This is a genomic window from Micromonospora sp. NPDC049204 (genome assembly GCF_040647935.1).
Classification (GTDB): Bacteria; Actinomycetota; Actinomycetes; order Mycobacteriales; family Micromonosporaceae; genus Micromonospora.
In genome coordinates this window covers 169,753-225,177 of record NZ_JBEZDC010000013.1, presented here as the reverse complement: position 1 = coordinate 225,177, position 55,425 = coordinate 169,753, and the positions used below count along the sequence as shown (strand labels likewise).

The following is a 55,425-nucleotide window of genomic DNA, read 5'->3' as shown; positions in this document are numbered from 1 at the left end:
CGGGCGGCGCTGATCGTGTCCACGTGGTCGTAGAGCGGCCCGGTGCGCGCCCGGCAGTCGGCCCGCAGCAGCTCGTTGCCGGCCAGCGTGGCGTCGAACTGGGCCTGGTCGGCGATCAGTTGCGGCTGCTGGGCGAGCAGGGCCCGGGAGCAGACCACCGGGTTGCTGCCGCCGGTGCCGCGCGGGTCGAAGCTGACGATGTCGAACCGGCGGCGCAGGTCGGCGCTGAACCGGGAGCTGCCGTCGACCACCCGGTCGACGCCACTGTCGCCCGGCCCGCCGGGGCCGAAGACCAGCGTGCCCTCGCGGGTGGCCGGCTTGGCGACCCGGCGGGCCAGCGCGAGGTCGAAGCGCTCCCCCCGGGGCCGGTCCCAGTCGACCGGCAGTGACAGGGTGCCGCACTCGGCGGAGTCGTCGGCGGCACAGGGCTGCCAGTCGATCGTGGGCTGGGCGGCGGCCGGGCTCGCCGGGGTCAGGCCGGCTGCCGTGAGGGCCAGGGCGACCGCCCAGGCGACGGCGGATTTGCGGACGTGCGGCATGAGGTGCTGTCCTCTCCGTGAAGGAGCGTTGCCGGTGAAACTCGCCCACCGGGCGAGGTGATGCTGCTTCCACCCGGGCCGTCGAGTAGCCGCTCGACGGCCCGGGGCCTTCGTCAGCGGTCAGTCGACCTCGACCAGGACGCGTTCGACGGTTGTCATCCGGGTCTCCATCCCGGCGAGCCGGCCGTCCATCGCCGCGAGCAGCCGGGCGTTCTCCGCCTGGGCCTGAGCGGCCTGCTCGGCGAGCCTGCGGTAGTCGTCCGCGCGGGACGCCTCGTACCGGGCCCGCCGGGTCTTGGCGAGCTGCACGATGGTCACCGTGACCACGCTGACCAGGAAGGCGAAGATGCCGATCGCGCCGACCACCTCGGTCCAGTCGTGCCCGCTCATCGGTTCCCTCCTGGTTGCTCGACCGAGTCGGGCACGGTCAGCGTCTCGGCCGCCGCCGCGATGATCTCGGGGGTGAGGGTGAGCACGAACGGCTGCACCTCGTAGTAGTTCATGGCTTTCCCGTCCTCCGACAACTCCAGGCTCGCGGTGACCAGCCCGGCCGCCGCCAGCTTCCGTAGGTGGACCTGCAACAGCGCTCGGCTGATCCCCAGTTGCCGGGCCAGCCCGCTGACGTAGGCACGCTCGCGGGCCAGCGCGGCGATGATCCGCAGCCGGTGCGGGTTGGCCAACGAGGCCAGCACCCGTACCAGGTCGTCGCCGATCGGCGATGGAGCGCTGCTCACAACCGGCCCTCGCACATGCAAAGAGAAGTTAGCAGGTATGCCGACGCGGCGATACGGACCGAGGGTGGAATCAGGGGGTTCTCAGGGTCGCGGAACGGGGCCGGACACACAGACACGCCGGGCCGGTGAGTGATCACCGGCCCGGCGTGCGGGTTACGTCGTACGTCAGCTCTTGAAGGCGTCCTTGATCTTCTCGCCGGCCTGCTTGAGCTTGGCCGTGGACTGGTCCGCGCGACCCTCGGCCTCGAGCTGCTCGTTATCGGTGGCGCGACCAGCGCCTTCCTTCAGCTTGCCGGTCGCGTCCTCGGTGGCGTTGTTGATCTTGTCGTCGAATCCCATTGCCAACCTCCATTGCAAGCGTCGCTGCTACGACACCACCAGTACCCCCACCGTCACCGGTCCAACCATTGCCGCCGTCACAGTCCGCGACCGACAGCGGCCGGGCGGAACCGGCGCAGCCGCAGGCTGTTCGCCACCACGAAGACCGAGGACAGCGCCATCGTTGCGCCGGCGATCATCGGGTTGAGCAGCCCGGCGGCCGCCAGCGGCAGGGCCGCCACGTTGTAACCGAACGCCCAGAACAGGTTGCCCCGGATGATGCCCAGCGTGCGGCGGGACAACCGGATGGCGTCGACGGCGGCGTCCAGGTCGCCCCGGACGAGGGTGAGGTCGGACGCCTCGATCGCCACGTCGGTGCCGGTGCCCATCGCCAACCCCAGGTCGGCCTGGGCCAGAGCCGGGGCGTCGTTGACCCCGTCACCGACCATCGCCACCGACCGCCCCTGCGCCTGCAGCCGCTTGACCACGTCGACCTTGCCGGCCGGCAGCACCTCGGCGATCACCTCGTCGATGCCCACCTCGGCGGCGATCGCGCGGGCCACCGTGGCGTTGTCCCCGGTCAGCAGGACCGGAGTGAGCCCCAGTGCCCGCAGCCGGGCCACCGCCGCCCGGCTGGTCGGCCGGACCACGTCGGCGACCGCGAGCACGCCCCGGGCGCGCCCGTCCCAGGCCGCGACGATCGCCGTACGGCCGGCGGCCTCCGCGTCGCGGACGGCCCACTCGACCTCCGGCGGTACGTCGATTTCCCGCTCCCGCAGCAGCCGGATCCGACCGATGAGCACGGTCCTTCCGTCGACGGTGCCGGTGACGCCCAGCCCTTCGAGGTTGCCGAAGCCCGTCACCGGGGGCAGCGATCCCTCCTCGGCGGCGCCCGCCGCGACCGCGCGGGCGATCGGATGTTCGGAGGCGGCCTCCACCGCACCGGCGAGCCGGAGCAGCTCGCCCCGATCCGCGCCACTCGTCGGGACCACGTCCACCAGGGTCATCCGGCCGGTCGTCACGGTGCCGGTCTTGTCCAGCACGACGGTGTCCACCCGGCGGGTCGACTCCAGCGCCTCCGGACCCTTGATCAGCACACCGAGTTGGGCGCCCCGACCGGTGCCGACCAGCAGCGCGGTCGGGGTGGCCAGGCCCAGCGCGCAGGGGCAGGCGATGATCAACACGGCGACGGCGGCGGTGAACGCGGCGGTCGGGCCGGCCCCGGTGCCGAGCCACCAGCCGAGCGTGCCCACGGCGAGGGTGATGACGATCGGTACGAAGACACCGGAGATCCGGTCCGCGAGGCGCTGCACGGCGGCCTTGCCGCTCTGCGCCTGCTCGACCAGGTCGGCCATGCGGGCGAGTTGGGTGTCCGCGCCGACCCGGGTGGCGCTGACGATCAGCCGTCCGCCCGCGTTGATGGTGGCGCCGACCACGCCGTCGCCGGGACCGACCTCGACCGGCACCGACTCACCGGTGAGCATGCTGGCGTCGACGGCGGAGGTGCCCTCGTCGACCACCCCGTCGGTGGCGATCTTCTCCCCGGGACGCACCACGAACCGGTCACCGACGGCGAGCCGGTCCACCGGGATCAGGGTCTCCACCCCGTCGCGCAGCACCGCCACCTCCTTGGCACCGAGGTCGAGCAGGGCGCGCAGGGCCGCACCGGCGGTCCGCTTGGACCGGGCCTCGAAGTAGCGGCCGGCCAGGATGAACACCGTCACCCCGGCGGCCGCCTCCAGGTAGATGGTGCCGGCGCCGTCGGTGCGGGTGATGTCGAAGCGGAACGGGTGCGTCATCCCGGGCATGCCGGCGTCACCCAGGAAGAGCGCCCAGAGCGACCAGCCGAACGCGGCCAGGGTGCCGAGTGAGACAAGCGTGTCCATGGTGGCCGCGCCATGGCGCAGGTTGGTCCAGGCGGCCCGGTGGAACGGCAGCCCACCCCAGACCACCACCGGGGCCGCGAGGGTCAGCGACAGCCACTGCCAGTAGTCGAACTGCCAGGCGGGGACCATGGCCAGCAGGACCACCGGCACGCTGAGCGCCACCGAGACCCAGAGCCGGGTACGCGGGCCGCGCAGCGGATCCGCCGGCTCCTCGGCCGTCGGCGGGGCCGGCAGCGCGGCCGTGTACCCGGTCTTGCGCACGGTCTCGATCAGGTCGTCCGGCGTGACGCCGTCGGCGTACCGGACGGTGGCCTTCTCGGTGGCGTAGTTGACGGCGGCGCTCACGCCGTCCATCCGGTTGAGCTTCTTCTCGATCCGGGCGGCGCAGGCGGCGCAGGTCATCCCGCCGATCGCCAACTCGATCCGGTTGGGCGCCGCGGGCAGCGGTCTGCTGGTGGTGGTCATCGTGTGGTCCCGTCAGTTGTGCCCGTGTCCGGGGGTGCCGTGGTCGGCGCCCCCGCTCGGCGCGGGTCCGCTCGGGTTGGTGCCGGTCGGCGGGGTGTCGGTCGGCGGGGTGCCGGCGACGACGGTGAACTCGGCGGTGTGCACCGTCCCGCCGTGCTGGAAGTCGAGGTAGAGCCGGTAACTGCCGGCCGAGGGCACCTCGGCGAGGAAGCTGACGGCCGGGCCGGGCCGGGTCCGCCCGTCGCCCGGCGTCCCGTCCGGATGCACGTGCAGGTACGCGAGGTCACCCCGGCGCAGTGCCACCAGGTGCCCGTACGCGCCCAGGTAGGGCTCCAGGTCGGTGACCGGTCGACCGTCCCGGCTGACGGTGAACGTGAGCGGGGCGGTGCGGCCGGGCTGCGGCGAGCCGGTCAGGGTGACCGTGTAGCCGTCGACGGTGGTGCTGGTCGCCGGTGCGGGCAGCTGTCGTTCGGTCAGCTCACCGGGGACTGTCACGTCGACGCCGAGCGTCAGCGGCTCACCCCCGGTCGGGGCGAAGTCGGCGAACGCCCGCCACTGCCCGGGGCCGGCCAGCGGCGTGCCGACCCGCCAGGTGCCGTCCGGAGCCAGGTCGGGGTGCACGTGCCGGAAACCGGAGAGGTCCCGTCGGACCACGATCAGGTGCATCCTCTTGTCGTGCGCCACGTCGTACCGGGTCACCGGTTGGCCGTCCGGACCGGTGATCCGGAAGGCGAACTCGTCGGCCGGGGCGTCGACCGGGTCGAGGGTGTAGCCGCGGTCGGAGACGAGCAGCCCACCGGGAATCCGGTCGGCCGGGTCGCCACCCTCTCCGGTCGCCGGGACGGCGTCACTGTCGTGCCGGCTCTCGGTGCCCCCGTCGTGCCGGCTCTCGGCGACCGGGGCGCGGTCGGCCACCCGGCCGATGCCGTACGTCGCTCCGAAGATCGCCGCGAGGCCGACAGCGAATCCGACAAGTCTCGTCCCGGTACGCATGTCGGCCCCTCCGCTCACGCGTCGACGAGGTCGTAGCCGGCCTCGTCGACAGCGGCCCGGACGACCTGAACGTCCAGCGGCTGCTCGCTGCTCACGGTGACCTGCCCGGTCGCGAGGTCGACCTGGACGTCGCGGACTCCCGCGATGGCGCCGACCTCGGCGCTCACCGCGCTGACGCAGTGCCCACAGGTCATTCCCTGCACCTGGAACGTCGTGTTGACCATCGGATCGTCTCCTTCGCCGTACCGGTACCCGGTGGGGGTATCACCACCGGACTGCACCGTACCATACCCCCCAGGGGTAGGCTATCCTGGTCGGCATGAGCGCACCCACTCCGATCCGCGGGTACACCGCCAGCAAGGACCAGCTGCTCGCGCGCCTCCGCCGAGTCGAGGGTCAGGTCCGCGGCATCGAGAAGATGGTCGACGACGACCGCTACTGCATCGACGTGCTCACCCAGATCTCCGCGATCCAGGCCGCCCTGGACAAGGTGGCGCTGGGGCTGCTCGACGGGCACGCCCGGCACTGCATGCACGAGGGGGCCGCCGAAGGTCGGGCCGACGAGATGGCCACCGAGATGATGGCGGCGGTCGGCCGGCTGATGAAGCGCGGTTGACGACACGCCCGCGGGTGCCGGCACCCGCGGGCGCGGGGTCGGTTTCCGGGCAACCGGGGCCGGGCACTGACCGTCCGTGATCGCGTGGTCGTCGGTCCGCGATCCGCCGCGCCTCGCGCCGCCTTTCGGCGAGGACACTGAACCGCGCGGCGCGCTGACACGTATCCCGCACCGGATCGTTGGGAGTCTCGACTTGGGTTCCGACCACGCCCGTCCCACTCCGTCCGCCCCACCCCGGGTGCGACGGATCCTCGTCATGACCGTGGTGCCCCTCTTCGTCGCCACCGTGGTCGCCGCGGCGCTGCTCTGGCCGCGCGGAGGAGCACCGCAGACCGACGGCGGAGCGGACGTGCCGCGCTACGCCGGCACGGTGACGCGGGTGGTGACCGAGCCGTGCCCGCCGCTGCCGGAGAGCCCCGAGGGCACACCCAGAGTCGGCACCGGGCCGTGCGGCACTGTCGACGTCCGCGTGGACGAGGGGCCCGCCGCCGGCCAGCAGGTGCAGACACCGGTGCCCGACGGGCCGGGCGCGCCACGTGTCGACGTCGGCGACGAGATCATCCTGGTCGAGTTGACCGATCCGACCGATCCCACGGTCAGCAACTGGAACATCGCCGAGCATCAGCGCGGCACCCCGCTGGTGTGGCTGGCGGTGGTCTTCGCCGCCGCGATCGTCGCGTTCGGCCGGTGGCGGGGGTTGGCCGCGCTCGCCGGGTTGGCGGCCAGCTTCGCCATCCTGCTCACCTTCGTGCTGCCGGGCATCGGCGCCGGCCGGTCACCGCTGCTGGTGGCGGTGGTCGGTGCCGCCCTGATCATGTTCGTGGTGCTCTATCTGACCCACGGCGTCACCGCGCAGACCTCGGTCGCGGTGCTCGGCACCCTGGGCAGCCTGGTGCTGACCGGCGCGCTCGCCACCGTCGCCACCGCGGCGACCCACCTCACCGGCTTCGGCAGTGAGGACGCCACGACACTGTCGATGTTCCAGGGTGACGTGGACCTGCACGGCCTGCTGCTCGCCGGGATCATCATCGGTTCGCTCGGGGTGCTCGACGACGTGACGGTCACCCAGGCGGCCACCGTCACCGAGCTGTCGAACGCCAATCCCGGGCTGACCCGCTTGCAGCTGTACCGCGCGGCGACCCGCGTCGGCCGGGCGCACATCGCCTCCACTGTCAACACCATCGTGCTGGCGTACGCGGGCGCGTCGCTGCCCCTGCTGCTCCTGCTCACCGCCGACGCGCGGCCGATCGGGCAGTTGCTCACCAGCGAGTTCCTCGCGCAGGAGATCGTCCGTAGCGCGGTCGCCACCCTCGGGCTGATCGCCGCCGTGCCACTGACCACCGGGCTGGCCGCGATCGTGACCGCCGCCGGGCGCACCGAGACCACGCCGCCCGCCGAGGTCGCTCGGCCGCGCCCCCAGGCCGACCGGGCGGAGGCGCTGGCCGCCCTCAGCTCACCGCGCACCTCTCGACCCGACGAGCCGGACCAGACGCGGACCCCGCCCCCATCCACCGCCACCGACGGGTGGCCGGAGTCGAACAGGAGCACGGATACGGCATGGTGACACTCCTCAGCGTGACCAGATCGGGCCTCCCCCCTGAGAACCGCGTCACTGGTCACCCAACGCTATGGCGAAATGACACTTTTGGTCGGCATCCAGGCGTAGCTCACCCAGTCGACTCTCGGGTAACCTCGCTGCCGGTTACCGATGAAGGCGCGAAGCGGCGCCTGCGGTGCCACCGCCCAATCGCCAACCGGCGAGCCGGGGACCCAGGTGTGTGGGGTGAATCCGCGTCAGCGGTAGGGGCCACTTCCGCCCCGAACCCGTCAGCTAACCCGGTCGGCGGTCGACGGAAGGGAACATTGTGACGGCACCCCTACGCCGCTGGCTGACACCCGTGGTGGCCGTGATCGCCGCACTGACCGTGCTCGCCGGCCCCCTCCCGGCCCACGCCGCCCCGACGACCCCCACACCGTCCGGGCACGAGGAGGACGACGAGCCCAAGCTGCTCAACGACGTCATCGAGCAGGTGAACCGCGACTACTCCGCCGCCAAGTCCAAACTGGACAAGTCCAAGAAACGGCAGTTGGAGTTGGCGCTGGAGGTGGACCGGGCCAAGGCCGACCTGGACGCGCTGGCGCCACAGGTCGGGCAGATCGCCTCCCAGTCGTACCGGACCGGTCGGATCGGTGCGCTGGCGATGCTGCTCGAGAGCAACGCCCCGGACACGTTCGTGCAGCGCGCCGCGATGCTCGACGAGATCAACATGGTGAACGAGAACAAGCTCGCCGAGGTCAACGCGGTGAAGGCCCGTGCCGAGCAGGCCAAACTGCTCCTCGACACCGAGGTCCGCGAGCAGCAGAAGCAGACCGCCGTGATGGCCAAGCGCAAGAGCGAGGCCGACAAGGCGCTCGCCCTGGTCGGCGGCAAGGGCTTCACCGGCGGCCTGGTGGACGCCACCTCGCCGGTCGCCAAGATCGGCCCGGGTCGCACCGCCGACGGCGACTGGAAGGCGCAGTCCTGTAGCGAGAAGGACCCCACCACGTCCGGCTGCGTCACGCCGCGCACACTGCACGCGTACAAGGAGGTCAGGCGGGCCGGCTTCACCCGGTTCGTCGGCTGTCACCGCAATGGTGGACCGTACGAGCACCCGAAGGGCCGCGCCTGCGACTGGTCGCTCCAGAAGAGCGGCTTCTCACCCTGGCACAACGAGGACACCCGGACGTACGGCAACAACGTCGCCGCGTTCCTCATCCGCAACGCGGACCGGCTCGGCATCTACTACGTGATCTGGAACCGGCAGATCTGGTTCCCGGCGACCGGCTGGAAGTCGTACAGCGGGCCGTCGAACCACACCGACCACGTGCACATGTCGATGCTCTGACCCGCAGCATCCTTCGTCGAGGGCCGTTCCGCGTCGCGCGGGGCGGCCCTCGACGCGTCAGGCGGCCGCGACCGGTTCGGCTGACGCGGTCGGCACGCCGAGCGCCGCGAAGCCGGCCGGCACGGCGGCCACCGGGCGCACCACCCCGGCGGCGAGCCGGTACGACACACCCACCACCGCGCACCGCCCCTGCGCCACCTCGGCGGCCAGCACGGGCGACTGCCCGAGCAGCGCCTCGACGGTCTGCGCGATGTGGATGTCGACGATCCCGTCGATGTCGTCCACGCCCTCGGTCTCGGCCCGGCGCAGGCTGGGCAGCACGGCATCGACGACCGCGCCCAGGTGCCCGGGGGGCTGGGTGCCGGTCGCGACGGTCTCCCGCGCCGCCTGCACCGCCCCGCACGAGTCGTGGCCGAGCACCACCACCAGCGGGGTGCCGAGGACGGTCACCGCGTACTCCACGCTGCCGAGGACCTCCGGACCGGCCGTGTGCCCGGCCGTGCGGACCACGAACAGGTCACCCAGCCCCCGGTCGAAGATGATCTCGGCGGCCAGCCGGGAGTCGGAGCAGCCGACGATCACCGCGAACGGATGCTGCCCGTCGGCCACGGCGGACCGGCGCCCGGCGTCCTGGTTGGGGTGGCGCGGGACCCCGCTGACGAAGCGCTGGTTGCCGGCGGTCAGCTCGGCGTACGCCCGGGCCGGCTCGGTGGGTGCGGACGCCTGGTCGGCGATCCGCTGCGAACCCGGCTGGCCGCCGGGAGTTCCAGGACGACTCATCCCCGCACCTCGTCTTCATGCGTCTGACCTGGTCAGAGGGCTTATCAGCGGGCCGGCGGCGGCGCTGGCTCGGGCTCCACCGTCACACGCACCGTAAGATGCGTCAAGGTATGCGTGATTTAGATTTCATACGTTGACACCGGTTCGACCCCTGGGTGCCGCACCGGACGCACGACGGGCGAGACTCCCGGGGGCAGGGCGGACGCCCGGAGAGGCGGTCACACGATGGGGAGCACGGCGACGGGTGCCACCGGCGGCGGGCGGAACTGGACGTTCCTCACCAACCACGGGCACGTGCTGCTGGCCATCGCCCGCGACCCCACCGCCCGGCTACGCGACGTCGCTGCGGAGGTCGGGGTGACCGAACGGGCCGCGCAGGCGATCGTCGCCGACCTGGAGGCGGAGGGTTACCTGCACCGCACCCGCGTCGGACGGCGCAACGAGTACACCCTCAACCCGGCCGGTCGGTTCCGGCACCCCGCCGAGGCCGACCGCCAGGTCGGTGACCTGCTCGCGCTGTTCGCCGAAACGCCCACCACGGAGGTCGCCCCCGAGGTCTGACCCACGCGACACCCACCCTCCACAGTGCACATGGTGGTGGCGGTCACGCCGACCCGGGCCATCGCCGTGCTGCGCCACGGCAGAGCAGGCGTTAGGTTGGTCGGGTGTCGTCCGCAGTGTTGATCCGCCCGGCCCGTTGGGCTGTGCTGCGGTCACTGCGTGAGCTGACCCGACTGGCGATCACCGCGCTGGTGCTCGCGGTCGGCCTGGGCGGCGCCCTCGCCGCGACCCCACCGCCCGCCTCGACGCAGCTACGGCCCAGTGCCGTGAGCAGCCGGGTGGCGAGTGTCCGTCCCGATGCCGCGCCGGCCACCGAGCGGACGGCCCAGCCCGCTGCCGCCCGGCCGGCTGACCCGGCGGGCACCACCGCGCTGACCTCGCCGATCGCGGAGAGCCGGGGTCAGGCCCCGGCCATCGATCCCGGCCGTGGCACCCCCGCGCGACGCGGTCCACCCGTCCGCTGAGCCTGGCCCGGTGATCCCCGGGGGCCTTGCCCGGCCCCGGGTAGTCCGTCGCAGCAGCTGAGTCGCCCCGACGGGATGACCCGTCGCCCGCTGCCGTCGGGCTCCTCCTGCCACCCGTCGATACCCGCCTTCGACCGCGAGGTGCTGATCATGCAAACCGTTCTCTCCGCCGCCCTGCCCGACCTGTCCCGAGCCGCCGTCATCTGGCTGAGCCTGCTCGGGTTCGTCGGCGTCGCCGTCGCCGCTCTGCTGCTACGGCCCGGCCGGCTCCGCCTCGACCCGGGTGCCCGGATCCGCCGCGCGGCCATGCCGAGCCAACTCGAACAGGCGCAGGAGGAACGGGAGCAGAGCCGCTACGCGCAGGAGGTCGCCGTGGCCGCGACGCGGGCGACCACCACCGCGCAGCGCCGCCGAACGGAGTGGGTGGCCGCGCAGGAGGCGGTCGAGGCAGCCTGGCAGACGTACGAGGCGGCCGAGGCGGCCGTCCGGCGACTCGACGCGGCAGCCGCCATGCCCCTGCCGCAGACCGCCCGCACCCCCGCCGAGTACGCGGACCGCGAGCGCTACCTGCACCGTGCCGCGCTGGACGCGTACTGGCGGCGGGAGTTGTCGGTGGAGCAGCTCAGCGACGTCTTCGCGCACCGCGACGGCTGGGACCCGCGGCTGCACCCGGTCGCACAGGAGCTGGTGCTGCGGCGGGCGATTCGCGACAACCTGGCGGCCCGGCACGCCGCGGCTCGCGAGCAGGAGCAGGTTGCCTGGCGGGCGGCCGAGTTGGCCGTCGCGGCGGCCCGCAGTCTGCGCGAGGAGGCCCACGCGGCCACCGGGCGACGGGTCGCCGAGTCGGCGTCGGTGCTGCCGCTGAGCGAGGTGGTCAAGCCGTCGGTCGAGCAGACCCGGGAAAACACGGTGACCGCTCGCGGCCGCGCGGCGGTGCCCGCGTTCTGAGCCGCGCGGCGGTGCCCGCGTTCTGAGCCGCGCGGCGGTGCCCGCGTTCTGAGCCGCGCGGTTCCCGGTGGGTTAGCGTGACGGCATGTCCCGAGAGGCGTGGGTCCTCGTGGTGATCGCCGGCATCCTGGCCATCGCCACACTTGTCGGTGCCGTGGTGCTGGCGGTACGGGTGGTGCGTACGCGGCGGATGTTGACCGGGCTCGGCACCGGCGGCAAGGTCGCCTTCTACGGCGCGCTGATCTACACGATCTTCCCGATCGACGTCCTTCCGGACCCGATCTACCTGGACGACATGGGTGTCCTGGCCGGCGCGCTGATCTACCTCACCCGGCTGGTGCACAAGCGCCGGGCGGCCGCCCACCAACTGCCCGGCCAGCCCGATTCGTCGACCGATCGGGAGCGGGCACGCCGCCAGGTGCCATGATCGGGGTCGATTCGGTGAACAGGGGACGGACATGGCGGGCGATCATCGGTTGGACGTGCACGACGAGCGTGTCGTCGCCTTCTGCGCGGAACGGCACCTCGCGACCCTGACCACCATTCGTGCCGACGGGACCCCACACGTCGTACCGGTCGGGGTGACCCTCGACCCGGCGGCCGGGCTGGCCCGGGTCATCACCTCCGGCAGCTCCCGCAAGGCCCGTCAGGTGGCCGCCGCCGGTGCGGCGGGCGCGGCGGTGGCGGTCTGCCACGTGGACGGCCGCCGCTGGCTGACCATCGAGGGCCGGGCGGTGCTGCGATCGGATCGGGCCGCCGTGGCAGAGGCGGAGCGACGCTACGCCGAGCGGTATCGCACCCCTCGTCCGAATCCGGAACGCGTCGTCATCGAGATCACCGTCACCGGGCTGCTCGGCAGCCTCTGACCCCGAGGTACGCAGGAATCCCGCCCGGCCGGCCGTCGTTGCACCCTCTCGCGACGCCCGTACCTCCGCGGCCGGCGGAATGCCCGCCGGAGCAGGGCCGTTACGTCCCCGGTACGGCAGCGGCCCAGACCGCCGCTGGTCGTCGCCCCCGGTGCTGAGCCGAGCGCCATTCCCGGTGCTGCGCCCTCCGCCAGTTGGAGGCGCCAACCCCCGAACGGAGACTCGACCATGAACCCGATCATCCAGAAGAGCGGGCTGTCCGTCGTCGGCATGCTGGTCGCCGGCGGTTGTGCCCTCGGCCCGGCGATGGCCGCCCAGGCCGCACCGGCTCCGGCCGCGCCGACCTCGTCGAGCCAGAGCGACCGGTCCGCCGAGCGGGTCCTGAGCGTCGACTACCAGGCGCAGCCGAACTTCTTCTACTGCGGCCCGGCCGCGACGCGGATCGCGCTGTCCGCCCAGGGCAAGGCGCTCTCCCAGGACGAGGTGGCCACGCTGCTCGGCACCACCGAGGCGGGCACCCCGTCGGCTCTGGACACCACCCGGGTGCTGAACGAGCTGACCGGCGGTAAGTACCGGACCACCGAGATTCGTGACTCGGTGGCCCGCCCGGACCAGGTCGAGCAGCTACGCCGGGACGTGCGGGCCGCGGTGGACGCCGGCCGACCGGTGGTCGCCAACATCAAGGGCACCACCGTGGACACCGCCGGCAACCCGCACTCGTACGAGGGTGGCCACTACGTGGCCCTCGTCGGCTACGGCGACGGTGGCGACACCATCCGGGTCGCCGACCCGGCCGACCCGGCGCTCGGCGAGTACTGGATGAGCCTGCCGAAGGTCGCCAACTGGATCGCCGAGCGCGGCTACTCCTCCTGACCAACCCGAACCGCTCACCGGGCCGGTCGCTCCCTCGCGGGGCGGCCGGCCCGGCTGTCGTCGCGCATCCGGGCGGCCAGGTGCGCACGACGACGAACCCGGGCGGCCCGGGTCGGACGGATCCGCCGCAGTTGTCGCCGCACCGGCGGGTGGACTTCGGCCATGCCGACGCCGGCCGCCCGGCGCACGATCCGGTTGGCGTCGTCGGCTTCGCAGCCGCACGCCCGGAGCAGGTCGCTCGCCGACGTCCGCAACCCGGTGACGAGCGCTTCGCCGAACGACCTGACCCCGCTCGCGGAGGCCCGCCCGGCCAACTCGGCGCTCTCCTCGACCAGCCGGCGGGTGCGCCGGGGATCATCACCCACCCGGTACTCCCTGCGCATCTCTGCCACCGCCTGACCCAGGCGGCCCATCGCGTCCGGCAACTCGCGCGGGATCGGCTCGTCGTACTGGAGTGCGGTCGACGCCCAGCGAGCCAGTGCGCGGGTGTCCAGCAGCAGCCGCTCCAGGTGATCCGCGCTGCGGGCGTACCTGTGGTACTGCTCGCGGCGGTGCCAGCGGGCCGGCGCGATCGTCACCACCTCCTCCGCGCCGCTGAGCGCGTCGTGGAGCCGCCCCAGGTCGGCGTCGGTGCCACGCAGCCGCTCCAGGACGCGCAACGTCCCGTCGCCGTCGCGCGCCCGCAACGCCGTCGCCAGATCGCCGAGTTGCGCGCAGAGGGTCGCGTAGATCGGCGCCGCGGCCCGGTCCAGCACTCGCATCGGGTTGATCGGCAACAGCAGCGCCACCACCACCAGACCCACCACCCCGCCGACGAGCGCGTCGAAGATCCGGGGCACCTCCAGCCCTCGCTCCATCGGGGCCAGCGTGGCGATCAGCACGGCCGTACCGCCGGCCTGACCGACGAGCGGGCCGCCCTTGCCGGCCACCAGCAACGCGGCGGCGATGGCCAGCGCGACCACCACGCCGGTCTGCCACGGGCCGGAGCCGAGCAGGAAACGCAGCGTGTCGCCGATGACGATGCCGAGGGCCACTCCGGCCAGCAGCGCGAAGGTGCGCCTCGCCCGCTGCCCGATGGCGGTGGCGATCGTACCGACGGCGGCGGCGGGGGCGAAGACGTGCGATCCGGGGCCGAGCAGATTCTTGGCGAGCAGCGCGGCGATCGCGGCGGCCAACCCGGCCTGGAGTGAGATCACCAGGGTGACCTCCCACTGTCGGGCCCGGATCCGGCCCGCCTGCCCGCTGCGGTGTCGCACCCGTCGGACCGCCCGGCCGCTCCGCTTGGCGGCGTCGTCGAGCCGCGACTGCTCGCGGTCGGCGGGTGGGCGCTCGTCGGTCATGGCGGCGGTTACCCCGGCATCGGCCACGCAATCGTGCCGGTCGCGCCCCACCGACACCACCGGCACCGTGCAGCCCATCGGCATCCGTAGGTTTGCGCAGCCCCGTGGGGGTACCAGGGGCCACACACCTCCCACCGATCCGCAACCGGTAAGGGGCCGTGACATGACCAACCCACCGACCACCGACCAGGACGTCGTCGACATCCTGGTCGCCGACCACCGTGAGGTCGAGACACTCTTCGTCGAGCTGGAAACCCGGCAGGGCACCCCGGAGTACCGCCGCCAACTCGTCGACGTGGTGATCGCCGAGCTCGTCCGACACGCCGTCGCCGAGGAGGCGTACGTCTACCCGACGGCACGCAAGACACTCCCCGACGGCGACGAGATCGCCGATCACGAGATCACCGAACACGCCGACGCCGAGAGGACCATGAAGGACCTGGAGTCGCTCGACCCGTCCGACCCTCGCTTCGACGAGTTGCTCGCCCACCTGACGAGCACCATCCGGCACCACGTGCAGGACGAGGAGAGCGAGTTGTTCCCCCGGCTGCGTGCCGCCACGGCCCGAGAGGAGCTCGTCGAGCTGGCCGGCAAGGTGACGGCGTTCAAGAAGGTCGCGCCCACCCGGCCACACCCGGACGCACCGGACCACCCGCCGGCGAACAAGCTGCTCAACCCGGGCACCGGGATGATCGACCGGTTACGCGACGCGCTGAGCGGCCGACCGACCTCGATGAGCGAGCTGCGCGAGAAGCAGCAGCGCTGACCGCGCCCGGTCCGGAACGGACACTCCCGGGTCGCCGAGCTGTCGGCGGCCCGGGAGGTGTGGGGTACGTCAGCGGACCTGATCGCCCTCGCCGGTACGTGCCTGAGCCTGGTCGACGCCCTTGTCGATCTGGTCGTCGTACTTGCCACCGGTGCGCTTGTCGGCCATGTCACCGGCCTTTTCCACACCCTGGTCGACCTGCTTGTCGTGCTTGTCCGTGAAGTCTTTGGCCTTGTCCATGAAGTCACCCACGGCGATCCTCCTCGAATTCGTCTTTCTCCCCCGTTCCCTGGGTCAGCCAGCACAAACGCCGACGGCAACCGGGGCAACACCAGCAAGCCGTACGCGATCACGGCCAACGAGTCCTGACGCGGGGTGTCGGCGTGCGCCCGGGCGGGTACCGACTCGCCGAGATCGAGGAGGACCGACATGGCGGCAGAGGATTCCGGGGCGGGCACCGGGGAGACAACGGACGGCGCCGGACCACGCCACTCGTGGGCGGCGCTGCCCTGGCTGGTCCGAAGCGCGGTGGTGTGGAGCGCCTGCCTGGTGGTGATCATCGCCGGGCTCTACCTGCTGGGCCGGATCGCCGTCCTGCTGGCACCGCTGGCCATCGCGCTGGCCGCCACCATCTTCCTCACCGCGCTGCTCGACCCCGTGCTGCTCCTGCTCCGTCGGCTACGCCTGCCGGCGGCGCTGGCCGCGCTGTGCACCGTACTTCTGCTGCTCGGCATCCTGGTCGGTGTCGGCGCCCTGGTCTGGAACCTGACCGCCAGCCAGTTCGACCAGCTCAGCCAGGAACTGACGCAGGGGGTCGAGCGCAGCCGGGACTTCGTGACGTCCACGTTGCCGGTCAGCGAAGCGCAGCTGGACCGGCTGGTCGACCAGGCCCGGCAGGGACTCAGCGGCAGCTCGCCGGACCCGGTGGCCGGTGCCCGGACCGCCACCGAGGTGTTCGGCTCCGCGCTGCTCGCCCTGGTGCTGCTCTTCTTCCTGCTCAAGGACGGCCGGTCGATGTGGCGCTGGGTGCTGTCCCGGGTGTCCGGCCCGAACCAGCCGGTGCTGGCGGAGGCCGGTCGGGCCGGTTGGCACACGTTGGGCGCGTACAGCCGGGGCACCATGTTCATCGCCGCCATCGACGCGCTGGGCATCGGGTTGGCGCTCGTGGTGCTGCGGGTGCCGCTCGCCCTGCCACTGGCGCTGATCACCTTCCTCGGCGGTTTCGTGCCGATCATCGGGGCGACGGTGGCCGGCGCGGTCGCCGTGCTGGTGGCACTCGCCGCGAACGGCCCCACCACCGCCCTGCTCACCCTGGCCGCCGTGATCGCCGTGCAGCAGATCGAGGGCAACCTGCTGGAGCCGCTGGTCATGAAGCGGCAGGTCCGGTTGCACCCGGCGGTGATCCTGGTGGCGGTCACCGCCGGCACGCTGATCGCGGGGATCGCTGGCGCGTTCGTCAGCGTCCCGATCACCGCGGTCCTCTGGCGCGTCATCGACACCGTCCAACAACGTCGGGCCGCCTCGGCCCTCACGTCCTGAGGGTGATCGTCAGCGCAGCCGCGTGGTGAACCACGCGCCAGCCTGCTCGGCGACCTGCTCCAGGGTGCCGGGCTCCTCGAAGAGGTGGGTGGCGCCGGGGATCACCCGCAGCTCACCGATCTCCCCCAACTCCGCGAGCGCCCGCTCGTTCAGCGTGATCACTTGCTCATCCAGACCGCCCACCAGCAGCAATGTCGGGGTACGCACCTGGGCCAGCGCGGCACCGGCCAGGTCCGGCCGGCCGCCCCGGCTGACCACGGCACCCACCCGATCCGCGCGGGACGCCGCCGCGACCAGGGCGGCGGCGGCTCCCGTGCTGGCCCCGAACAAACCGATCGGAACGTCACCGGCGGGACGCTCGACCGCCAACCAGTCGATGATCCCGGCCAGCCGGCTGGCCAGCAGCCCGATGTCGAACCGCAGCTCGGCGGTACGGGCGTCCACCTCGTCCTCGGCAGGGCTGAGCAGGTCCACCAGCACCGTCCCGAGCCCGCGGCCGTGCAGCGTACGGGCCACCGCCACGTTGCGCGGGCTGTGCCGGGAACTGCCGCTGCCATGCGCGAAGAGCACCACGCCGACCGGCTGGGCGGGCAGCATCAGGTCGGCGGGGAGCTGAACGTCCCCGATCGGGATGGTCACCGTGCCGCGCTGCTCGTCCATGCCCACCTCCGGAGCGCTCGTCTGCCGTCCCGGATACCCCACACACCGCACCGCACGCACGCGAGCGACAGCCGCCGTCGGCCCCGTTTGCCAGACGGACCATCGGGTAGGCGACGAACGACCGCAGACCGTGTCGGCGCAACCGCGCCCCGACGGATCGCGAGGATCGCCATGGCCAAGCAGCAGATTTCTCAGCAGCAGCAGCAGACGACCGAGCAGGCCCGGCGTGAACAGGACGCCGAGCGCGACCCGGACTTCGGCGACCAGGCCGCCTCGGCCCGCCTGCCCGACGATCCGAAGGCCGCGGCGCCCCGAGACGCGATCGGGCGGCCGTCGACCGGCGAACCCGTCTGACGTGACGTGGTGGTGACGGTCGGGGCGGGACCACTCCGCCCCGGCCGTCACTGCTCGTTCGTACGCTCGGGCAACCGCAGCAGTGGTGACCTGCCCGGTGGCTGCTCGGGTGGCGGCCCGGACGGCTCGGCCTCCGGCACCGGCACCGTCACCGGTTCGTCGCAGGTCACCCGCAGCACCTGGTCGTGGTGGCGCAGTTCCACCACGTCGTCCGGACCGCCGTGCCGCAGCGAGTACGTGGTCTGGTGCGGGCGGACATCCACCCGCAGCGCCAGTCCTCGCCACTGCAGGGAGAACTCCAGTCGGCTGAGTCGGCTGGAGAGCCGGGGCGCGAAGGACAACTCGCCGTCGTGGTCCCGGAGCCCGCCGAGCCCACTGACCAGGGCGAGCCAGGCGCCGGCCAACGACGCCATGTGCACGCCGTCGCGGGTGTTCTCGTTGAGGTCGTGCAGGTCCATGAGGGCGGCCTCACGCAGGTAGCTGTGCGCGAGTTCCGGGTGGCCCACCTCGGCGGCGAGCACCGCCTGCGTGCAGGCCGACAACGACGAGTCGCGTACGGTGCGGCGCTCGTAGTAGAGGAAGTTGCGGACCTTCTGCTCGGGGGTGAACGCGTCCCCTCGCCAGTGCATGGCGAGGACGAGGTCGGCCTGCTTGACCACCTGCTTGCGGTACAGCTCGAAGTACGGGTAGTGCAGCAGCAGCGGATACTTCTCCGCCGGGGTGTGCGGGAAGTCCCACTCCTGTAGCCGGGTGAAGCCCTCCACCTGCTGGTGCACGTCGAGTTCCTCGTCGTACGGGACGTGCATGGAGGTGGCGGCATCCCGCCAGCTCGCCGCCTCCTCGTCGGTGACCCCGAGGTGGAACGCCTCGTCCCGGTAGCGCATCACCACGTCGGCGGCCGCGAGCAGATTCCGCTGTGCCATCAGGTTGGTGTAGATGTTGTCGTTCTTCACGGCGGTGTACTCGTCCGGGCCGGTGACACCGTCGATGTGGAACTGGCCGTGCCGGTCGTGGTGGCCGATCGAACGCCACAGCCGGGCGGTCTCCACCAGCAACTCCAGCCCGATGTCCCGCTCGAACTGGGTGTCTCCGGTGACCATCACGTAGCGGCGCGCGGCGTCGGCGATGTCGGCGGCGATGTGGAAGGCCGCCGTGCCGGCCGGCCAGTAGCCGGAGGACTCCGGCCCCTCGATGGTCCGCCAGGGGAACGCGGCACCCCTGAGGTTGAGCGTCTCGGCACGCTCCCGCGCCGAGTCCAGCGTGCTGTGCCGCCACTGCAACGCGCTGCGCACCGCGCTCGGCTGGGTGTACGTGAGCACCGGAAGCACGAACATCTCGGTGTCCCAGAAGGCGTGCCCGTCGTAACCGGGACCGGTGAGCCCCTTCGCCGAGATCGGCCGCTGCTCGGCCCGCGCGCCGGCCTGAAGCACGTGGAAGAGACCGAACCGGACCGCCTGCTGCACCTCCGGGTCGCCCTCGACCAGCACGTCGGACGCGTCCCAGAACGCGTCGAGGTAGGTGCGTTGCTCCCGGTGCAGGCCGTCCCAGCCGTCGAGGCGGGCGCCGGCCAGTGCCGCGCCGACCTGGTCGCGCAGCGCGGGCAGGGACCGCCGACTCGACCAGCTGTACGTCAGATACTTGATCACCCGCAGCTTCTCGCCGGGTTTGAGCACACAGGCGATCGTGGTGCGCACCCAGTCCTGGTAGCCCTCGGACTCGATGGTGGTGTGGTCCGGGCCGTGCACCTCGTGCTCCATCGCGGCGGCGACCCGCAGCCCGGAGACCTTGGTGCGGTGGATCAGCTGCCCCCCGTCCGGGGTGGTCAGCTCCTCCTCCGCCTGTAGGGGTGACTCCAACACCGCGGCGACCCGGGGGTCCTTGCTCTGCGCGGGCAGCGACTCGTTCGCCACCAGCTCGGACTGCACGATCAGCCGAAGCGGGCCGTCGACGGCCTCCACCTCGTAGCTGATCGCGGCGACCGAGCGCTGGGTGAACGAGACCAGGCGGGTGCTGCGGACCTTGACCTCCCGGCCGGCGGGCGAGCGCCAGTGCAGCTCCCGGTGCAGGGTGCCGGCCCGCATGTCGAGGATCCGCTCGTGGGCCAGCAGTTCCCCGTACCGCACGTCGAGTGGTTCGTCGTCGACGAGCAGCCGCATCAGCTTGCCGTTGGTGACGTTGACGATCGTCTGCCCGGACTCGGGGAAGCCGTAGCCGGCCTCCGCGTACGGCAGCGGGCGCAACTCGTAGAACGAGTTGAGGTAGGTGCCGGGCAGGCCGTGCGGCTCGCCCTCGTCGAGGTTGCCGCGCAGCCCGACGTGCCCGTTGGAGAGCGCGAAGACCGACTCCGACTGGGCCAGCACGTCCATGTCGAGCCGGGTCTCGCGGACGTGCCACGGCTCGACCGGATAGGCCCTCTCCCGGATCACGTCTGGTCCCGTGTGGCGCTCGGCTGGTGCGGGACGGCGGTGCGCGCCGGCGCCGGCGGATCGGCGGCGTCGAGCAGGTCGGCCAGGTCCTGCACCACGACGTCCGCGCCGTGCGCGAGCAACTCGTCGGCCTGCCCGACCCGGTCGACGCCGACCACGTAACCGAAGCCGCCCGCTCGGCCGGCGGCCACCCCGGAGAGCGCGTCCTCGAAGACGGCGGCCTGTGTCGGGTCCACGCCGAGCAGCCTGGCCCCGGCGAGGAAGGTGTCCGGTTCGGGTTTTCCGCGCAGCCCCTGCGCACGAGCGACCAGCCCGTCGACCCGGGCCTCCAGCAGCGGCTCGAACCCGGCGGCGGCGACCACCTCAGCCCCGTTGGCGCTCGCGGTCACCACGGCCCGGCGCAGCCCGGCGGCGGTCGCCGCCTGCAGGTAGCGCACCGATCCCGGGTAGACCTCGACGCCGCTGTCGCGGAGGCGCTGAAGCAACAGCACGTTCTTGCGGTTGCCCACGCCGTTGACGGTGTCGGCGTCCGGGGGGTCGTCCGGGCTGCCCTCGGGGAGCACGATGCCGCGGGAGGCGAGGAACGTCCGGACGCCGTCGGCGCGGGGTCGGCCGTCGACGTAGCGGTTGTAGTCCGGCCCGGGATCGAAGGGTTGGAACGGTTCGCCGGAGACGGTGGCGCGCTGCCGGAGAAACTCGTCGAACGTCTGCGTCCAGGCGGCGTTGTGCACGCGGGCGGTCTGCGTCAGCACACCGTCCAGATCGAAGAGACAGGCGGTCACGTGAGCAGGTAGGCCCAGCACGGTACGAATCTATCCACCCCGCTGGGCCCGCAAACCCGTTTCGGCCTCCTCGGCACGGTTTCAGTTGGGTCGCAGCGTCCAGATCACCGTCAGGGCCGAGGTCGGCGTGCCGTCTTCGGTCGCGATCTCCACGTCGACCCCGAACTCCGGCCGCCGGCCGGACTCGAACTCCTCGATCACGTCGAGGGCCGGCCGGCCGAGCCGCGCGGTGGCCCGCACCGGACCCATGGCGAGCTTGCGGTAGGCGATCTCGGCTCGGACGGCGAGCGGCACGGCCCGGTCGAGCAGGTGCCCGAAGGCCGCCAGCACGACCGCGCCGGAGGCCGTCTCGCCGAGGGTGAAGAGGGCGCCCGCGTGCGGGCCGCCGACGTGGTTGTGGGTGGCCGGCGAGTCGGGCATCCGGACGACTGCCCGGACCCCGCCCGCCGCCTCGGGCGCCACCTCGACGAATTCGAGCCCGAGCGTACGGGCGAAGGGCACCGCTTCGAGCATGCCGGCCGCCACCTGGCGGGAGTCGATGGTCATGAGCCGACGTTACTAGCCGGTAACCAGGCCGGCAACAGGCGTTTTTCTCACCTTCGGCAAGGCTCAGAGGTTGGCGATCGTGCGCAGGATCTCGGCGTAGAAGTTGCCGTCGATGCTGCGGAAGAAGGCGAAATCCTGACCCGGGTCGCCGAAGAAGGGGCGCAGCGTCCACGCCAGTTGGGTGCCGACGAAGCCGAAGAGCAGGATCCAGATGTAGAGCAGGGTCATGCTCGCCGGCCGCTGCGTCGGTTCGCCCCGTCGAATCGAGCGGTCGTTCCACGAGTGCGGGTAACCGGGCGGCAGCGTGCTCACCTGAGGCGCACCGGCGGCCTGGCCACTCCCCTGCGCCGGAACGTGAGCCGGCGCGGCGGTCGCGCCGTTCGGTGCGGGCTCGGCCACCGCGACCGCGGCCGGTACGGTCGCCAGCTCGGCACCCGCACCGACGGCCGGGGCGGCTGCCGGCGCCGAGGCGGTGGGCACCAGGGCCGGCGCCGCCGGAGCCGGGGCGGTGGCGTGCGCGTTGACCTGGGCGTTGGCGGTCGACGGCGCGGCGAGCAGGCCGTGGTCGTTGAGCACCTGCATGCCGCTGGTCAGGAAGCGCAGCCCGACAAGTGCCGACAGGGCCAGGATCGCCACGTTGAGCAGCTTGAAGAATCCGTAGTCGTTCGCGGTGATCAGGAAGAAGAGACTGATCGGCGCGAACGCCACCGCGAGCATCGAGGTGACCGTGATCGCCACCATCACCAGTGCCAGCGACTGGCGCACCGAGAGCCGGGCGCCGAAGACCAGGTTGAACAGGTAGAGCGTGGGCAGGCAGATGACCAGGGTGACCAGGAACAGCAGCGGCAGCTTCAGCGCCGAGGTCAGCGCCATCAGCGGGCTGTGGAAGAAGCCCAGCACCGCCCCGTAGCAGGCCAACGCGATGGCGGAGCTGGTCAGCATCCGCCCGGTCAGCTTGTTGAGGTCACCCTCGGCCACGATCTGCTGCCAGATGCCCTCGCGATCACGCAGGATGCGCTCGATGACGAGCGGGCTGGGACGGTCACCCGACACGGGCGCACCCCTTTCGGTGGTCTTTCACTGTGGACTGGTGGGCAGACGGTAGGGCACCCCGGGCCGGGCCGCCACCCTGCTCCGGTGAGTCCTCAACGCCAACCCACGTCGATCCGGGCGCCCCGCTCGTCGAAGAAGTGCAGCGCGTCCATCCGAACCGAGACGGCGAGCGGGTGACCGGCGCTGACCGCCGGGTACGGCGCCAACCGCACCGCCAGCTCCGCCGGGCGGCGGTGGTGCCGGCCCGGATCGGGAAGCACGCTGGTCTGGGTGCCACTGCTCGGCACCTCCTGGGGCTCCACCGGCTTACCGGTGAGTCGCTGCATCACCGAGCCGAACCGACGCAGGCCGCGCTGGCCCACCGGCGGCGGGTCGAGCGGCGCACCCATCTCGTCGACCATGATCGCGGTGGCGCCGATGTCGAGGAACGCCAGCGACTCGTGCCCGTGGTGCTCCAGGTAGCGGATCCGCCCGCGCAGCACGTCGCCCGGGCTGTCCGGTGCGACCGGGGTGAGCGCCTCGGCCCGCATGCCGACCACGATCCGCTCACCGTGGTAGTGCGCCACCGCCCGACTGCGGATGTCGTTCCAGGGCAGGTAGAGCGACTGCTCACCGAGGTTGAGCGTGACGTACCGGTCGAGGTGGACGTAGACCGACGCCTCCAACAGGTTCATCCGGGGGCTGCCCAGGAAGGCGGCCACGTAGAGCGTCGCCGGCCGGCCGTACACCTGGGTGGGTGTGCCCACGTCCTGGAGGACGCCCTTACGCATGATGGCCACCCGGTCGGCCATGGTGAGCGCCTCGGCCTGGTCGTGGGTGACGTAGACGGTGGTGACGCCCAGCTCCCGGGTCAGGCCCGAGATCTCCGCGCGCAGCTCCGCCCGCAGGCCGCTGTCCAGGTTCGACAGGGGCTCGTCCATGAGGAACAGGCCGGGCCGGCGGACGATCGCCCGGCCCATCGCCACCCGCTGCCGCTGCCCACCGGAGAGCTGGCCGGGCTTGCGGGCCAGCACGTCACCGATGCCCAGCGCGCTGGCCACGTCGCCGACCCGCTCACCGCGCGGCTCCGGCTCCACCCCGGCCAGCCGCAACGGAAAGGCGATGTTGTCGCCGACGGTCATGTGCGGGTAGAGCGCGAAGTCCTGGAAGACCATGGCGATCTTGCGGTCCCGTGGGGGCAGGTCGTTCGCCAGCTCGCCGTCGAGCAGGACGGCACCGCTGGTCGGGTCCTCCAACCCGGCGATCATCCGCAGCACGGTGGACTTTCCGCAACCGGACGGCCCGAGGAGCACCATGAACTCGCCGTCGTTGACATCGAGATTGATGCTGTCGACGGCCATGGTGCCATCTCTGAATACCTTGGTCACATCCTTGAGCGTGACGGTACTCACCGTCGTCCCCCCCAATTGGTCGGCCGAACCCCTGAAGACTGTGACCAGGATCATTGGTTTAGGACATCGGGTAAACGTCCTATGTTGAGTGGGTGACGCTGCTATTAAGCGACAAAAGTCCGATCAGCAGCTTCCGGACCGCTCACCCGGCTCACCGAGGAACACCTGACGCACCACCCGCTCCGCCGCGTGCCCGTCGTCCAATGTGCAGAACCGACCCCGAAAATGCGCGCGCGCCCTGGCCGCCGCGTCCGACCGCACCGCGTCGGTCCGGAACAGGTCGAGCAGATCGTCGAAGGTGGTGGCCACCGCACCCGGCGGTTCGGCCGTCACGTCGAAGTAGACACCGCGGGCCAGCCGGTACGCCTCCCAGTCCGGGGCGTACAACACGATCGGCCGATCCAGCACCGCGTAGTCGAACATCGCCGACGAATAGTCGGTGACCAGTACGTCCGCCACCAGGTAGAGATCCTCCACCCGCTGGTGGCCGCTGACGTCGCGGACCCGCTCCCAGTCCGCCGGTCGACCGGGACGCCGATCACGGTCGTGGAAGTAGTGACTGCGCATCAGCAGCCGGCCCGAGTCACCGAGCGCCCGCACGAACCGGTCCGGGTCGAACGGCGGCCGGTAGCCGGGCAGGTGCTCGCGGTGCGTCGGGGCGTACAGCACGACCTGCTCGTCGGGGCCGAGGCCGAACTCCGCGCGCAGTCGGCGCACCTCGTCCGGGCCGGCGGTGACCAGCCGGTCGTTGCGCGGGTAGCCCACCTCAAGGGTCGTGTACGTGGCCGGGTACGCGCGGTCCCACATCTGGGTGGAGAAGCTGTTCGCGCTGACGCTGTAGTCCCAGCGGTCCACCCGGCGCAGCAACCCGGCGAAGTCCATCCGGCCCGCACCGATCGGGTAGCGCTGCTGATCCAGCCCCATCACCTTCACCGGAGTGCCGTGGTGGGTCTGCAGGTGCACCTGCTCCTGTCGCTTACGGACGAAGTCGGGAAAGTTGACGTTGTTGACCAACCAGCGGGCGCGGGCGAGCACCCGGTAGTACGCCGGGGTGCCGGCGACCACGTACTCCACCCCGGCCGGCACGGCGTCCACCCGGTCCCGGCGCACGATCCACACCCCGCGGATCCCCGGCGCCAACCGGCGGGCGACCTCGTAGATCGCCGCCGGGTTGCAGGAGTAACCCCGGTACCAGTACGCGGCGTAAACGGCGAGCGTCGGATCGACAGGTCGTCGCAGCTCGGCCCGGTAGTACTCGCGCAGCAACCCGTCGCGGGTCAGCCGGGCACCGCGCCGGGCGACCGGGCCGACCCGGCGCCGGGCGGTGCGCGCCTTCCGGCGGGCGGCGTCCCGGGCCCGGCTCGCGGCCCGCAACGCGCTGAAGGTGTGCCACCGACCGGAAGCGACAAGCCGGTGCTTGAGCCCCTCCACCCCGTCCGGCACCGGATAGCCGCCGGGTGGCAACCAGCGTTCGTAGTCGGCGGTGATCTGCGCGAAGAACGCCGGCCGCAGCTCCGGGGCGATCCGCTGACCGTTGCCGAGCACGGTCAGGTAGTGCCAGATCATCCGCTCGAAGACCGCCGGTCGCAGGGTGTCCGTCGCCGAGCCCCACGCGTCCATCAGGTGGAAGACCCGGTGCCACTGCGGGAAGACCTCGAAGTGCCGGTCCCCCCGGGTCCGGGTGATCGCGCCGGCGCGGCGTTGCCGATAGTTGACGCAGACCCGATCGAGTACGCCGATCCGCTGCGCCGCCATCAGCACCGGGTAGCTGAACGAGACGTCCTCGTACCAGCCGGGCGCGAACCGCAGCCCCAGGTCGGTCAGGAACTCCCGGCGGACCAACCGGTTCCACGCGGTGTGCAGCAGGCGCATCGCCGCCGGCCGGTCCCGCAACCGGAAGGTGCCCGAGCCGGGCGACTCGGGGAACACCTCGGCCATCGCGCTGCGGGTGGCGGTGTCGTTCCAGTGGGTCCGGACGTGGTCGACGAGCAGCACGTCCGGTCGGGTCACCCGCAACCGCTCGGCGACCTCCGACAGGCACTCCGGCGCCAGCCAGTCGTCGCCGTCGAGGAACCACACGTACTCGCCGACGGCCCGGTCCAGCCCGATGTTGCGGGCCGGACCGAGGCCGACGTTCTCCGGCAGCCGGACCGACCGGACCCGCCGGTCGCGGGCCGCGTACTCGTCGATGATGTCGCCGCTGGCATCCGGCGAGCAGTCGTCGACGGCGATCACCTCGATGTCGGTCTCCGGCTGACCGAGGATGGAGTCCAGGCACTCGCGCAGGTATCCCTGCACCCGGAAGGCCGGCACCACGAAGCTGATCAGGGTCATCCGGCCGTCCCTCCGTCAGCGTGGCGCGGCACCTCCGGCGCTCACCGGCGCGACAAACGCCCGCGCGCTACGGGCCGGTCGGACGAACCAGGCCAGGACGACGCTCACCACGAAAAGCACGAGAAGGTACGCACCGAGTGTAGCCAGCCCGATACCCGCCATGCCGGCAATCGCCGCGAGGGCCAGCAGCACCGACCGTCCCTCCCAGCCCAGCGTGGCCGCGTGCAGCGGTGGTGCCGCCTGCCGCTTCTCCAGCCGGGCGGTCAGGTCGTAGTGGTGCACGGTGAGCACGAAGACGTACCCGAAGATCAGCCAACCTGGCACGTCGCCGACCACGCCCACCGCGATGGCGAACAGGTACTCGGCCGCCCGCAGCGCCGCCGGCACCAGCCAGTCCAACGGCCCGTTGTGCGCCGCCCCGGCACCCAGACCACCGGCCAGCAGCACCAGCAGCGCCACCGGCACCGCCCAGCGCAGCCCGCCCGGTGCATCCCCCAGCAGCGCGACGACCAGCAGCACCGCCGGGCCGAGCGCGGCGAGCACCGCAAGGGTGAGCGGCCCCATCGGGCGGACCACGGGCAGCCGCCGGGCCAACGGCCCGTCGTCGCGGTGCAGGGTGGCATCGACCGTGTCCAGCACCGGCACCCACATCCAGCGGGCGCGCAGCGTCCGTAGAGCCCCGGTGTACGCGAACGCCAGCACCCCCCAGACCAGCACCGCGATCAGGCTGACCAGCGGATTGAACAGCGCCACGGTCACCGCGATCAACGCCCAGCGCTCACCGATCGGGAAGACCACCGTGCGCTTGAGCCAGTACGACACCGAGCCGGTGTCCGCCTGCACCCGGGTCGACGCCGCGTTCAACCGGTCGCCGATGCCGCCGCTGGCACCCGCTGCCGTACGCGGTCGGCGGGCTGCCTCGTCGTGCAGCGCCCCGTACCAGGTGTCGGTCATGTGCCGGACGGTCTGCAACGTCATCGCGGCGATCGCCAACGCCCAACCGTTGCCCAACCCGGCGTGACTCACCCCGAAGCCCAGGCCGGCGTAGACCAGGTATTCCTTGGCGCGGTCCGCCATGGTGTCCAGCCAGCCGCCCCAGGCGCTGAAGTGCCGGGTGTAGCGGGCCAACTGGCCGTCCACGCAGTCCAGCACGAAGCCGAGATAGAGCAGTACCGCGCCGCCGACGAGGGCGGGTCGTCCGCCGACCCCGAACAGGACCGCCGCGGCCAGCGCGAACAGCACCGAGATCGCCGTCACCCCGGTCGGGGTGAGCCGGAGCCGGGCCGACAGCCGGACCACGTACGGCGACCAGGTGCTGACGAAGTAGGTGGAGAAGAAGTCGTCCTTCTCCTTGACCGACAGCCGCAGCTCGGCCCGGTCCTCGTCGACAGCTGTCACCGCGGCTTCGGCAGCCGCCAACCCAGACGCGTCCGTGACCCGGTGCGCGACGAGCAGGCGTACCCGCTGGGCGAAGATCAGGGTGCCGAGCGCCGCGAGACCCGCGACGAGCCGGTCCACGGCGGACCCGGGGGCGCCGTGCCCGGCTCCCCCGGCAGCCGGCAGCGGCGACACATCGCCGACCGGACCGATCGGGGCGGCGACCGGGAGCACCCCGGACGCGGCGGCACGGGCGGCGGCGGCAAGAGTCGGCAGGTCGTCCACACCGACCCGCAGCGCGCCACCGAACACGCCGGTGGCGTCGCCGTCGAGTGCCTCCAGCGGGCCGGCGTCCACCACCTGGCCGCGTTCCTCACGCACGGCGGTCCGACCGGGCACCGGCGGGTCGGTGAGCACCAACGCCACCGTCGGCCCGACCGGGCTGGTGGCCAGGTGCCGCAGCACGGCCGTGTGGGCGACCAGGTCGGCGCCGGTGATCAGCAGCGGGCCGTCGGCGTCGTCGACAAGCGCGGCCAGCTCGTCGAGGTCGCCGGCGAACCGCACCTCGTCCGCGCCGGCCCGGCGCAGTTGGGCGGCCAGCCGCTCGGTCAGGGGCTCGCCGGTCGACGTGGTCAGGCCCGCCGCGGGAGTCCCGGCGGCGAGCACGATCGCGAGCGTCACCGCGGAACCGCGGCGTGGTACGCGTCGAGCGCCTCGGCGATGGTGCCGTCGAGCGTCAACCGGCCCGCGTCGAGGTACAACCCCCGACGGCAGAACCGGGTCAGGTCCTTTTCGTTGTGTGACACCAGCACCAGCGTGCGCCCCTCCCCGAGCAGACGATCAATCGTCGCGTAGCACTTCTTGCGGAACTCCGCGTCTCCAACCGCGGTCACCTCGTCCATCAGCAGGATCGGGTGCGGCAGGTGCGAGATGATCGCGAAGCCCAGCCGCACCTTCATTCCCGACGAGTAGTGCCGCACCGACGTGTCGATGGCACCCTGCACCTGCTCACCGGCGAACTCGACGATCTCGTCGAAGTGCCGCTTCAGGTAGCCCGTCGACAGCCCGTGCAGCCCACCGACCAGGTGCAGGTTCTCCCGTCCGGTCAGGTCGTTGGCGAAACCGGCGGACAGCTCCAGCAACGGCGCCACCGCGCCGTGCACCCGGATGCTGCCCTCGTCCGGGATGAGCACCCCGGCGATCAGCCGCAGCAGGGTGCTCTTGCCGGTGCCGTTGCGGCCGATCACCCCGACCGTCTCGCCCGGCTCGACGGTGAACGACACGTCGCGCAGCGGCCAGAACTGGCCGGGCAGGGCGCCGCGCCCGCCCCGGTGGATGAACAACTCCCGCAGCCGTAGCTGCCGGCGCCGGTTGCGGACGAACCGGATGCCCAGGCCGTCGGCCTCGATGATCGGCGCGGCCACGTCAGAGTTCCTTGAGTACGGCAGGTTCCAACCGGCGGAACGACCACCAGCCGGCGGCCAGCACCAGCACGCTGCCGACGACAGTCGTGGCGAGCAGCCGGGCGTTCGGGAACTCGTCCGGGTACCAGATCGCGTGGTGCAGCTGGAAGATCCCGACCAGCGGGTTCAGCTCGTACACCAGCTTCAGCCAGCCGGGCAGCTCGGACTCCCGGACCAGGCTGAGCGGATAGATGATCGGCGTGGCGTAGAAGAGCACCCGGATGATCAGCCGCAGGAACCGTTCCACGTCGCGCATCAACACGTTCCACGCGGACAGCAGCAGGGCCAGCCCGGTCAACAGGACGGCCTGGACGGCCACCGCGAGCGGCAGGGCGAGCAGCGACCAGCCCGGGTGGATCCGACCGTGCACCGCGTAGATCACCGCGATGGCGATCAGGATCGGCAGGCCGGCAGCGTACTCGGCGAACCGGCCGGTGACCCGGCCGATCGGGAAGACCTGCCGCGGCACGTTCATCGTGGTGATCAACCGGGACTGGCCGGTCAGCGCGTTCGTCGCCTCGCTCAACGCCGAACTCGTCCACATCCAGGCGAAGATCCCGGTGATCAGGAACAACGGGTACGACCCCGCCGCCTCACCCAGATGCCGGCCGGTGTCCTGCGAGTAGAGCACCCCGAACACGAACCAGTAGATGGCGCCCATGCCGAGCGGCTCGATCAACGACCAGAAGTAGCCGAGCACCGACTGCTGGTACTTGACCGCCAGATCCCGTCGGACCAGGATGCGCAGCGAGTTGCGGTGCGACCACAACGCCGCGACGCCAGAGGTCACCGCGAGCCTCCCGCCTCCTGAAACGGACGACAGGTTAGCAGTCGGTGAACGAATGCCCCGAATCCGCCGGACTCAGCACTCGATCACGTTGACGGCCAGACCGCCACGCGCCGTCTCCTTGTACTTGACCTTCATGTCGGCGCCCGTCTCCCGCATGGTCTTGATGACCTTGTCCAACGACACCTTGTGCACACCGTCGCCGCGCAGCGCCAGCCGGGCGGCCGTGATCGCCTTGATGCTAGCCACCGCGTTCCGCTCGATGCAGGGGATCTGCACCAGGCCACCCACCGGGTCACAGGTCAATCCGAGGTTGTGCTCCATCCCGATCTCGGCCGCGTTCTCCACCTGCTCCGGGGTGCCGCCGAGCACCTCGGCCAGCCCGGCCGCCGCCATCGAGCACGCCGAACCCACCTCACCCTGGCAGCCGACCTCCGCGCCGGAGATCGACGCGTTCTCCTTGAACAGCACGCCGATCGCGCCGGCCGTCAGCAGGAACCGCACCACGCCATCGTCATTGGCACCCGGCACGAACCGGGTGTAATAGTGCAAAACCGCCGGAATGATCCCGGCCGCGCCGTTCGTCGGCGCCGTGACCACCCGGCCGCCGGCCGCGTTCTCCTCGTTCACCGCGAGGGCGAACAGCGTCACCCAGTCCATCGCGTGCAGCGGGTCGGGCGTCCCGGCGTCCGCCTCCAGGCCACGCCGCAGCTCCGCCGCCCGCCGCCGAACCTTCAACCCACCAGGGAGTACGCCGTCGCGCTCACAGCCGCGCTCCACGCACTCCCGCATCACCCGCCAGATCTCCAGCAGGCCCGCCCGGATGTCCGCCTCGCTGCGCCAGGAACGCTCGTTGGCCAACATCACCTCGCTGATCGACAAGCCGGTGGAGGTGGTGACGTCGAGGAGCTGCCCGCCGGTCAGGAAGGGATACCGCACCCGTGTGCTGTCCGGCTTGATCCGGTCCGCGCCCGCCGCGGCCTCGTCCACCACGAACCCACCACCGACGGAGTAGTAGGTGCGGCTGCGCACCTCGGCGCCCTTGTCGTCGTACGCCGCGAAGGTCATCCCGTTCGGGTGGTACGGCAACGAACGACGGCGGTGCAACGTCAGGTCCCGATCCGGGTCAAAGTCGATCTCGTGCGCGGCCAGGATGCTGATCCGCCGCTCGGCCCGGATCCGCTCGACCCGAGGGCCGATGCTGTCCGTGTCGACCGTCTCCGGCGCCTCGCCCGCCAACCCGAGCAGCACCGCCGGACCACTGCCGTGGCCGTGCCCGGTGGCACCCAACGAGCCGAACAGCTCAGCCTGCACCCGCGCGACCTCGGTGAGCAGCCCGTCGGCCTTGAGCCCGGCAACAAACGTCCGCGCGGCCCGCATCGGCCCCACCGTGTGCGAGCTGGACGGCCCGATACCGACGCTGAAGAGGTCGAAAACACTGATCATGGCTGCGCTTCCTCGCCGTCGTCCCGGCGTACGGGACCCGGCCGCCCCAGGACCGCCGGTCTGGCAGCCCTGCTCGTGATCACCGGGGTATGAGTTCCGGCCGCCCGGGGTGTGGATGGCCGATCTGCCAGCCTACCCGCCCAGCTCAACGCCCCACCCGACCACCGGGAGTGTGCACCTGACCGCCATCCCACCGCCACCCGCCCGCCTCGCACGGCCGCCGCCCGGCCAACCCAGCAGGGCCGCACCGCGCCGCCGCCCCGCAAGATCGTGCTCGATCCTGGTTCTAGTGGTCTCCCTCCGTCCTCGATGCCCCTACAACCAGGATCGAGCGCGATCTTGCACGGACACCGGGGCGGACGGACGCGGCGGGCGGCGGCGGGCGGGCTCGGAGAGGCGTCAGCGAGGGGCTGCCCGGGTAAAGCACCTACGGGTCCACGGGTCGCCGCTCATCCTCGGGACGGAGGGCGAGGTGGCCACCCCCTTCTACCGTGGATTGCAGACGCGGCGCACCGCCGCAGAGTGGGAGTACGACGATGAGTCGCAAACTGGTCCGGCCCCGCGAGGGGCGCATGCTCGCCGGTGTCTGCGCCGGCCTCGGTCGACGGTTCGGCATGTCCGCCGGGATGGTCCGGCTGCTGTTCCTGCTGTCCCTGCTGCTGCCCGGCACCCAGGTGATCGTCTACCTGGTCCTGTGGGTGCTCATGCCGAACGAGGACCGCTACCTGGCCTCCACCCAGCACTGACGCTCGCCGCACACCGCCCCATCGGCCCCACATCGCGTTCGGAAGGCCACCACAACCACGTTGTGGTGGCCTTCCGCGAAGCCGAAGCCCGCCGGTCTCCAAGGTTGGCGCGCCGCGCCGACCCACCGACGCCCTCCAAAACGCCACCCCAACCCGCCTCACCCAGGCCGTGCGGCAGCAACTTCGGTGAAGTTGCTGCCTCACGAGCGGCGGAGGTAGCACCATCCCTGAAGTTGCGCGGATCTTGAGCATGGGGGGTCGGGAACAGGCGGAGACGAGGCACGCCCGCCCACGGGCACACCCACGCCCACCCGGCCCCACGGCCACGCCCGCCGGCCCACGCCCCTGCCCGACCCACGCCCCCATGCCCGGCCCCGGCGCACAGGGCATTCCCCGACGGATGCCGTCGCGGCCCACCTGTAGATCCACTCGACATTGCTGATGGCGGGGTGTCCGTGGCATCGGGACACCCCACTTCTGCTGATGTCGAGTGGATCATGGCGAGGGCGGGCGGTGATGGAACAAAGCGCGACGCCCGCTCCGACGGACATCGGGGCGGGCGCTCGGCACTACGGAATTGGCAGGTCAGGGGGCCGTGTAGGTAACGGTGACCTGCTCATAGCCAAGGGATCGCAGCAGCCCTTCCAGCATCTTGCGGGTGTTCTCCTCGGCGCGGGCGGAGAGCCCGCTGTCCCGGGCGGCGGCGGTGATCCGTTCCTCGGCGAGCTGGTAGATCTGCTGCTGCCGGTTGGGGTCGTTGCCGACCAGGTCACCGAGCCGGTTGAGCAGACCACGCTGCTCCGCGAAGACGTAGCTCTTCTCCATGTCGAGATTGGTCTCGCCGAGCTGCGGCGCGGGCAGCTTGATCTCGACGGACTTGCCGTCGGCGGACCGGACGATGGCACCGTCACTGATCTTGGTGAAGTCGACGTACGCCTCGATGCTCCCGGCGCCGACGAACAGGGTGCGCTCGTTGAGCAGGAAGTCCGGCACGTTGCGCCTGTCGTTCTGGGTGTCGACGACGACCTGGAAGTTGCCCTCCGCGGCCACGTAGCGGCTGAGGTCCTGGATCGACTTCAGCAGCGGTGGCTGGCTGCGGTCGGTCTGCTCCTTGGCGAACGGGTTGCGGAACTCCGGCAGGAAGCCGGTCGCCTGGATGCCGAGCAGCACCACCACGGCCAGCGCGGCGGCGCCGAGCAGCAGGAGCAGGCCGCGAGCGGCCCCACCACCACCGCCGTCGCCACCGGCCGTCGGGCCACCGGGAGGACCGGCCGGAGGGCCACCGGGCCCACCCGGGCCGCCAGCACTTCCAAAGCCGCCCGGTGTATCGGTGGTCGGCTCGGGTGTAGCGGTCGACCGCTCCCGGAGATCGTCGCCGGTCGGGTAACCGGGGAACTCCCTCGTGGGCTCGTTGTTGCCAGCGTCGCGGGTCATCACGCTCACCGTCCTCGTCAGACACGTCGTCTGCCGATGACGGTACGGCCCCACTGCGACAGTCGCGCGTTGAGCGCCGGGACTGCGGATTCGGGCAGGTCAGGCGAACGCGGAGAGGCCGGTGAGCCGTTGCCCGACGACGAGCTGGTGGATCTCGGAGGTGCCCTCGTACGTCAGCACGCTCTCCAGGTTGTTGGCGTGCCGCATGATCGGGTATTCGCCGGAGACGCCGTTGGCGCCGAGGATGGTCCGGCACTGCCGGGCAATGGCCAGGGCCTCGCGGACGTTGTTCAGCTTGCCGACGCTCACCTGCTCGGGCCGCAGCCGGTGGGTGTCGGCGAGCCGGCCCAGGTGCAGCGCGAGAAGTTGCCCCTTCATCAGCTCGACGGCCATGTCGGCGAGCTTGGCCTGGGTGAGCTGGAAGCCGGCCAGCGGGCGGCCGAACTGGGTGCGGGTGGTGGCGTACGTCAGGGTGGTTTCCAGGCAGTCCCGAGCGGCGCCGATCGCGCCCCAGACGATGCCGTAGCGGGCTTCGGTGAGGCAGCTCAGCGGCGCCTTGAGTCCGACCGCCTCGGGTAGTTGGGCGTCCGCCGGGAGGCGGACGTCGTCGAGCACGATCTCGCCGGTCACGGACGCGCGCAGCGACATCTTGCGGCGGATCTCCCGGGCCGTGACACCTGGCGTGTCCATGGGTACGGCGAACCCGCGCACGCCCTCGTCGGTGCGCGCCCAGATCACCGCGACGTCGGCGATCGGCGCGTTGGTGATCCACATTTTCCCGCCGGTGAGCAGCCAGTCGTCGCCGTCGCGGCGGGCCCGGGTGGTCATCGAGGCGGGGTCGGAGCCGTGGTCCGGTTCGGTCAGGCCGAAGCAGCCGATCGCCTCGCCGGTGGCCATCGACGGGAGCCAGCGTTGCTTCTGCTCCTCGCTGCCGTAGCGCCAGATGGCGTACATGGCGAGCGAGCCCTGCACGCTGACCAGGGAACGGAGGCCGGAGTCCCCGGCTTCCAGCTCCTGGCAGGCGAGTCCGTAGGCGACCGCGGACGCGCCGGCGCAGCCGTAGCCGCTCAGGTGCATGCCGAGCAGGCCGAGCTTGCCGAACTCGCGGGCCAGGTCCCGGGCGGGCACCTGACCGTCCTCGTACCAGTCGGCGATGTGCGGACGCACCCGGTCGTCGACGAGTTGGCGGACGACGTCGCGGATCTGCCGCTCCTCCTCGCTGAGCGACTGGTCCAGGTCGAGCAGATCGAGCGGAGCGGTCATGGACGCCACCTTAACGAAGGTTCAGCGCGCGGAAGAAGGGCTCGTCACTCGATCGGTTCCGCGAGCACCAGCACCCGAGCGTGGATCTGGTTGCGCTGCTGGAGGGCGGCGCGCAACGCGCGGTGCAGCCCGTCTTCCAGGTAGAGCCCGCCGTTCCACTGCACGACGTGCGGAAAGAGGTCGCCGTAGAAGGTGGAATCCTCGGCGAGAAGCTTGTCCAGCGCCAACTCGCGCTTGGTGGTGATCATCTGATCCAGGCGCAGCGGACGGGGCGGGATCTCCGCCCACTGCTTCAGGGTCAGGTTGTGCTCCGGGTAGGGACGCCCGTCCCGGACCGCTCTGAAGATCACGACGGCACGCTCCCCTCCCCGTGGCCGGGCCGACCGACAGCGCCGAGCCGGGCCGCGGCGGGCACCGCGCGGCGCGGCACCGATGATGACCGTGCCAGCCTAGCCGCCCATTGCTCGCAGCGTTCTGCTCCCTGATGTCAGTTTCGCTACCGGTCGTCCGATCCTCAACCGGACGAACGGGACACTCCCCCTCAGCTCCACCTGCCGCGGCGGACAACCTCGTCCACGCCACGACGCCCACGGCGCAGCGATGGTGACCGATGGTCGGGTGCCCGGTAACCGATTGTGACGGCACCGATGGGTTGGTACTCGGTCGGCACCCCGAACGCGTCCCGGTAGCTGGCCAGCCGCTGCGGCGCGATGCCGAAGAAACAGGCCCCCAACCCCTCGTCCACGGCGGTGAGCAGCATCAGCAACGCCGCGAAGCCGGTGTCCACGTGCCAGTACGGCACCGGCCAACGATCGGTGGACCGGTCCGTCCAACCCTTGTCCGGCTCGGCGTACCGTCGCAGGTAGGCCGACTCGTTCGCGTGCGGCACCACGATCAGCGGTGCCCGGCGCATCCCGGCCAGCCAGCGCTCCCGTCCACCGCCGTCCGGGGTGGTGGCCGCCCAGAACCGCTCCCGGTCGGCCGGCTCCTCCAGCACCAGGAAGCCCCAGCCCTGGGCGAAGCCGGCCGACGGGGCACGGATCGCGTGGTCGAGCAGCCGGTCCACCACGTCGGGCGGGACCGGACGGTCCGGGTCGTAGTTGCGCACCATCCGCCGACGCCGGACGACCTCGGCGAACTCCATCAGGCCCCGGGCCGGATGCCCCAGGCACCCCGCCAGGTCGTGCCGGGCTTGAGCGTGAGCAGGTCCCTTCCCGACCGGAACGCGTCCGGAGGGCAGGTCATCGGCTCGATCGCCACCGAACGGCGGTGCCGCACACCGGTGAGCGCGTCCCCGGTGAACACCTGCCACCAGCCGAACTCCGCATCGGCCCAGATGCTCACCCCGGCCGAGGAGTCCGGGGCGGACAGGCTCACCGACGAGCCGCCGTCGGCGTCGCGGATCACCTCGCCGAAGCACAGGTCGAGCTCGGCGGCACCGATCCGGCGCGGGCTGGTCCAGTCGTACTCGGTGCTGGCCACCGGCGTCGCGCCGATCGGCAGCAGCCGGCCGTCGACGAGCATCCGGGTACGGGCCGGCAGCCGCATGACCAGGTCGTCGACCGCGACACCCGGCAGTTGCAGGTACGGGTGCACGGAGAAGCCGAACGGCGCCGACTCGCCACCGATGTTCGTCACCTCGTGCTCGGCGCGCAGCCCGTCCGCGCCGACGCTCCACCGGCTGACCAGCCGCAACGGCCACGGGTAGCCGGGCTGCGGCGGCAGGTCGTAGCCGAGGGTCACGGCGTCCGCCGACTGCTCCAGCAACTGCCACGGCACCCAGTTGACCAGCCCGTGGATCGCGACGTGCCGCTCCGGCTCGGTCAGCGGGAGCTGGTGCGTCCGCTCGCCGAACGGGTAGCGGCCATCGCGGATCCGGTTCGGCCAGGGCGCCAACACCTGTCCGGCGCAGCCGGGGCAGACCTCGTCGGTCTGGTAACCGTCGACCAGGTCGACACCGTCGTGCCGGTACGTCCGCAGCCCACCACCCACCTCCACGATGACGGCCTCGTGGCCGGCGGCGGAGATGGTCCACTGGGCGCCGGAGAACGCGCGCTGCTCGGGGCTTTCCATGTCGGCGACCCTAACCGGTCACGTCCGGTCGCCGCTCGACCCCGCCGCCCGGTAGCGCAGCAGCGCCGGGAACGCGACCGCGAGCACCACGACGAGCACCGCCGAGGCGAGTCCGCCGGCCACCCAGGCCACCCCGCCGCCGAACCCGGCGGCCATCGTTCCGGCCCGCAGATCGCCCAGCCGAGGACCACCGGCCACCACTACCGTGTTGACGCCCTGGAGCCGGCCGCGCATCCGGTCCGGTGCGTAGACGAGCATCATCGACTGGCGCAGCACCGCGCTGACCAGGTCCGCGGCCCCGGCCACGGCGAGCAGGAGGACCATCAGCCAGAGCTGGTGGGCGAGCCCGGCCGCGGCGATCGCGACTCCCCAGGCGACCACCGCGACCACCAGGCCGAGGCCCTGCCGGCGGAGCCGGCCGATCCAGCCGGAGGTCAACCCACCGATCATCGAACCGATCGCGATGGCGCTGTAGAGCAGGCCGACAGCTCCACCGCCGCCGAACCTCTCGTGGGCGATCTCCGGGAAGAGCGCGCGGGGCATGGCGAGGATCATCGCGATCAGGTCCACCCCGAAGGACAGCAGCAGCACCGGCGTCGTGGCCAGGTAGCGGAATCCGTCGACCACACTGGCCAGGCCGGCGCGGCGGCGCTCCCCGTCGGCGGTCGGCTCGGGCGGCAGCGCGGGCAGGCGCAGCGCCGCCCAGAGCATCGCGGTGAACAACACCGCGTCCACCCCGTACGCGATGGGCAGCACGACCGTGGTGTCGGCCGAGGCGGAGAGGATCAGGCCGGCGGCGAGCGGGCCGGCGACCGAGGCCGCCGTGAAGGTCGTGTAGTTCAGGGTGCTGGCGGCCGGCACCAGGTCATCCGGCACCAGGCGGGGCAGCATCGCGCTGCGGGCCGGCGAGGTGATCGCGAACGCCACCGACTGCAACGCCATCAACGCCAGCAGCAGCACCGGGCTGCCCACGTTCAGCAGGGCCTGGACCAGCAGCCCGAGGGTGGACGCCCAGAGCAGGACCGACCCGCCGAGCAGCACGGCACGGCGGTCGTGGGCGTCGGCGACCGCGCCACCCCAGAGCCCGAAGATCAGCAACGGTACGAAGGCGGCCACGCCCAGCAGGCCCACCCAGAACGAGTCCCGGGTCAGGGCGTACATCTCCACCGGCACCGCGACGGCGGTGAACTGGAACCCGAACATCGCCACGGTGTTGCCGAGCCAGAGCCGCCGGTACGCGGGCACCCGCAGCGGACGTACGTCGATCGCCCAGCGGCGCGCCCCGCGCGGCCGGGCCTCCCGCACACCCGTCACGGCGCCAACCGCTCGACGGTCCAGCCACCCTCGTCGAGGCGGAAGCGGAGCCGGTCGTGCAACCGACCGGCCCGGCCCTGCCAGAACTCCACCGACTCGGGTCGGACCCGCAACCCACCCCAGTGCGGCGGGATCGGGATCTCCGCCTCGTCGGCGAACCGCTCGGCCACCTCCCGGTAGCTCTCCTCCAGCGCCGCCCGGTCCGGCACCACGTGGGACTGCGGGCTGGCCCAGGCGCCCAGTTGGGAGCCGCGCGGTCGGCTGGCGAAGTACGCCGCGCTCGTCGCGCGGTCGACCGGCTCGACCTGCCCGGCGACCACCACCTGCCGCTGCATGGGAAACCACGGAAAGACCAGGCTGGCGTACGGGTTGGCGGTCGCCTCGACGCCCTTGCGGGACAGGTGGTTGGTGAAGAAGACGAAGCCGTCCGGGTCGTACCCCTTGAGCAGCACCGTCCGACCGCTCGGCCGGCCGGCCGGGTCCGCGGTGCCCAGCACCATCGCGTTCACCTCGGGCAGCCCGAAGGCCACCGCGTCGGCGAACCAGGTGCCGAACTGCGTGTGCCAGTCGGCGGCCAGGTCAGCTTCGGTCAGGCCCAGGTCCGCGGCGTACTCGTTACGCATCGCGGCCGGGGCTGGTGTGTCGCCCGTCACGTCCCCACTCCTTATCGGCAGGTCCGGCGGCGCCCTCCCGCGCTGGCCAGCCCGCACCGCCCAGTCTCACCGAGTCCGGCGGAGAATGCGCGTCCGGGGATGTCGCGTGCAGCACAGTCGCCGTGGGTCGCGTATCCGGTCACTCAGCAGGCAAGATGTTGCGAACACATACCTGATGGTCGCCTAGAGGGCGCTCGGCCGACCGGGCCGGATGAACCGACCGGGCGCACCGACCAGATCCAGGAGAGCGACATGGCCGATTTCAAACCCGGGCTGGAGGGCGTCGTCGCCTTCGAGACCGAGATCGCCGAACCTGACCGTGAGGGCGGTGCGCTGCGCTATCGCGGAGTCGACATCGAGGATCTGATCGGCCAGGTGTCGTTCGGCAACGTGTGGGCACTGCTGGTCGACGGCCGGTTCGGGCCGGGCCTGCCGCCGGCGGAGCCGTTCCCGGTGCCGGTGCACTCCGGTGACATCCGCGTCGACGTGCAGTCCGCAGTCGCCATGCTGGCCCCGTACTGGGGTCTCAACCAGCTGTTGGACATCTCCGACGAGCAGGCCCGCGAGGACCTCGCCCGGGTTTCGGTGACCGCGCTCTCCTTCGTCGCCCAGTCGGCTCGGGGCCTCGGCCTGCCGGCGGTGCCGCAGAAGGAGATCGACAAGGCGCAGACCATCGTCGAACGGTTCATGAAGCGGTGGCGCGGCGAGCCCGACCCGCGGCACGTCAAGGCCGTCGACGCGTACTTCATCTCGGCCGCCGAGCACGGCCTGAACGCCTCCACCTTCACCGCCCGCATCGTCGCCTCCACGGGAGCGGACGCGGCGGCCTGCATCTCGTCGGGCATCGGCGCCCTCTCCGGCCCGCTGCACGGTGGCGCGCCGTCCCGGGTGCTCAGCATGCTGGAGGCCGTGGAGCGCAGCGGCGACGCGGAGGGCTACGTCAAGGGCGTGCTCGATCGCGGCGAACGGCTGATGGGCTTCGGCCACCGGGTCTACCGGGCCGAGGACCCGCGCGCCCGCGTGCTCCGCCGCACGGCCAAGGATCTGGGAGCGCCGCGCTTCGAGATCGCCGAGGCGCTGGAGAAGGCCGCGCTCGCCGAGTTGCAGGCCCGCCGCCCGGACCGGGTGCTGGCCACCAACGTCGAGTTCTGGTCGGCCGTCGTGCTGGACTTCGCCGAGGTGCCCGCGCACATGTTCACCTCGATGTTCACCTGCGCGCGGATGGGCGGTTGGAGCGCGCACGTCCTGGAGCAGAAGCGCCTGCAGCGGCTGGTCCGCCCGTCCGCCCGCTACGTCGGCGCGGAGCCGCGCAAGCCGTCCGGCGTCGAAGGCTGGGCCGCCATTCCGCACGGCGTCTGACCGGTCGCGAAGGGTCCCTCCACCACGTCTGGCGTGGCGGAGGGGCCCTTCCGTGCGTCTACCGGTGGGCGCCGTCGAGGTGTGGCGAAGGACTCAGCCCCGCCCTCGGGGGCCCGGCTTCCACCGATGGGTCCGAGTGCGAGGATGAGGGCCGGCAGTGTCGCCGGGCCCGCCCTCGCCCTTGCGGAAGGATCTTCAAGACCGTGGCTGACGCACCGACCATCCGGATTCCCGATGACCTCAAGCCCGCCGACGGACGTTTCGGCTGCGGCCCGTCCAAGGTCCGCCCCGCGGCGGTATCCGCACTTACCGAGGTCGCGACCAGCTACCTGGGCACCTCGCACCGGCAGAAGACGGTCCGCGACCAGGTGGCCCGGCTGCGCTCCGGCATCGCGGAGTTCTTCTCGCTGCCCGAGGGTTACGAGGTCGTGATCGGCAACGGCGGCACCACCGCGTTCTGGGAGGTCGCCACCTTCGGCCTGGTTCGCGACCGGGCCCAGTTCGCCAGCTTCGGCGAGTTCGGCGCCAAGTTCGCCAAGTCGGTGAAGGACGCGCCGTTCCTCGGTGAGCCGACCGTTCGCAAGGCCGAGGCCGGCAGCGCACCGACCCTGCTGGCCGAGTCCGGCGTGGACACCTACGCGACTCCGCAGAACGAGACGTCGACAGGCGTGGCCGTCCCGATCAGCCGGGTTGCCGGGGCGGACGACGGCGCATTGTTGCTCGTCGACGCGACCTCCGGCGCGGGTGGCCTGGACGTCAACGTCGGCGAGACCGACGTCTACTACTTCGCTCCGCAGAAGTGCTTCGGCTCCGACGGTGGTCTCTGGCTGGCTCTGATGTCACCGGCCGCGCTGGACCGTGCCGCCGAGATCAAGGCGTCCGGGCGCTACATCCCCGCCTTCCTCGACCTGGCCACCGCGATCGACAACTCGCGGCTGGAGCAGACCTACAACACCCCGGCGCTGGCCACCATCTTCCTGGCCGCCGAGCAGACCGACTGGATGAACGCGCAGGGTGGCCTGGCCTGGGCGGCCAAGCGCACCGCCGAGAGCGCCGCCACGGTGTACGGCTGGGCGGAACGGTCCAGCGTGGCCACCCCGTTCGTCACCGACCCGGCACTGCGTTCCAACGTGGTCGCCACGATCGACTTCGCCGACGGGGTGGACGCCACCGCGATCGCGAAGGCGCTGCGCGCCAACGGCATCGTGGACACCGAGCCGTACCGCAAGCTCGGCCGCAACCAACTGCGGATGGCGCTGTTCCCGGCAATCGAGCCTTCGGATGTCGAGGCGTTGACCGCGTCCATCGACTACGTCGTCGAGCGACTCTGACGTTCGTCACGGTCGGTGTTCGTGGGGGCCTTCACGGACACCGACCGTGATCATCGTTGCAGCTCAGTCGCGACATGCGGGGTGTCGCTTCCCCCACCCCGAGACAGATGCGCGTACGGTGGTCCGAGACGCCTGGGTGGCCGACTCGTGGCGTGCGGCCAGCGAAGCGGGACGGAGGCAACGCTATGCGCCCAGTACGCTTCGTCGCCCTCTCCGAGGACGGCCATGCCCTGGTTCTCGCCGACGAGGTCGGGCGGTTGCTCGCCCTGCCGATCGACGACCGGATCTCGGGTGCGCTGCACGCCGAGCCCGGCGCGCCGCCGCTGCCGGCGGCACCGGCCGCCGCCGACCCGATTCCGTCCCTGTCCCCTCGGGACATCCAGGCTCGCATCCGCTCCGGTGAGTCCGCCGAGGATGTCGCCCGGATCGCCGGCGTGCCGGTCGACCGGGTGCTGCGCTATGCCGGCCCGGTGCTCCAGGAGCGGGCGATGCTCGCCCAGCACGCCCGCCGCACCCGCCTCAAGGGAGCGGAGAAGCCCACCCCGCTCGCCGAGGTGGTCAACGGTCGGCTGAGCCAGCACGGCATCGACACCGAGAAGATCTCCTGGGACGCGTACCGGCGGGACGACGGCACCTGGCGGATCATCGCCACCTGGCCGTCGGGCAAGGCCACCGCACAGGCCATCTGGGATCTCGACAAGACCCGGCAGTCGGTCGCCCCGCACGACGACATGGCGCAATATCTGTGCGCCGAGCGGCCCGTGCCGATCCTCGGCCAGGAGCCGGCACCGGAGCGGAGCGGGCACGGCCTGCCCGGTCCCTCGCGCGGCGAGCCGAGCCGTGGTGGGCACGGGTTGCCGGCGGCGTCCGAGCATCCGCGCCCTGGCCGGGACCCGATCCGGGCCGGGCGGGACGCGCTGCTCGCCTCACTGGACCGTCCGCTCGGTGCCTCGTCGGGTCGTGGCCTTGAGCCGCGTACCCCGGCTGCTCTTGCCGGTTCGGACGCGCCTCGCCAGCGGCCGGTCGGCGGGGGTGCCGCCGCGCTGCTCGGCGGCGGCCAGGGGTCGGCCTTCGACGACGACTCGGACGCGCCCAAGGAGGTGCCGGCCGTGCCGTCGCTGGCGGTGCTGCGGCCCCGCCGCACGGGCGCGGCGGCAGCCGCCGGTGGCGAGTCGACCGACGCCAACGGCAAGCCGCGTAAGCGCCTGCCGAGCTGGGACGACGTGCTCTTCGGCAGCGGGCCGGCCGCACGCGAGTCTTCCTGACCCTGCGCGTCGACGGGTGGTGAACGGCCCCCGTCGACGCAAGGCAGGGCGGTGTCGGGTCACCTGATCCGTCGCACATCTTGGCCAAACAGCGATAGGCGTTAGCTGGCCTAGCTGCCGCCCAGGAAGTGCTGGCCTCGCCCACTACAGCAGACCATCTCGCGAGCTCCCCGCCGCCTGGTCGAGGGCGGCGACCTCGCGTACGGCCTGGGCGATGGCCGAGAAGTCCTTCTTGAGGATCGCACCGTGGTTGCTGGCGACCTTCGCGGCGATCTGGATGCTCGGGTTGCGGACGGTCACCGCGTCGAGGCTGGCGCGGATCTTCTCCTGCTCGTCACCGCGACTGCCCAGGGACGTGCCGGAGGCGACGACGTAGCGCACCGGCACGGTTATGCCGTCCAGCACGGGGCCCAACTCCCGCTCACGCGATAGTTTGCCTAGCTCGATGTTGCTGTCCGCCATCTGTTCGGCATTCATCCGCGGGGTCAGACCGGTCGGGCGCAGCAGCGGCATGAACAGGTTCATCCGTCGGAACATCTTCCGGATCCGCTGCTCCATGGCCTCGTCGAGCCAGTCGTGCGGGAACGCGCCGTCGACCAGGACCGCACCGAGAGCCCGCTCCGGGTTCCGGTTGGCCCAGTGCGCCCCGACCACCGCCCCGTAGGACCAGCCCACCACCAGTGCGCGGTCTACCTTCCTGGCGGCGAGGACGGCATCGACGTCGCGGACGGCGGCCTCGAAGGAGTAGTCCGTCGAGCGCTTCGACTGTCTGCCGCGAGCCCGTTCGTCGTAGGTGATGTGCCGCCAACCGGTACCAAGGTCGGCGATGACCCGACGCCAGTACCCCTGGGTGGCGAACTGACCGTTGAGGTAGAGCAGGGGGACACCGGGACCGCCGGTGTCGGTGACGGCCAGGGCGGTGTCGTCGACCGGCACCAGGCCGGTCCACGCCGAACTGGTCGCGGACATGCTGTTGTTCGTCATCGTGTTCCGTCCTGTTCAGAGGCTGCGGGCGGCGATGTCGCCGCGGGAGGTGATGGCGCGGATGTCGAGTGCGGTGGTGCCGTCGTTGCGGAGGGCGTTGCTGACCCGGCCGTGGCCGGTGCCGGCGTCCAGCGCGGCCGAGACGCCAGCTGCGGCGGCGATCGAGATGTCGCCGGACTGGGTCGTCAGCACGACGCTGCCGCGCACGGCCTCGGCGATCCGGATGTCGCCCCTCGCGGTGCTGATCTCTGCGGGGCCGTTGAGCCGGCCGACCTCGACGTCGCCGTCGATCGCGGTGAGGCGGACGCTCGCCGCCTCGTCGATCTTGATTTGCCGGTACGCCCCCTCGAAGGCGATGTCGCCGAGTCGTCCGACGCCGCGCAGCTCGGCACTGGCGGTCCTGGCTTCGACGTGGGAGCCGGCGGGCAGCTGGACGGTGACCTCCAGAGATCCGGATGGGCCGATGAGCGAGTTGCTGGGGGCCGCTGCCGTGATCCGCAGAACGCCGTCGGCGTACGTGACGGTGGCCTGTTCGGCCGCCCTGGTGTCGCGGCTCTTGGCCGGGTCGGTGGGCAGGATCTCGACGGTGGTGTCGACGCGGTCCGCGGCGATGAGCTGGATGCGCCCGGCGGGGATGTTCAGGATGGCGGAGATCGGGGCGGGGGTGTCGAACGTCTTCATCATGGTCTCCGGTGCTCGCGCGTTGTTTCTGATACCGGAAACGCTACGTTGCTTTCCAAAGTCAGACAACCAGATCGTTGCGTTGTTGATAAGAAACAGCAGTTCAGAGCCCGTTTATCATTGCACTGACCCTGCTGGATAATGCAACGGGCGATGTGCCCATGTTGCAATGGACTGAAAGTGAACGCTATGGTGAAGGGGCCACAAGGCCGCCACGAAGGATCACCAGGGAGGTCAGATGCCGGGAGGCCGACTCACCCAGCAGGAACGCCAGCAGATCGCCCTGGGGCTGGCCGACAGCCTCCCCTACGCAGAGATCGCCCGACGTCTCGACCGACCCACCTCGACGATCACCCGCGAGGTGATGCGCAATGGCGGCCCGCTGGGCTACCGCGCCGACCTGGCTCACCGCGCCACCGAACGCCGCGCCCACCGTCGCAGGCCTGCCTCCTCCCGCCCGACGGGAGCGGCCCTCCCGCAGCACGGACGCGACGCCGAGGCCGTGGCCGAATACGAGGAGACGTTCACCGCCGTTCTCATGGCGTCGGGTCTGAACAAGATGGGGGCCCGTGTGTTGACCTGCCTGTTCACCACCGACGCGGGCACCCTCACCGCGTCCGAGCTCGCCCAGCGCCTCCAGGTCAGCCCGGCGTCCATCTCCAAGGCGATAACTTTTTTGGAGGGCCAGAGCCTGGTCCGCCGCGTACGCGACGAACGCCGCCGCGACCGCTACGTCGTCGACAACGAGCTCTTCTACCAGGCCACGATCGCCAGCGCCCGAGCCAACGACCAGCTCGTCGCCACCGCGCGGCAGGGCGTCGCCCTCCTCGGTGCGCACACCCCGGCCGCCGCCCGCCTGGAGAACATCGCCCGCTTCCTCGACTTCATGAGCGAGAGCATCGTCCGCGCCGCCGAACAGGCCCGCGAAGTCCTCCACAGCGGACCCGAGCCTGCCGCCGCCCAACCGATCTCGGAGCAGGGGCAGGCGCCCGTGCGGGTCGTCCCGCCGACGGCACCGGATCAGAGCGGCCAGGCGGCGAGCCGGTCGTAGCGCGAGCCTCGGGAGTCGAGCTGGCTGCGCATCAGCAGCAGCTCGCTCACCTGCCACTCCGGTCCCCGGTAGTCGTCCAGGTCGGCCCGGTCGGCCTCGACGTCGGCCGGGTCCATCCGATCACCGGGCCGGGCCACGGTCAGGTGTGGGCGTAGCGGCCTGGCGTCGTACGGCAGCCGGACCTGCCGCAATCGGGACCGGACCAGCCCGGCCAGCACGTGCAGCGCCTCGACCTCGCCGCGCAGGCCCACCCAGAGCACCGTCGACCGGCCCTGACCGAACCGGCCACCGCCGCCGAGGCTGAGCCGGGGCAGGGAGTGCCGGCCGTCGCGGAACCACTCGGCGGCCAGCCCCAGCGCACTCTCCACCTCGACCAACCGGGCCGCCTCGACGTCGCCGAGGAAGGCCACTGTGACGTGTAGCTGAGCCGGATCGGCGAGCCGGACGTTGGTGCCGGCGGCGGACGCCGCGCCGACCCGTAGCCGCGCGACCTGCGCGCCGAGGTGGTCGACCAACTCGGAGGGCGGGTAGACCGCGACGAAGAGCCGCAACCGTCGCTCAGCGGTGCCGTTGCCGGTGCCCGGCTCGGGCCGCCGGGAGGGCCAGCCCGGCGGCGTGCAGCACACCCTCCACCCGGACCCGCTCGATCTCCTGGTCGACGCCCTCCAGGTCGGCGAGGTGTTCGTCGATGCCGAGGGCGCGGCAGGCCAGCCGGAGCCGGTCGTCGTACGCCTGTAGGAGCGCGCCATGCCAGACCATCGACCGCCCGCTGCCGCCGAGCCGCTGACCGCCGAGGCGGCGCAGGTCGGCGGCGAGCTGCTCCAGGGGGCGACGGTCGACCCGGTCGAACGCGCTGAGGTCGATGTCGCGGGTCAGCGCGTCGGCCTCGACAGCCCGGTCCAGTCGGGCGATGGTGCGCTTCTCCCGTCGGCCCTCCCGCCACTCGGACCAGCCGCAGACGACCCGGTCGAGGATCTCGTCATAGCAGAAGAGCAGGGCGAATGCCGCCGGCAGGCTGGCGACGGCAAGGAACGCCAAGGCCAGCACCAGCGCGCGTCCGACTCCCACGTATCGACGCTAAGCCCCGCCGTGCCGAGTCGCCAGCGATTTGGCCGCATCCGCACAATCCGATCAACACGACGCGGTCCGAGTGGCGGTAAACCTCAGCAGTCGGCGGAGGTCACGTAGAAGCGGGGCATCGGGAGTACCCGGAAGCGAAGCCGGGCGCCGGAGCGACGCAGCTGCCAGGTGAGGGCGATCAGCGCGGCGGCCAACGAGATCAACGCACCCATCCAGATGCTGGCGCCGGCACCGAAGTGCTCCGCGACCCAGCCGATGAGCGGCGCGCCGACCGGGTTGGTGCCCAGGAAGACGAGCACCCACAGGGACATCACCCGACCCCGGAAGGCCGCATCCACACCCAACTGAACCCGCTGGTTGGCGGCCTGGGCGAAGAAGACCATGAAGAAGCCGGTCGGCACCAGCAGCACCACGACCAGCCAGTACGCCGACGCGAGGCCGACCAGGGTGCCGAAGCTGGCGCAGGCGATCGCGGCGCCGAGCACCAGCCAGACCGACGGGCGACTGCGCCGGCCGGTGCCACTGAGCGCACCGCCGAGCGCGCCGACGGCAAGCGCCGTGCTGAACAGGCCGAAGGAGGCGGCACCGGTGTGGAAGACCGTCTTCGCCAGGGCGGCCAGGGTGAGCTGGAAGTTGAAGAGCGACATGCCGATCACCGACATGACCGCCATCGGCAACAACAGGTCGGGTCGACGCCAGACGTACCGCAGCCCGTCGATGACCCGTGCGGACGCCCGTTCGTCGCGCGGCAGCAGGGCGTCGCGCTCTAGCTCGGCCGTCCGCATCCGGACGACGTTGACCAGGGGCGCGATGGAGCTGACGGCGGTGAAGAGGAAGACCGGGCCGACGTCGAACGCGGCGATGGCCAGGCCGGCGACGGCCGGTCCGACGATCCGGGCCGAGTTGAACACTGCGGCGTTCAGCGACAGCGCGTTCGGCAGCAGGGGTGTGCCGACGAGTTCGGAGACGAACGCCTGGCGGACCGGGGTCTCCACGGCGTTGGCCGTGCCGAGCAGCGCCGCGAAGGCGAAGACGTGCCAGAGCTGCACCAGGTCGGTGAGGACCAGCAGGGACATGCCGAGCGCCAGCAGGCTCCAGAAGGCGTTGGCGACGAAGAGCAGCACCCGCTTGTCGTAACGGTCGGCCAGCCGGCCGGAGAGCAGGGTGAGCAGCAGCACCGGGGTGAACTGGCAGGCGGTCACCACGCCGAGCGCGGTGGCCGAATTGTTGGAGAGGTCGAGGACGAGCCAGTCCTGGGCGATGAACATCATCCAGACGCCGATCAACTTGATCAGCTGCCCGGATGCGAAGAGCCGGTAGTTGCGAACCTGTAGGGACTGGAACATCGTGCTCAGCTTGGCCTGCACTCTTGGTGCGCCTCCTCGGACGTACGCGTCATCGACAGGTGACGGCACGGCCCGGTGGGGCTGAGTGCGGCTCAGGCGCGAGCGAGCTGCTGGAGAATCTCGGCGGCCCTCTGCAGGGTCTCCCGTTCGTCCTCGTCCAGCGCGGCCAGCCGGTGGGCCAACCATTCGTCGCGGGCCCGCTCGAACTGGTCGAGCACGGCGTGCCCTCCCTCGGTCGCCGCGAGGATGACCTGCCGACCGTCGGTCGGATGGGGTGTCCGCCGCACGAGGCCGCGGTCCTCCAACTTCCCGACGATCTTGGTCATCGTCGGTGGCTGCACCCGCTCGACGTCGGCCAGTTCCCGGGGGGTCATCGCACCCGCCAGCCGCAGGCTGGTGAGCGCGGAGACCTGGGTGACCGTGAGGTCCCCGACCGGTCGGGCCTGGCGGACCCGCCGGTTGAGTCGGGTGATCGCATCACGCAACTGGGGGGCCAGCTGCGCCGGTGGCACGCGTTTCGCCGTCACCGTCCGCTCCGTCACAGTAGTTAGCTTAACTAATGAGCATGGCTAACGACATCGGTTATGACCAGGCTCACGAGGAGGTCAGTGCTGTTCCGGGCGGGGAATCCCGTTCGACTCCCCGCCCGGACACACGTCAGAGCACGAGCGATTCGATGGGTCCACGCAGGAAGTACAGCACGAACAGCGCGGCCACCCCGTACAGCAGCGGGTGGACCTCCCGGGCCTTGCCCCGCACCAGCTTGAGCACCACGAAGGTGATCAGGCCGGCACCGATCCCGTTGGAGATGGAGTAGGTGAACGGCATCAGCACGATCGTGAGGAACGCCGGGATGGCGATCTCGTAGTCGGACCAGTCGATCGTCCGGACCGCGGTCATCATCAGGAAACCGACCACCACCAGGGCCGTCGAGGCCGCCTCGAACGGCACGATCACCACCAGCGGCGCGAGGAACATCGCCAGCAGGAAGAGCACGCCGGTGACCAGGCTGGCCACGCCGGTCCGGGCACCCTCCCCGACACCGGCGGCACTCTCGATGTACGACGTGTTGCTGGAGGTGCTGGCCGCACCACCGGCCGCCGCCGCGATCGAGTCGACGAGCAGGATCTCCTTGGCCCGGGGCGGGGTGCCCTGCTCGTCGAGCAGGCCGCCCTCCTGGCCCACCGCCACCATCGTGCCCATGGTGTCGAAGAAGTCGGTGATCAGCAGCGTGAAGACGAACATCAGCACGACGACCCAGCCGGCCCGCCCCCACGAGTCGAGCACGTTGAACTTGCCGAGCAGCGACAGGTCCGGCAGGTCGACCACCGTCTTCGGCAACTCCGGCACGTTCAACGCCCAGCCCTTGGGGTTGGGCTTCCCGTCCACGAACGACGGGCCGATGTTGCCGATCGCCTCCACGATCACCGCGAGCACGGTGGAGGCGAGGATGCCGATCAGGATCGCGCCCTTCACCCGGCGTACCAGGAGCACCAGGGTGATCAGCAGACCCACCACGAAGACCAGCAGCGGCCAGCTCACCAGCTTGCCGCCGATGCCCAGGCCAACCGGGACCGTGGTGTTGGCGGCGTCCGGGAGCCGCCGGACAAAGCCGGCGTCCACCAGACCGATGATGGTCAGGAAGAGCCCGATACCGACCCCGATCGCGGTCTTCATCTGTGTCGGCACCGCACGGAACACGGCGGTCCGCAGACCGGTCAGCACCAACACCGCGATGATCACACCTTCGATCACCACCAGGCCCATCGCATCGGCCCAGGTCATCTCGGGAGCGATCTCGTACGCGACGAGCGCGTTGACACCCAGACCGGCGGCGAGCGCCAGCGGGAATCGGCCGACCACACCCATCAGGATCGTCATCAGGCCGGCGACCAACGCGGTCCCGGCAGCCAGCGCGGCAATCGGCAGGGTCTTGCCGTCACCGTCGACGGCACCACCCAGAATCAGCGGGTTGAGCACCACGATGTACGCCATCGTGAAGAAGGTCGCCAGGCCGCCGCGTACCTCACGGCTCAGCGTCGAGCCACGGGCGGAGATCTCAAAGAACCGGTCGAAACTGTTACGCGGATGAGCGGGGTTGGGAGGTGTGCCGGTCTCGGGCGGCGCTACTGCCATCAGGTCCTCGCAGGTGATCTTCCGGTTGTCGCGCGCATCGTCCCAGATCACCAGCGGGCAGGGGAAGTGGATCGCGTACGCTTGCCGAATGCCGAACGAGCAGCCGCCGCGGCCGGCACCACTGGACCCGCCGATGGTGCCGTTCGCTCTCGCCGGGTTGGTCGCCTGGGCGGTGGCCGGGCTGGTCCTGCTGATCTTCTTTCGGGGCTGGTTGACCGACCACGGTCATCAGAACTGGCTCTGGACCTGCCTCGCCGGTTTCCTGTGGGGCTTCCCGGGCCTCGCCGTGATGCTGCGGCACGACGCCAACCGCCGCCGCCGTCGCGCGAACTGACCTGGCCACCACGCCCGGGTCACCCGGGCGCGAACGCTCAGGAGTGCCCGTACGGCTCCGCCGGCTCGGTCGCCTCCACCGAGCCCGGGGCGCGACTGACCGACATGGCCTCCACCGCGCTGTCGTCGTACACCGTCGGTAGCTCTTCGACGGCGGTCTCGGCCGCCTCGATGAGCGTCTCGGAGTGGGCGCCGCAACCGTGGTCGGCGCTCACCACCCGGCCGTCGTCCGGTGCGTAGAAGTTGCCACACGCCCCGAACGCCTGCCGCATCGCGCCAGCCAGCGGCAGGTAGAACCCGCAGGTGCCGCAACGGGCAGCGGCCGGCGCGGCGGTGGAGATGGGCGCGGCGGGGCCGTGGTCGCCGTCATACCAGCGCTGCGCCGCCTCGATGCGGCCCTCGCGGGAGAGCACGCGCGCCCGCCCGAGGCCCAGCTCCCACGCCGTCTCCTCGACCGCCGGGTCGTCGGAGAGCAGGTAGCCGGGGACCAGTCGATCGTCATCCGGCGCGCTGGGCAGCAGGTCGCCCGGACCCAGGTCGCCCGGCTTGAGCCGCTCCTGCCAGGGCAGCCAACCGGGCGCGAGCAGCGCGTCCGGGCCGGGCAGCAGCACCGTCTCGCAGATGGTCACGGTCTTGCTGCGCGACACCCGGGTGACGGTGACCGCCCACCGCCAGCCGCGATAGCCGGCGAGGAGGCACTCGAAGTAGTGGGTGACCAGGCGTTCGCCTTCGGCCACGACCTGCAGGTGGTCGCCGACGTCGTCGGTTTCCACCTCGGTGATGCCAGCGCGGGCCACCTCGACGGCGGCGGCGCAGACCTGGTCGAGACGGGCGGCACGGGTGGAGGCGGGCCTGGTCACCTGACCATTGTTCCCCATGCGCCCCGCAGGGGTGACAGTGACTCCCGGGGAACCTTTCCCCGCGGTGGTGCGGCGTACCCGGATCAGATGGGCGAGGATGGTGCACATGCCGTCGTACTCCCGCTCCGGGCGATCCGTCCTCGGGCGAACCGTCGGCACCGGCATTCGCGCCATTCGCCTGCTGCTGCGTGGTTCGGTGGGCAGCGGCCGCTGGGTGACCAGGCGGGCCGGTCGGGCCCGGACCCGGGGTGCTGGCGGCGAGGTCGGCATGGTTCGCCTGTTCGACCTGCACGCGGTCTCCTGTGCCGGTGACACGCTGATCGCCATCGGCCTGGCCGGGACGATCTTCTTCAACGTCCCGCTGGGCGAGGCCCGCAGCAAGGTCGCGCTCTACCTGCTGGTGACCATGGTGCCGTTCGCCATGCTCGCTCCCGTGGTGGGCCCGCTGTTGGACCACTTCCGGCACGGTCGCCGCTACGCGCTGGCCGCCACGATGCTCGGCCGCGCGTTCCTGGCCTGGTTGATCTCCGACTACATCCACGGCTTCGGGCTCTATCCGGCCGCGTTCGGGGTGCTCGCCCTGTCCCGGGCGTACGGGGTGGCCCGCTCCGCGGCGGTGCCCCGGTTGTTGCCGGAGGGGCTCGGCCTGTCCCAGGTGGGTGCCCGGGCCAGTGTCTACGGCACGGTCGCGGGTGCGCTGGTGGCGCCGATCGGGTTGGCCGCGTTCTGGTTCGGCCCGCAGTGGCCGCTGCGCGTCGCGTCGGTGATCTTCCTGATCGGCATGGTGATCTCGCTCCGGTTGCCGCCGAAGGCCGACTCGGAGCCGCCGGAGCGGGTCCCCCGGCCGCTGCGCCGGCTGGGTGGACACCGCGGCGACCGGCCACTGGGTCGGGGGCGGCCCGCCGGCCGGCTGGTGATCGCCACCCTGATCGGTTCCGCGACGCTACGCGCGGTGTACGGCTTCCTGCTGCTCTTCCTCGCCTTCGCGATCAAGAAGGGCGACCTGACCACCGTGGCGTTCGGCCGGGATCTGGGTGCCGAATGGGCGTTGGGGCTGGTCGGCGGCGCGCTCGCGGTCGGTACCTTCCTGGCCACCGCCGTCGGCACCCGGCTGCGCATCCACCGACCGACCGCCATCCAGTCCAGCAGCATGATCATCGTGGCAGGAGTGGCGGTGCTCACCGTCATCCAGTTCTCGCTGGTGATGGTCGCCCTGCTCTGCCTGGTCGCGGCGTTGGTCAGCGGTATCTCGAAGCTGGCCGTGGACGCCTCGATCCAGGAGCGCATCCCGGAGCGGCTGCGAGCGAGTTCCTTCGCCCACTCCGAGACGGCGCTGATGCTCGCCTTCGTCGCCGGCGGCGGGCTCGGCCTGGTGCCGTTCGACGGTCGGGTGGGTATCGCGGTGGCCGCCGGCGTGGGCGTCCTGGCCGCGATCCGGGGTGTGCTGGTCGCCGCCCGACTGCGCGGCGAGAAGCTGGCCGGCCGACCACTCGGCGACGACGAGCTGACCGAGGACGAGCTGACCGAGGACGAGCCGGCCGACGAGCCCGGGGACTCCACGCCCACCTCGCCCGCACCGGCGCAGAGCAGCTCCCCGTCGTACGAGGATCCGAGCCTGGCCCCGCCGGGCTACCACATCTACCGGCCGTCCTCCGCCGTCGGCGGCCCGGGTGGCGGCGCCGACGAGGAGACACGCCGCGAGTCCCCCGGCTCGCTCTCGTGACCGGTCTGCTGGTGGTGACGGCGGTACCAGCCGAGGCGGACGCGGTCCGCGCCGGGCTGACCGACCCGACCGTGACCGTCGCCCCGGTCGGTGTGGGTCCGGCCGCCGCCGCGGCCGCCACCGCACGCCTGCTGGTGCTGGCCGAGGCCGCCGGACGGCCGTACCGCGCGGTGGTCAGCGCCGGCGTGGCCGGTGGCTTCACCGGCCGGGCCGAGGTCGGCGCCACGGTGCTCGGCACCGCAAGCGTCGCGGCCGACCTGGGCGCGGAGTCACCTGACGGTTTCATCCCCGTCGACGAGTTGGGCATGCCACTCGCGCTGCTCGGTACCGGCAGCGTGGTGCCGGCCGACCCGGACCTGCTGGCCGCACTGCGGGCCGCCCTTCCGGGGGCCACGGCTGGCCCGGTGCTCACGGTCAGCACGGTCACCGGCAGCGCCGCCAGCACCGAAGGGCTGCGCCGCCGGCATCCGGAGGCAGTCGCCGAGGCCATGGAGGGGTACGGCGTGGCGGTCGCCGCAGCGCAGGCCGGCGTGCCGTTCGCCGAGCTGCGTACCATCTCCAACCCGATCGGCCCCCGCGATCGCGACGGCTGGCGCCTGCGCGAAGCCCTCACCGCCCTCACGGCGGCGGCCCCGGCGCTGCGCTGAGCCCACCTGTGGATAACCCTGTGGACAGTGGCCCTGGCGCTGTGTACATCCCTTCGTCAGCACCTGTAGAGCCGCTCCGCCAATGGGGCAAGAAGGTGCACCTCGCCAGCACGGCACGGCACGGCACGGGCGAACGGCCGGACCACGCTGATGCCGGTGAGTCATCTTGATGACTCACCGGCATCAGGCTCGATGGAGATACGGCACGGGCACGGGTATGGCCACGGCACCGCACCTTGCGGACAAACGGCGAGTGCCCGACAGATCACAGGCACCAGACCGCGCCGACCGAACGCTCGGGGGCAGGGCTAACGTGGGGCCGTGGCGCTCTCTCTGGCGATCTCGCCCTGCCCCAACGACACGTTCGTCTTCCACGCCCTGGTCCACGGGCGGGTGCCCGGCGCGCCGCCGGTCGAGGTGACGTACGCCGACGTGGACGTCACCAACACGGCGGCCGAGCGGGGCGCGTTCGACCTGGTGAAGGTGAGCTTCGCGGCGCTGCCCTGGCTGCTCGACGACTACCACCTGCTGCCCTGCGGCGGTGCACTCGGTCGCGGCTGCGGCCCGCTGGTGCTCACCAAGGGCGACCGCACCGACCTGACCGGTGCCACGGTGGCGGTGCCGGGCGACCGGACCACCGCGTACCTGCTGTTCCGGCTCTGGTCGGCCGGACGGCCGCCGGCCCGGATCGAGGTGGTCCCGTTCCACGAGATCATGCCGGGCGTCGCGGCGGGCCGCTACGACGCGGGGCTGGTCATCCACGAGGCCCGGTTCACCTACCACCGGCACGGCCTGACCGCCCTGGTCGACCTCGGCGAGTGGTGGGAGGCCGACACCGGGCTGCCCATTCCCCTCGGCGCGATCCTGGCCCGCCGCGGCGCGGTGGACCCGGAGGCCGCGGCCGGCTGGGTCCGCGAGTCGGTCCGCCAGGCCTGGGCGGACCCGGCGGCCAGCCGGGAGTACGTGCTGGCGCACGCCCAGGAGATGGAACTCGACGTGGTGGACCGGCACATCGGCCTCTACGTCAACGAGTTCACCGCGGACCTGGGCGAGGCCGGTTTCGCCGCGGTGGCGGCACTGCTCGACCGAGCCGCCACCGCCGGCCTGGTGCCTCAGACCTCCAGCTCGCGGGCGACCGCGTGGACGAGCTGAGCGATCTTCTGCGCCGCCTTCTTGTCCGGGTACCGACCGCGGCGCAGGTCCGGCTGGACCTTCGCCTCCAGCACCTTGATCATGTCTTCGACGAGGCCGTGCAGCTCCTCGGCCGGCCGACGGCGCAACTCCGCCATCGACGGCGGCGCGTCCAGCAGCTTGACTCCCATGGCCTGCGCGCCCCGGCGACTGTCCACCACACTGAAGTCGACCCGCTGGCCACCCTTGAGGTCGGTGACACCCGCCGGCAGCGCACCCTTGGGCAGGAACACGTCGCCGCCCTCGTCACTGGTGACGAAGCCATATCCCTTGGCCGTGTCGTACCACTTCACTCGACCCGTAGGCACCTGAAAACCCCTGCTTCACTTGAGCCGCTACTGCTCCAAGGCTAGCTGGATCATGCCGTCGAGCGCCGCCGGGAATTCGGTGAGATCGTCCAGCACCACATTCGCCCCGGCCGCGCGCAGCTCATCGTGGGAGCACGGGCCGGTCGCGACACCGATGCCGGGCACCCCGGCGGTCGCCGCCGCGACCATGTCCGCGACGTGATCGCCGACGTAGTGGGTGGCCTGGTGTTCCCGTAGGGCCTTCGCCTTCTGCTCGGCGAAGAGGTCACCGGCCAACTCGTCGACCGCGAGGCCCAGGTGGTCCAGGTGCAGGCGGGCCAGCCGGCCGATCTTGGACGTGACGACAAGCACACGTCCGCCCCGGGCGCGGATCGCGTCGATGGCCTCCCGCGCGCCCGGCAACAGGACAGAAGGAGTGATCGCGTACGCCGGGTACAGCTCGCGGTACACCCGCA

At 71.6% G+C, this 55,425-nt stretch carries 59 protein-coding genes and 1 riboswitch (2 of these 60 cut by a window edge); of the genes, 21 read left to right on the top strand and 38 right to left on the bottom strand.

The features are described 5' to 3' along the window. The 7 genes from AB0A90_RS24270 to AB0A90_RS24240 form a co-directional block, all read right to left on the bottom strand. Positions 1-539, bottom strand: the 5' end (the start) of a protein-coding gene (locus AB0A90_RS24270) for an alpha/beta hydrolase (protein WP_357252011.1). The gene continues 910 nt to the left of window position 1, outside the view; only the first 539 of its 1,449 coding nucleotides appear in the window; it begins with the start codon at positions 537-539; its stop codon lies off the left edge, out of view. Between the two features lie 120 nt (positions 540-659). Beyond that, positions 660-929: a hypothetical protein gene (locus AB0A90_RS24265; RefSeq protein WP_357252009.1), complete on the bottom strand. Its 270-nt coding sequence runs from the start codon at positions 927-929 to the stop codon at positions 660-662. After that, entirely contained in the window at positions 926-1,273 is a 348-nt protein-coding gene (locus AB0A90_RS24260) for an ArsR family transcriptional regulator (RefSeq protein ID WP_357252006.1), read from the bottom strand. The genes AB0A90_RS24265 and AB0A90_RS24260 overlap by 4 nt, the downstream gene beginning before the upstream one ends. A gap of 165 nt (positions 1,274-1,438) precedes the next feature. Continuing rightward, positions 1,439-1,612 carry a CsbD family protein gene (locus AB0A90_RS24255; protein ID WP_036410891.1) on the bottom strand — a complete coding sequence of 58 codons (174 nt, stop codon included), beginning with the start codon at positions 1,610-1,612 and terminating at the stop codon, positions 1,439-1,441. Between the two features lie 77 nt (positions 1,613-1,689). Then, complete coding sequence (locus AB0A90_RS24250) at positions 1,690-3,942, bottom strand: heavy metal translocating P-type ATPase (protein WP_357252003.1); 2,253 nt, start codon at positions 3,940-3,942, stop codon at positions 1,690-1,692. Positions 3,943-3,954: 12 nt separating this feature from the next. After that, entirely contained in the window at positions 3,955-4,935 is a 981-nt protein-coding gene (locus AB0A90_RS24245) for a hypothetical protein (RefSeq protein WP_357252001.1), read from the bottom strand. A gap of 14 nt (positions 4,936-4,949) precedes the next feature. Further along, entirely contained in the window at positions 4,950-5,159 is a 210-nt protein-coding gene (locus AB0A90_RS24240; RefSeq protein WP_355027246.1) for a copper ion binding protein, read from the bottom strand. A gap of 95 nt (positions 5,160-5,254) precedes the next feature. Between AB0A90_RS24240 and AB0A90_RS24235 the strand changes: the two genes are divergently transcribed. The 3 genes from AB0A90_RS24235 to AB0A90_RS24225 all read left to right on the top strand — a co-directional run bounded on the left by AB0A90_RS24235 (position 5,255) and on the right by AB0A90_RS24225 (position 8,436). Next, positions 5,255-5,551 (top strand): metal-sensitive transcriptional regulator, encoded by a 297-nt coding sequence (locus AB0A90_RS24235; RefSeq protein WP_355027247.1) that lies wholly within the window; start codon positions 5,255-5,257, stop codon positions 5,549-5,551. A 193-nt stretch (positions 5,552-5,744) separates the two neighbouring features. Then, a complete protein-coding gene (locus AB0A90_RS24230) occupies positions 5,745-7,115 on the top strand; it encodes a YibE/F family protein (RefSeq protein WP_357251996.1) in 1,371 nt (456 codons plus the stop codon). A 166-nt stretch (positions 7,116-7,281) separates the two neighbouring features. Further along, positions 7,282-7,412: riboswitch (cyclic di-AMP (ydaO/yuaA leader) on the top strand. A 4-nt stretch (positions 7,413-7,416) separates the two neighbouring features. Then, a complete protein-coding gene (locus AB0A90_RS24225) occupies positions 7,417-8,436 on the top strand; it encodes a hypothetical protein (protein ID WP_357251993.1) in 1,020 nt (339 codons plus the stop codon). A 57-nt stretch (positions 8,437-8,493) separates the two neighbouring features. Here the strand turns inward: AB0A90_RS24225 and AB0A90_RS24220 are convergent, their stop codons facing one another. Further along, positions 8,494-9,216: a carbonic anhydrase gene (locus tag AB0A90_RS24220; RefSeq protein WP_357251990.1), complete on the bottom strand. Its 723-nt coding sequence runs from the start codon at positions 9,214-9,216 to the stop codon at positions 8,494-8,496. Positions 9,217-9,441: 225 nt separating this feature from the next. On the opposite strand from AB0A90_RS24220, the gene AB0A90_RS24215 reads away from it, so the two are divergent. The 6 genes from AB0A90_RS24215 (at position 9,442) to AB0A90_RS24190 (ending at position 12,928) form a co-directional block, all read left to right on the top strand. Further along, positions 9,442-9,777, top strand: coding sequence for a MarR family winged helix-turn-helix transcriptional regulator (locus AB0A90_RS24215; protein ID WP_357251986.1), 336 nt, complete (start codon positions 9,442-9,444; stop codon positions 9,775-9,777). A 104-nt stretch (positions 9,778-9,881) separates the two neighbouring features. Beyond that, positions 9,882-10,241, top strand: coding sequence for a hypothetical protein (locus AB0A90_RS24210; protein ID WP_357251983.1), 360 nt, complete (start codon positions 9,882-9,884; stop codon positions 10,239-10,241). A gap of 150 nt (positions 10,242-10,391) precedes the next feature. Next, on the top strand, positions 10,392-11,189 hold the full coding sequence (locus tag AB0A90_RS24205; RefSeq protein ID WP_357251980.1) for a hypothetical protein: 798 nt from the start codon (positions 10,392-10,394) through the stop codon (positions 11,187-11,189). A gap of 85 nt (positions 11,190-11,274) precedes the next feature. Continuing rightward, a complete protein-coding gene (locus AB0A90_RS24200) occupies positions 11,275-11,616 on the top strand; it encodes a YkvA family protein (RefSeq protein ID WP_357251977.1) in 342 nt (113 codons plus the stop codon). 31 nt (positions 11,617-11,647) lie between these two features. Continuing rightward, complete coding sequence (locus AB0A90_RS24195; RefSeq protein ID WP_357251974.1) at positions 11,648-12,055, top strand: TIGR03618 family F420-dependent PPOX class oxidoreductase; 408 nt, start codon at positions 11,648-11,650, stop codon at positions 12,053-12,055. A 228-nt stretch (positions 12,056-12,283) separates the two neighbouring features. After that, a complete protein-coding gene (locus AB0A90_RS24190; protein WP_357251971.1) occupies positions 12,284-12,928 on the top strand; it encodes a C39 family peptidase in 645 nt (214 codons plus the stop codon). Between the two features lie 14 nt (positions 12,929-12,942). Here AB0A90_RS24190 and AB0A90_RS24185 read toward each other — a convergent pair whose 3' ends face one another. Further along, positions 12,943-14,268 (bottom strand): FUSC family protein, encoded by a 1,326-nt coding sequence (locus AB0A90_RS24185; protein WP_357251968.1) that lies wholly within the window; start codon positions 14,266-14,268, stop codon positions 12,943-12,945. Between the two features lie 163 nt (positions 14,269-14,431). Here AB0A90_RS24185 and AB0A90_RS24180 point away from each other — a divergent pair, with 163 nt between their 5' ends. After that, on the top strand, positions 14,432-15,034 hold the full coding sequence (locus tag AB0A90_RS24180; RefSeq protein ID WP_357251965.1) for a hemerythrin domain-containing protein: 603 nt from the start codon (positions 14,432-14,434) through the stop codon (positions 15,032-15,034). Positions 15,035-15,103: 69 nt separating this feature from the next. Here the strand turns inward: AB0A90_RS24180 and AB0A90_RS24175 are convergent, their stop codons facing one another. Then, positions 15,104-15,286 carry an antitoxin gene (locus AB0A90_RS24175; protein WP_357251962.1) on the bottom strand — a complete coding sequence of 61 codons (183 nt, stop codon included), beginning with the start codon at positions 15,284-15,286 and terminating at the stop codon, positions 15,104-15,106. 177 nt (positions 15,287-15,463) lie between these two features. Here AB0A90_RS24175 and AB0A90_RS24170 point away from each other — a divergent pair, with 177 nt between their 5' ends. Further along, positions 15,464-16,573 carry an AI-2E family transporter gene (locus tag AB0A90_RS24170; RefSeq protein WP_357251959.1) on the top strand — a complete coding sequence of 370 codons (1,110 nt, stop codon included), beginning with the start codon at positions 15,464-15,466 and terminating at the stop codon, positions 16,571-16,573. Between the two features lie 9 nt (positions 16,574-16,582). Here the strand turns inward: AB0A90_RS24170 and AB0A90_RS24165 are convergent, their stop codons facing one another. Then, complete coding sequence (locus AB0A90_RS24165; RefSeq protein ID WP_357251956.1) at positions 16,583-17,233, bottom strand: dienelactone hydrolase family protein; 651 nt, start codon at positions 17,231-17,233, stop codon at positions 16,583-16,585. A gap of 171 nt (positions 17,234-17,404) precedes the next feature. Here AB0A90_RS24165 and AB0A90_RS24160 point away from each other — a divergent pair, with 171 nt between their 5' ends. Beyond that, positions 17,405-17,587 (top strand): hypothetical protein, encoded by a 183-nt coding sequence (locus AB0A90_RS24160; protein ID WP_357251953.1) that lies wholly within the window; start codon positions 17,405-17,407, stop codon positions 17,585-17,587. Positions 17,588-17,634: 47 nt separating this feature from the next. Here AB0A90_RS24160 and AB0A90_RS24155 read toward each other — a convergent pair whose 3' ends face one another. The 10 genes from AB0A90_RS24155 to AB0A90_RS24110 form a co-directional block, all read right to left on the bottom strand. Beyond that, positions 17,635-20,013 (bottom strand): glycosyl hydrolase family 65 protein, encoded by a 2,379-nt coding sequence (locus AB0A90_RS24155; RefSeq protein ID WP_357251950.1) that lies wholly within the window; start codon positions 20,011-20,013, stop codon positions 17,635-17,637. Then, positions 20,010-20,816, bottom strand: a complete 807-nt coding sequence (locus tag AB0A90_RS24150; RefSeq protein WP_357251947.1) for a beta-phosphoglucomutase family hydrolase — start codon at positions 20,814-20,816, stop codon at positions 20,010-20,012. Before AB0A90_RS24150 ends, AB0A90_RS24155 begins: the two co-directional genes overlap by 4 nt. A gap of 60 nt (positions 20,817-20,876) precedes the next feature. Then, positions 20,877-21,341, bottom strand: a complete 465-nt coding sequence (locus AB0A90_RS24145) for a DUF4442 domain-containing protein (protein ID WP_357251944.1) — start codon at positions 21,339-21,341, stop codon at positions 20,877-20,879. A 63-nt stretch (positions 21,342-21,404) separates the two neighbouring features. Then, the gene (locus tag AB0A90_RS24140) at positions 21,405-22,394 is read right to left on the bottom strand and encodes a hypothetical protein (protein ID WP_357251941.1); all 990 of its coding nucleotides are present in this window, start codon (positions 22,392-22,394) and stop codon (positions 21,405-21,407) included. A 92-nt stretch (positions 22,395-22,486) separates the two neighbouring features. Next, positions 22,487-23,785 carry an ABC transporter ATP-binding protein gene (locus tag AB0A90_RS24135; RefSeq protein ID WP_357251938.1) on the bottom strand — a complete coding sequence of 433 codons (1,299 nt, stop codon included), beginning with the start codon at positions 23,783-23,785 and terminating at the stop codon, positions 22,487-22,489. Positions 23,786-23,908: 123 nt separating this feature from the next. Continuing rightward, positions 23,909-26,119: a bifunctional glycosyltransferase family 2 protein/CDP-glycerol:glycerophosphate glycerophosphotransferase gene (locus AB0A90_RS24130; protein ID WP_357251935.1), complete on the bottom strand. Its 2,211-nt coding sequence runs from the start codon at positions 26,117-26,119 to the stop codon at positions 23,909-23,911. Positions 26,120-26,134: 15 nt separating this feature from the next. Then, positions 26,135-28,132, bottom strand: a complete 1,998-nt coding sequence (locus tag AB0A90_RS24125) for a DUF5941 domain-containing protein (RefSeq protein ID WP_357252062.1) — start codon at positions 28,130-28,132, stop codon at positions 26,135-26,137. A gap of 41 nt (positions 28,133-28,173) precedes the next feature. Then, complete coding sequence (locus AB0A90_RS24120; protein WP_357251932.1) at positions 28,174-28,920, bottom strand: ABC transporter ATP-binding protein; 747 nt, start codon at positions 28,918-28,920, stop codon at positions 28,174-28,176. Position 28,921: 1 nt separating this feature from the next. Beyond that, a complete protein-coding gene (locus tag AB0A90_RS24115; RefSeq protein WP_357251929.1) occupies positions 28,922-29,749 on the bottom strand; it encodes an ABC transporter permease in 828 nt (275 codons plus the stop codon). Between the two features lie 72 nt (positions 29,750-29,821). Further along, positions 29,822-31,192 (bottom strand): L-serine ammonia-lyase, encoded by a 1,371-nt coding sequence (locus AB0A90_RS24110; protein WP_357251927.1) that lies wholly within the window; start codon positions 31,190-31,192, stop codon positions 29,822-29,824. 536 nt (positions 31,193-31,728) lie between these two features. Here AB0A90_RS24110 and AB0A90_RS24105 point away from each other — a divergent pair. Next, positions 31,729-31,938, top strand: coding sequence for a PspC domain-containing protein (locus AB0A90_RS24105; protein ID WP_088951236.1), 210 nt, complete (start codon positions 31,729-31,731; stop codon positions 31,936-31,938). Positions 31,939-32,523: 585 nt separating this feature from the next. Here the strand turns inward: AB0A90_RS24105 and AB0A90_RS24100 are convergent. The 7 genes from AB0A90_RS24100 to pdxH form a co-directional block, all read right to left on the bottom strand. Beyond that, positions 32,524-33,372, bottom strand: a complete 849-nt coding sequence (locus AB0A90_RS24100) for a DUF4230 domain-containing protein (RefSeq protein ID WP_357251923.1) — start codon at positions 33,370-33,372, stop codon at positions 32,524-32,526. A 99-nt stretch (positions 33,373-33,471) separates the two neighbouring features. Then, positions 33,472-34,635 (bottom strand): acyl-CoA dehydrogenase family protein, encoded by a 1,164-nt coding sequence (locus AB0A90_RS24095; protein ID WP_357251920.1) that lies wholly within the window; start codon positions 34,633-34,635, stop codon positions 33,472-33,474. A gap of 44 nt (positions 34,636-34,679) precedes the next feature. Then, entirely contained in the window at positions 34,680-34,985 is a 306-nt protein-coding gene (locus tag AB0A90_RS24090) for a type II toxin-antitoxin system VapB family antitoxin (protein WP_357251917.1), read from the bottom strand. A 191-nt stretch (positions 34,986-35,176) separates the two neighbouring features. Next, positions 35,177-35,779 carry a nitroreductase family protein gene (locus AB0A90_RS24085; protein WP_357251914.1) on the bottom strand — a complete coding sequence of 201 codons (603 nt, stop codon included), beginning with the start codon at positions 35,777-35,779 and terminating at the stop codon, positions 35,177-35,179. After that, positions 35,779-36,708, bottom strand: coding sequence for an aldose 1-epimerase family protein (locus AB0A90_RS24080; RefSeq protein ID WP_357251911.1), 930 nt, complete (start codon positions 36,706-36,708; stop codon positions 35,779-35,781). The genes AB0A90_RS24085 and AB0A90_RS24080 overlap by 1 nt, the downstream gene beginning before the upstream one ends. Positions 36,709-36,726: 18 nt before the next feature. Further along, on the bottom strand, positions 36,727-38,022 hold the full coding sequence (locus AB0A90_RS24075; RefSeq protein ID WP_357251908.1) for an MFS transporter: 1,296 nt from the start codon (positions 38,020-38,022) through the stop codon (positions 36,727-36,729). Further along, a complete protein-coding gene (gene pdxH, locus AB0A90_RS24070) occupies positions 38,019-38,645 on the bottom strand; it encodes a pyridoxamine 5'-phosphate oxidase (RefSeq protein ID WP_357252059.1) in 627 nt (208 codons plus the stop codon). The genes AB0A90_RS24075 and pdxH overlap by 4 nt, the downstream gene beginning before the upstream one ends. Positions 38,646-38,927: 282 nt before the next feature. Here pdxH and AB0A90_RS24065 point away from each other — a divergent pair, with 282 nt between their 5' ends. From AB0A90_RS24065 to sepH, 3 genes are all read left to right on the top strand, one after another. After that, a complete protein-coding gene (locus AB0A90_RS24065; protein ID WP_357251905.1) occupies positions 38,928-40,034 on the top strand; it encodes a citrate synthase 2 in 1,107 nt (368 codons plus the stop codon). A gap of 203 nt (positions 40,035-40,237) precedes the next feature. Then, positions 40,238-41,365 (top strand): phosphoserine transaminase, encoded by a 1,128-nt coding sequence (serC, locus tag AB0A90_RS24060; protein WP_357251902.1) that lies wholly within the window; start codon positions 40,238-40,240, stop codon positions 41,363-41,365. A gap of 185 nt (positions 41,366-41,550) precedes the next feature. Beyond that, positions 41,551-42,630 (top strand): septation protein SepH, encoded by a 1,080-nt coding sequence (gene sepH / locus AB0A90_RS24055; RefSeq protein WP_357251899.1) that lies wholly within the window; start codon positions 41,551-41,553, stop codon positions 42,628-42,630. 144 nt (positions 42,631-42,774) lie between these two features. Here the strand turns inward: sepH and AB0A90_RS24050 are convergent, their stop codons facing one another. Further along, entirely contained in the window at positions 42,775-43,614 is an 840-nt protein-coding gene (locus tag AB0A90_RS24050; RefSeq protein WP_357251896.1) for an alpha/beta hydrolase, read from the bottom strand. Between the two features lie 15 nt (positions 43,615-43,629). Further along, on the bottom strand, positions 43,630-44,295 hold the full coding sequence (locus AB0A90_RS24045) for a DUF4097 family beta strand repeat-containing protein (RefSeq protein WP_357251893.1): 666 nt from the start codon (positions 44,293-44,295) through the stop codon (positions 43,630-43,632). 238 nt (positions 44,296-44,533) lie between these two features. Here AB0A90_RS24045 and AB0A90_RS24040 point away from each other — a divergent pair, with 238 nt between their 5' ends. Beyond that, positions 44,534-45,346, top strand: coding sequence for a helix-turn-helix domain-containing protein (locus AB0A90_RS24040; protein WP_357251890.1), 813 nt, complete (start codon positions 44,534-44,536; stop codon positions 45,344-45,346). Here the strand turns inward: AB0A90_RS24040 and thpR are convergent. The 5 genes from thpR to AB0A90_RS24015 all read right to left on the bottom strand — a co-directional run bounded on the left by thpR (position 45,316) and on the right by AB0A90_RS24015 (position 49,908). After that, positions 45,316-45,897, bottom strand: coding sequence for an RNA 2',3'-cyclic phosphodiesterase (gene thpR, locus AB0A90_RS24035; RefSeq protein ID WP_357251886.1), 582 nt, complete (start codon positions 45,895-45,897; stop codon positions 45,316-45,318). The two genes, AB0A90_RS24040 and thpR, sit on opposite strands and share 31 nt — an antisense overlap. Before the next feature lie 7 nt (positions 45,898-45,904). Then, positions 45,905-46,414 carry a hypothetical protein gene (locus AB0A90_RS24030; protein WP_357251883.1) on the bottom strand — a complete coding sequence of 170 codons (510 nt, stop codon included), beginning with the start codon at positions 46,412-46,414 and terminating at the stop codon, positions 45,905-45,907. 95 nt (positions 46,415-46,509) lie between these two features. Further along, positions 46,510-47,793 (bottom strand): MFS transporter, encoded by a 1,284-nt coding sequence (locus AB0A90_RS24025; protein ID WP_357251880.1) that lies wholly within the window; start codon positions 47,791-47,793, stop codon positions 46,510-46,512. 71 nt (positions 47,794-47,864) lie between these two features. Beyond that, on the bottom strand, positions 47,865-48,314 hold the full coding sequence (locus tag AB0A90_RS24020) for a MarR family transcriptional regulator (protein ID WP_357251878.1): 450 nt from the start codon (positions 48,312-48,314) through the stop codon (positions 47,865-47,867). Between the two features lie 115 nt (positions 48,315-48,429). Continuing rightward, positions 48,430-49,908 (bottom strand): NCS2 family permease, encoded by a 1,479-nt coding sequence (locus AB0A90_RS24015; protein ID WP_357252056.1) that lies wholly within the window; start codon positions 49,906-49,908, stop codon positions 48,430-48,432. Positions 49,909-49,996: 88 nt separating this feature from the next. Between AB0A90_RS24015 and AB0A90_RS24010 the strand changes: the two genes are divergently transcribed. After that, a complete protein-coding gene (locus tag AB0A90_RS24010) occupies positions 49,997-50,242 on the top strand; it encodes a DUF2530 domain-containing protein (protein ID WP_357251875.1) in 246 nt (81 codons plus the stop codon). Between the two features lie 37 nt (positions 50,243-50,279). Here AB0A90_RS24010 and AB0A90_RS24005 read toward each other — a convergent pair whose 3' ends face one another. Further along, a complete protein-coding gene (locus tag AB0A90_RS24005) occupies positions 50,280-51,209 on the bottom strand; it encodes a DUF3027 domain-containing protein (RefSeq protein ID WP_357251873.1) in 930 nt (309 codons plus the stop codon). On the opposite strand from AB0A90_RS24005, the gene AB0A90_RS24000 reads away from it, so the two are divergent. From AB0A90_RS24000 to AB0A90_RS23990, 3 genes are all read left to right on the top strand, one after another. Then, the gene (locus AB0A90_RS24000; protein ID WP_357251870.1) at positions 51,208-52,824 is read left to right on the top strand and encodes an MFS transporter; all 1,617 of its coding nucleotides are present in this window, start codon (positions 51,208-51,210) and stop codon (positions 52,822-52,824) included. The genes AB0A90_RS24005 and AB0A90_RS24000 overlap by 2 nt on opposite strands. Beyond that, positions 52,821-53,471, top strand: coding sequence for a futalosine hydrolase (locus AB0A90_RS23995; RefSeq protein WP_357251867.1), 651 nt, complete (start codon positions 52,821-52,823; stop codon positions 53,469-53,471). The genes AB0A90_RS24000 and AB0A90_RS23995 overlap by 4 nt, the downstream gene beginning before the upstream one ends. 321 nt (positions 53,472-53,792) lie before the next feature. Continuing rightward, the gene (locus AB0A90_RS23990; protein ID WP_357251864.1) at positions 53,793-54,623 is read left to right on the top strand and encodes a 1,4-dihydroxy-6-naphthoate synthase; all 831 of its coding nucleotides are present in this window, start codon (positions 53,793-53,795) and stop codon (positions 54,621-54,623) included. Here the strand turns inward: AB0A90_RS23990 and AB0A90_RS23985 are convergent. After that, entirely contained in the window at positions 54,584-54,970 is a 387-nt protein-coding gene (locus AB0A90_RS23985) for a cold shock domain-containing protein (RefSeq protein WP_074316242.1), read from the bottom strand. The two genes, AB0A90_RS23990 and AB0A90_RS23985, sit on opposite strands and share 40 nt — an antisense overlap. 27 nt (positions 54,971-54,997) lie before the next feature. Further along, positions 54,998-55,425, bottom strand: partial view of an HAD hydrolase-like protein gene (locus AB0A90_RS23980; RefSeq protein ID WP_357251861.1) — the 3' portion only. It continues 196 nt past the right edge of the window; 428 of the gene's 624 nt are visible here — the last part of the coding sequence; the start codon falls outside the window, past its right edge; its stop codon occupies positions 54,998-55,000.

What these genes read in the sequence shown, in the direction of transcription:
- AB0A90_RS24015 (WP_357252056.1), bottom strand. Translation starts at nt 49,908, where the DNA reads ATGGCAGTAGCGCCGCCCGAGACCGGCACACCTCCCAACCCCGCTCAT.
- sepH (WP_357251899.1), top strand. Translation starts at nt 41,551, where the DNA reads ATGCGCCCAGTACGCTTCGTCGCCCTCTCCGAGGACGGCCATGCCCTG.
- pdxH (WP_357252059.1), bottom strand. Translation starts at nt 38,645, where the DNA reads ATGCGTAACGAGTACGCCGCGGACCTGGGCCTGACCGAAGCTGACCTG.
- AB0A90_RS24050 (WP_357251896.1), bottom strand. Translation starts at nt 43,614, where the DNA reads ATGACGAACAACAGCATGTCCGCGACCAGTTCGGCGTGGACCGGCCTG.
- AB0A90_RS24145 (WP_357251944.1), bottom strand. Translation starts at nt 21,341, where the DNA reads ATGACCATCGACTCCCGCCAGGTGGCGGCCGGCATGCTCGAAGCGGTG.
- AB0A90_RS24255 (WP_036410891.1), bottom strand. Translation starts at nt 1,612, where the DNA reads ATGGGATTCGACGACAAGATCAACAACGCCACCGAGGACGCGACCGGC.
- AB0A90_RS24105 (WP_088951236.1), top strand. Translation starts at nt 31,729, where the DNA reads ATGAGTCGCAAACTGGTCCGGCCCCGCGAGGGGCGCATGCTCGCCGGT.
- AB0A90_RS24065 (WP_357251905.1), top strand. Translation starts at nt 38,928, where the DNA reads ATGGCCGATTTCAAACCCGGGCTGGAGGGCGTCGTCGCCTTCGAGACC.
- AB0A90_RS24200 (WP_357251977.1), top strand. Translation starts at nt 11,275, where the DNA reads ATGTCCCGAGAGGCGTGGGTCCTCGTGGTGATCGCCGGCATCCTGGCC.
- AB0A90_RS24170 (WP_357251959.1), top strand. Translation starts at nt 15,464, where the DNA reads ATGGCGGCAGAGGATTCCGGGGCGGGCACCGGGGAGACAACGGACGGC.
- AB0A90_RS24235 (WP_355027247.1), top strand. Translation starts at nt 5,255, where the DNA reads ATGAGCGCACCCACTCCGATCCGCGGGTACACCGCCAGCAAGGACCAG.
- AB0A90_RS24005 (WP_357251873.1), bottom strand. Translation starts at nt 51,209, where the DNA reads ATGTGCACCATCCTCGCCCATCTGATCCGGGTACGCCGCACCACCGCG.
- AB0A90_RS24215 (WP_357251986.1), top strand. Translation starts at nt 9,442, where the DNA reads ATGGGGAGCACGGCGACGGGTGCCACCGGCGGCGGGCGGAACTGGACG.
- AB0A90_RS24130 (WP_357251935.1), bottom strand. Translation starts at nt 26,119, where the DNA reads ATGACCCTGATCAGCTTCGTGGTGCCGGCCTTCCGGGTGCAGGGATAC.
- AB0A90_RS24190 (WP_357251971.1), top strand. Translation starts at nt 12,284, where the DNA reads ATGAACCCGATCATCCAGAAGAGCGGGCTGTCCGTCGTCGGCATGCTG.
- AB0A90_RS24080 (WP_357251911.1), bottom strand. Translation starts at nt 36,708, where the DNA reads ATGGAAAGCCCCGAGCAGCGCGCGTTCTCCGGCGCCCAGTGGACCATC.
- AB0A90_RS24185 (WP_357251968.1), bottom strand. Translation starts at nt 14,268, where the DNA reads ATGACCGACGAGCGCCCACCCGCCGACCGCGAGCAGTCGCGGCTCGAC.
- AB0A90_RS24100 (WP_357251923.1), bottom strand. Translation starts at nt 33,372, where the DNA reads ATGACCCGCGACGCTGGCAACAACGAGCCCACGAGGGAGTTCCCCGGT.
- AB0A90_RS24040 (WP_357251890.1), top strand. Translation starts at nt 44,534, where the DNA reads ATGCCGGGAGGCCGACTCACCCAGCAGGAACGCCAGCAGATCGCCCTG.
- AB0A90_RS24250 (WP_357252003.1), bottom strand. Translation starts at nt 3,942, where the DNA reads ATGACCACCACCAGCAGACCGCTGCCCGCGGCGCCCAACCGGATCGAG.
- AB0A90_RS24265 (WP_357252009.1), bottom strand. Translation starts at nt 929, where the DNA reads ATGAGCGGGCACGACTGGACCGAGGTGGTCGGCGCGATCGGCATCTTC.
- AB0A90_RS24180 (WP_357251965.1), top strand. Translation starts at nt 14,432, where the DNA reads ATGACCAACCCACCGACCACCGACCAGGACGTCGTCGACATCCTGGTC.
- AB0A90_RS24095 (WP_357251920.1), bottom strand. Translation starts at nt 34,635, where the DNA reads ATGACCGCTCCGCTCGATCTGCTCGACCTGGACCAGTCGCTCAGCGAG.
- AB0A90_RS24085 (WP_357251914.1), bottom strand. Translation starts at nt 35,779, where the DNA reads ATGGAGTTCGCCGAGGTCGTCCGGCGTCGGCGGATGGTGCGCAACTAC.
- AB0A90_RS24220 (WP_357251990.1), bottom strand. Translation starts at nt 9,216, where the DNA reads ATGAGTCGTCCTGGAACTCCCGGCGGCCAGCCGGGTTCGCAGCGGATC.
- AB0A90_RS24160 (WP_357251953.1), top strand. Translation starts at nt 17,405, where the DNA reads ATGGCCAAGCAGCAGATTTCTCAGCAGCAGCAGCAGACGACCGAGCAG.
- AB0A90_RS24010 (WP_357251875.1), top strand. Translation starts at nt 49,997, where the DNA reads ATGCCGAACGAGCAGCCGCCGCGGCCGGCACCACTGGACCCGCCGATG.
- AB0A90_RS24240 (WP_355027246.1), bottom strand. Translation starts at nt 5,159, where the DNA reads ATGGTCAACACGACGTTCCAGGTGCAGGGAATGACCTGTGGGCACTGC.
- AB0A90_RS24195 (WP_357251974.1), top strand. Translation starts at nt 11,648, where the DNA reads ATGGCGGGCGATCATCGGTTGGACGTGCACGACGAGCGTGTCGTCGCC.
- AB0A90_RS24245 (WP_357252001.1), bottom strand. Translation starts at nt 4,935, where the DNA reads ATGCGTACCGGGACGAGACTTGTCGGATTCGCTGTCGGCCTCGCGGCG.
- AB0A90_RS24045 (WP_357251893.1), bottom strand. Translation starts at nt 44,295, where the DNA reads ATGAAGACGTTCGACACCCCCGCCCCGATCTCCGCCATCCTGAACATC.
- AB0A90_RS24205 (WP_357251980.1), top strand. Translation starts at nt 10,392, where the DNA reads ATGCAAACCGTTCTCTCCGCCGCCCTGCCCGACCTGTCCCGAGCCGCC.
- AB0A90_RS24110 (WP_357251927.1), bottom strand. Translation starts at nt 31,192, where the DNA reads ATGATCAGTGTTTTCGACCTCTTCAGCGTCGGTATCGGGCCGTCCAGC.
- AB0A90_RS24000 (WP_357251870.1), top strand. Translation starts at nt 51,208, where the DNA reads ATGCCGTCGTACTCCCGCTCCGGGCGATCCGTCCTCGGGCGAACCGTC.
- AB0A90_RS24165 (WP_357251956.1), bottom strand. Translation starts at nt 17,233, where the DNA reads ATGGACGAGCAGCGCGGCACGGTGACCATCCCGATCGGGGACGTTCAG.